The 55,453-nt window shown below is 72.8% G+C and carries 56 protein-coding genes, 1 pseudogene and 2 riboswitches (1 of these 59 cut by a window edge); of the genes and pseudogenes, 19 read left to right on the top strand and 38 right to left on the bottom strand.

Going from position 1 to position 55,453, the window contains the following annotated elements; genetic code table 11:
* Positions 1-709 carry the final stretch of a transglutaminase TgpA family protein gene (locus tag ADK41_RS34300; protein WP_199822365.1) on the top strand. The gene continues 1,628 nt to the left of window position 1, outside the view, so the window shows 709 of its 2,337 coding nt (coding positions 1,629-2,337); the start codon falls outside the window, past its left edge; it ends in the stop codon at positions 707-709.
* 412 nt (positions 710-1,121) lie between these two features.
* Here the strand turns inward: ADK41_RS34300 and ADK41_RS34295 are convergent, their stop codons facing one another.
* The 3 genes from ADK41_RS34295 to ADK41_RS34285 form a co-directional block, all read right to left on the bottom strand.
* Positions 1,122-1,523, bottom strand: coding sequence for a DUF3040 domain-containing protein (locus ADK41_RS34295; protein ID WP_030820573.1), 402 nt, complete (start codon positions 1,521-1,523; stop codon positions 1,122-1,124).
* 290 nt (positions 1,524-1,813) lie between these two features.
* Positions 1,814-2,584 carry a methyltransferase gene (locus ADK41_RS34290; protein WP_030820572.1) on the bottom strand — a complete coding sequence of 257 codons (771 nt, stop codon included), beginning with the start codon at positions 2,582-2,584 and terminating at the stop codon, positions 1,814-1,816.
* A gap of 133 nt (positions 2,585-2,717) precedes the next feature.
* Entirely contained in the window at positions 2,718-3,275 is a 558-nt protein-coding gene (locus tag ADK41_RS34285; protein ID WP_030820571.1) for an SAV_6107 family HEPN domain-containing protein, read from the bottom strand.
* A 322-nt stretch (positions 3,276-3,597) separates the two neighbouring features.
* Between ADK41_RS34285 and ADK41_RS34280 the strand changes: the two are divergent.
* The 3 genes and pseudogenes from ADK41_RS34280 to ADK41_RS34270 form a co-directional block, all read left to right on the top strand.
* A pseudogene (locus ADK41_RS34280) lies at positions 3,598-4,086 on the top strand (YhgE/Pip family protein); the annotation flags it as partial.
* 47 nt (positions 4,087-4,133) lie between these two features.
* Complete coding sequence (locus ADK41_RS34275) at positions 4,134-4,763, top strand: TetR/AcrR family transcriptional regulator (RefSeq protein ID WP_030820569.1); 630 nt, start codon at positions 4,134-4,136, stop codon at positions 4,761-4,763.
* Positions 4,764-5,182: 419 nt separating this feature from the next.
* On the top strand, positions 5,183-6,679 hold the full coding sequence (locus ADK41_RS34270; protein ID WP_030820568.1) for a phytoene desaturase family protein: 1,497 nt from the start codon (positions 5,183-5,185) through the stop codon (positions 6,677-6,679).
* Positions 6,680-6,685: 6 nt separating this feature from the next.
* Here ADK41_RS34270 and ADK41_RS34265 read toward each other — a convergent pair whose 3' ends face one another.
* The 6 genes from ADK41_RS34265 to ADK41_RS34240 all read right to left on the bottom strand — a co-directional run bounded on the left by ADK41_RS34265 (position 6,686) and on the right by ADK41_RS34240 (position 11,641).
* Positions 6,686-7,636 carry a hypothetical protein gene (locus tag ADK41_RS34265; RefSeq protein WP_030820567.1) on the bottom strand — a complete coding sequence of 317 codons (951 nt, stop codon included), beginning with the start codon at positions 7,634-7,636 and terminating at the stop codon, positions 6,686-6,688.
* Between the two features lie 56 nt (positions 7,637-7,692).
* Complete coding sequence (gene metF / locus ADK41_RS34260) at positions 7,693-8,616, bottom strand: methylenetetrahydrofolate reductase [NAD(P)H] (RefSeq protein WP_030820565.1); 924 nt, start codon at positions 8,614-8,616, stop codon at positions 7,693-7,695.
* A gap of 107 nt (positions 8,617-8,723) precedes the next feature.
* A complete protein-coding gene (gene thiE / locus ADK41_RS34255) occupies positions 8,724-9,389 on the bottom strand; it encodes a thiamine phosphate synthase (RefSeq protein WP_030820564.1) in 666 nt (221 codons plus the stop codon).
* Positions 9,390-9,532: 143 nt separating this feature from the next.
* Positions 9,533-9,898 (bottom strand): Rv2175c family DNA-binding protein, encoded by a 366-nt coding sequence (locus tag ADK41_RS34250; RefSeq protein WP_030820563.1) that lies wholly within the window; start codon positions 9,896-9,898, stop codon positions 9,533-9,535.
* 77 nt (positions 9,899-9,975) lie between these two features.
* Entirely contained in the window at positions 9,976-11,217 is a 1,242-nt protein-coding gene (locus ADK41_RS34245) for an NAD(P)/FAD-dependent oxidoreductase (protein WP_030820562.1), read from the bottom strand.
* A 28-nt stretch (positions 11,218-11,245) separates the two neighbouring features.
* On the bottom strand, positions 11,246-11,641 hold the full coding sequence (locus ADK41_RS34240) for a hypothetical protein (protein WP_078661815.1): 396 nt from the start codon (positions 11,639-11,641) through the stop codon (positions 11,246-11,248).
* A 42-nt stretch (positions 11,642-11,683) separates the two neighbouring features.
* A riboswitch (TPP riboswitch) is annotated at positions 11,684-11,795 on the top strand.
* Here ADK41_RS34240 and thiO point away from each other — a divergent pair.
* From thiO to ADK41_RS34215, 5 genes are all read left to right on the top strand, one after another.
* Complete coding sequence (gene thiO / locus ADK41_RS34235) at positions 11,793-12,959, top strand: glycine oxidase ThiO (protein ID WP_030820557.1); 1,167 nt, start codon at positions 11,793-11,795, stop codon at positions 12,957-12,959. It overlaps the preceding riboswitch by 3 nt.
* Entirely contained in the window at positions 12,956-13,156 is a 201-nt protein-coding gene (gene thiS / locus ADK41_RS34230) for a sulfur carrier protein ThiS (RefSeq protein WP_030820555.1), read from the top strand. The genes thiO and thiS overlap by 4 nt, the downstream gene beginning before the upstream one ends.
* A 2-nt stretch (positions 13,157-13,158) precedes the next feature.
* Positions 13,159-13,953 carry a thiazole synthase gene (locus ADK41_RS34225; RefSeq protein ID WP_030820553.1) on the top strand — a complete coding sequence of 265 codons (795 nt, stop codon included), beginning with the start codon at positions 13,159-13,161 and terminating at the stop codon, positions 13,951-13,953.
* A gap of 289 nt (positions 13,954-14,242) precedes the next feature.
* On the top strand, positions 14,243-16,168 hold the full coding sequence (pknB, locus tag ADK41_RS34220) for a Stk1 family PASTA domain-containing Ser/Thr kinase (RefSeq protein ID WP_030820551.1): 1,926 nt from the start codon (positions 14,243-14,245) through the stop codon (positions 16,166-16,168).
* Positions 16,169-16,202: 34 nt separating this feature from the next.
* Entirely contained in the window at positions 16,203-17,081 is an 879-nt protein-coding gene (locus ADK41_RS34215) for a deoxyribonuclease IV (protein ID WP_030820548.1), read from the top strand.
* Between the two features lie 13 nt (positions 17,082-17,094).
* On the opposite strand, the gene ADK41_RS34210 is transcribed toward ADK41_RS34215, so the two are convergent.
* Positions 17,095-17,742 (bottom strand): sulfite oxidase-like oxidoreductase, encoded by a 648-nt coding sequence (locus ADK41_RS34210; RefSeq protein ID WP_030820547.1) that lies wholly within the window; start codon positions 17,740-17,742, stop codon positions 17,095-17,097.
* A gap of 184 nt (positions 17,743-17,926) precedes the next feature.
* On the opposite strand from ADK41_RS34210, the gene bfr reads away from it, so the two are divergent.
* Positions 17,927-18,445, top strand: coding sequence for a bacterioferritin (bfr, locus tag ADK41_RS34205; protein ID WP_030820546.1), 519 nt, complete (start codon positions 17,927-17,929; stop codon positions 18,443-18,445).
* A 20-nt stretch (positions 18,446-18,465) separates the two neighbouring features.
* Here bfr and ADK41_RS34200 read toward each other — a convergent pair whose 3' ends face one another.
* Positions 18,466-18,702, bottom strand: a complete 237-nt coding sequence (locus ADK41_RS34200) for a (2Fe-2S)-binding protein (RefSeq protein ID WP_234318601.1) — start codon at positions 18,700-18,702, stop codon at positions 18,466-18,468.
* Positions 18,703-18,846: 144 nt separating this feature from the next.
* The gene (locus tag ADK41_RS34195) at positions 18,847-20,226 is read right to left on the bottom strand and encodes a class II 3-deoxy-7-phosphoheptulonate synthase (protein WP_078661814.1); all 1,380 of its coding nucleotides are present in this window, start codon (positions 20,224-20,226) and stop codon (positions 18,847-18,849) included.
* A gap of 184 nt (positions 20,227-20,410) precedes the next feature.
* Between ADK41_RS34195 and ADK41_RS44420 the strand changes: the two genes are divergently transcribed.
* Together ADK41_RS44420 and ADK41_RS34190 are read left to right on the top strand one after the other, a co-directional pair.
* A complete protein-coding gene (locus tag ADK41_RS44420) occupies positions 20,411-20,467 on the top strand; it encodes a trp operon leader peptide (RefSeq protein ID WP_106429155.1) in 57 nt (18 codons plus the stop codon).
* A 107-nt stretch (positions 20,468-20,574) separates the two neighbouring features.
* Positions 20,575-22,455, top strand: a complete 1,881-nt coding sequence (locus ADK41_RS34190) for an anthranilate synthase family protein (protein WP_030820543.1) — start codon at positions 20,575-20,577, stop codon at positions 22,453-22,455.
* Here the strand turns inward: ADK41_RS34190 and ADK41_RS34185 are convergent.
* The 4 genes from ADK41_RS34185 to ADK41_RS34170 form a co-directional block, all read right to left on the bottom strand.
* Positions 22,407-23,402, bottom strand: coding sequence for a 2-hydroxyacid dehydrogenase (locus ADK41_RS34185; protein ID WP_030820542.1), 996 nt, complete (start codon positions 23,400-23,402; stop codon positions 22,407-22,409). The genes ADK41_RS34190 and ADK41_RS34185 overlap by 49 nt on opposite strands.
* 80 nt (positions 23,403-23,482) lie before the next feature.
* Positions 23,483-24,175 carry a response regulator gene (locus tag ADK41_RS34180; protein WP_030820540.1) on the bottom strand — a complete coding sequence of 231 codons (693 nt, stop codon included), beginning with the start codon at positions 24,173-24,175 and terminating at the stop codon, positions 23,483-23,485.
* Positions 24,172-25,410, bottom strand: coding sequence for a MacS family sensor histidine kinase (macS, locus tag ADK41_RS34175; protein ID WP_030820538.1), 1,239 nt, complete (start codon positions 25,408-25,410; stop codon positions 24,172-24,174). Before macS ends, ADK41_RS34180 begins: the two co-directional genes overlap by 4 nt.
* Before the next feature lie 25 nt (positions 25,411-25,435).
* Positions 25,436-26,242: a lysophospholipid acyltransferase family protein gene (locus ADK41_RS34170; protein WP_037803569.1), complete on the bottom strand. Its 807-nt coding sequence runs from the start codon at positions 26,240-26,242 to the stop codon at positions 25,436-25,438.
* Between the two features lie 180 nt (positions 26,243-26,422).
* Between ADK41_RS34170 and ADK41_RS34165 the strand changes: the two genes are divergently transcribed.
* Complete coding sequence (locus tag ADK41_RS34165) at positions 26,423-27,220, top strand: alpha/beta hydrolase (protein ID WP_030820533.1); 798 nt, start codon at positions 26,423-26,425, stop codon at positions 27,218-27,220.
* Positions 27,213-27,800 (top strand): hypothetical protein, encoded by a 588-nt coding sequence (locus ADK41_RS34160; protein ID WP_030820527.1) that lies wholly within the window; start codon positions 27,213-27,215, stop codon positions 27,798-27,800. The genes ADK41_RS34165 and ADK41_RS34160 overlap by 8 nt, the downstream gene beginning before the upstream one ends.
* Positions 27,801-27,807: 7 nt before the next feature.
* On the opposite strand, the gene ADK41_RS34155 is transcribed toward ADK41_RS34160, so the two are convergent.
* From ADK41_RS34155 to ADK41_RS34125, 7 genes are all read right to left on the bottom strand, one after another.
* The gene (locus tag ADK41_RS34155; protein WP_030820526.1) at positions 27,808-28,563 is read right to left on the bottom strand and encodes an endonuclease/exonuclease/phosphatase family protein; all 756 of its coding nucleotides are present in this window, start codon (positions 28,561-28,563) and stop codon (positions 27,808-27,810) included.
* Positions 28,564-28,651: 88 nt separating this feature from the next.
* A complete protein-coding gene (locus ADK41_RS34150) occupies positions 28,652-29,080 on the bottom strand; it encodes a hypothetical protein (protein WP_030820525.1) in 429 nt (142 codons plus the stop codon).
* Between the two features lie 116 nt (positions 29,081-29,196).
* The gene (locus ADK41_RS34145) at positions 29,197-30,150 is read right to left on the bottom strand and encodes an ROK family glucokinase (protein WP_030820524.1); all 954 of its coding nucleotides are present in this window, start codon (positions 30,148-30,150) and stop codon (positions 29,197-29,199) included.
* A 125-nt stretch (positions 30,151-30,275) separates the two neighbouring features.
* On the bottom strand, positions 30,276-30,794 hold the full coding sequence (locus ADK41_RS34140) for a DUF5304 domain-containing protein (protein WP_030820522.1): 519 nt from the start codon (positions 30,792-30,794) through the stop codon (positions 30,276-30,278).
* A 57-nt stretch (positions 30,795-30,851) separates the two neighbouring features.
* Positions 30,852-32,006 carry an ArsA family ATPase gene (locus tag ADK41_RS34135; RefSeq protein WP_030820520.1) on the bottom strand — a complete coding sequence of 385 codons (1,155 nt, stop codon included), beginning with the start codon at positions 32,004-32,006 and terminating at the stop codon, positions 30,852-30,854.
* Positions 32,007-32,142: 136 nt separating this feature from the next.
* Positions 32,143-32,586, bottom strand: a complete 444-nt coding sequence (locus ADK41_RS34130) for an SRPBCC family protein (protein WP_030820518.1) — start codon at positions 32,584-32,586, stop codon at positions 32,143-32,145.
* Positions 32,587-32,709: 123 nt separating this feature from the next.
* Entirely contained in the window at positions 32,710-33,507 is a 798-nt protein-coding gene (locus ADK41_RS34125; protein WP_030820516.1) for a metallophosphoesterase family protein, read from the bottom strand.
* A gap of 296 nt (positions 33,508-33,803) precedes the next feature.
* Here ADK41_RS34125 and ADK41_RS34120 point away from each other — a divergent pair, with 296 nt between their 5' ends.
* On the top strand, positions 33,804-35,600 hold the full coding sequence (locus tag ADK41_RS34120) for an AMP-dependent synthetase/ligase (RefSeq protein WP_030820514.1): 1,797 nt from the start codon (positions 33,804-33,806) through the stop codon (positions 35,598-35,600).
* Positions 35,601-35,714: 114 nt separating this feature from the next.
* Here ADK41_RS34120 and ADK41_RS34115 read toward each other — a convergent pair whose 3' ends face one another.
* Positions 35,715-36,857, bottom strand: coding sequence for a glycosyltransferase family 4 protein (locus ADK41_RS34115; RefSeq protein ID WP_030820512.1), 1,143 nt, complete (start codon positions 36,855-36,857; stop codon positions 35,715-35,717).
* Between the two features lie 120 nt (positions 36,858-36,977).
* On the opposite strand from ADK41_RS34115, the gene ADK41_RS34110 reads away from it, so the two are divergent.
* A complete protein-coding gene (locus ADK41_RS34110) occupies positions 36,978-38,213 on the top strand; it encodes a glycosyltransferase family 87 protein (protein ID WP_030820506.1) in 1,236 nt (411 codons plus the stop codon).
* Positions 38,214-38,576: 363 nt separating this feature from the next.
* On the opposite strand, the gene ADK41_RS34105 is transcribed toward ADK41_RS34110, so the two are convergent.
* From ADK41_RS34105 to ADK41_RS34085, 5 genes are all read right to left on the bottom strand, one after another.
* The gene (locus ADK41_RS34105) at positions 38,577-39,767 is read right to left on the bottom strand and encodes a hypothetical protein (RefSeq protein WP_030820504.1); all 1,191 of its coding nucleotides are present in this window, start codon (positions 39,765-39,767) and stop codon (positions 38,577-38,579) included.
* Between the two features lie 33 nt (positions 39,768-39,800).
* Positions 39,801-40,814, bottom strand: coding sequence for a C40 family peptidase (locus ADK41_RS34100; protein ID WP_030820502.1), 1,014 nt, complete (start codon positions 40,812-40,814; stop codon positions 39,801-39,803).
* Positions 40,815-40,990: 176 nt separating this feature from the next.
* Positions 40,991-42,031 carry a C40 family peptidase gene (locus tag ADK41_RS34095; protein WP_030820500.1) on the bottom strand — a complete coding sequence of 347 codons (1,041 nt, stop codon included), beginning with the start codon at positions 42,029-42,031 and terminating at the stop codon, positions 40,991-40,993.
* Between the two features lie 279 nt (positions 42,032-42,310).
* On the bottom strand, positions 42,311-43,654 hold the full coding sequence (locus tag ADK41_RS34090) for an NYN domain-containing protein (protein ID WP_030820499.1): 1,344 nt from the start codon (positions 43,652-43,654) through the stop codon (positions 42,311-42,313).
* Positions 43,655-43,719: 65 nt separating this feature from the next.
* A complete protein-coding gene (locus ADK41_RS34085; protein WP_004989130.1) occupies positions 43,720-43,959 on the bottom strand; it encodes a hypothetical protein in 240 nt (79 codons plus the stop codon).
* Positions 43,960-44,115: 156 nt separating this feature from the next.
* Between ADK41_RS34085 and ADK41_RS34080 the strand changes: the two genes are divergently transcribed.
* Together ADK41_RS34080 and ADK41_RS34075 are read left to right on the top strand one after the other, a co-directional pair.
* The gene (locus ADK41_RS34080; protein WP_030820495.1) at positions 44,116-44,850 is read left to right on the top strand and encodes a rhomboid family intramembrane serine protease; all 735 of its coding nucleotides are present in this window, start codon (positions 44,116-44,118) and stop codon (positions 44,848-44,850) included.
* The gene (locus tag ADK41_RS34075; protein ID WP_030820493.1) at positions 44,847-45,128 is read left to right on the top strand and encodes an Lrp/AsnC family transcriptional regulator; all 282 of its coding nucleotides are present in this window, start codon (positions 44,847-44,849) and stop codon (positions 45,126-45,128) included. The genes ADK41_RS34080 and ADK41_RS34075 overlap by 4 nt, the downstream gene beginning before the upstream one ends.
* Positions 45,129-45,238: 110 nt before the next feature.
* Here the strand turns inward: ADK41_RS34075 and ADK41_RS34070 are convergent, their stop codons facing one another.
* The 6 genes from ADK41_RS34070 to ctaE form a co-directional block, all read right to left on the bottom strand.
* Entirely contained in the window at positions 45,239-46,636 is a 1,398-nt protein-coding gene (locus ADK41_RS34070) for an aminotransferase class V-fold PLP-dependent enzyme (RefSeq protein WP_030820491.1), read from the bottom strand.
* 163 nt (positions 46,637-46,799) lie between these two features.
* Positions 46,800-46,916, bottom strand: a riboswitch (SAM riboswitch).
* 77 nt (positions 46,917-46,993) lie between these two features.
* Positions 46,994-48,058, bottom strand: a complete 1,065-nt coding sequence (gene trpD, locus ADK41_RS34065) for an anthranilate phosphoribosyltransferase (RefSeq protein WP_030820490.1) — start codon at positions 48,056-48,058, stop codon at positions 46,994-46,996.
* 158 nt (positions 48,059-48,216) lie between these two features.
* A complete protein-coding gene (gene qcrB / locus ADK41_RS34060) occupies positions 48,217-49,854 on the bottom strand; it encodes a cytochrome bc1 complex cytochrome b subunit (protein WP_030820488.1) in 1,638 nt (545 codons plus the stop codon).
* Positions 49,851-50,909 (bottom strand): cytochrome bc1 complex Rieske iron-sulfur subunit, encoded by a 1,059-nt coding sequence (gene qcrA / locus ADK41_RS34055; RefSeq protein ID WP_030820487.1) that lies wholly within the window; start codon positions 50,907-50,909, stop codon positions 49,851-49,853. Before qcrA ends, qcrB begins: the two co-directional genes overlap by 4 nt.
* Positions 50,906-51,718 (bottom strand): cytochrome bc1 complex diheme cytochrome c subunit, encoded by an 813-nt coding sequence (qcrC, locus tag ADK41_RS34050; protein WP_030820485.1) that lies wholly within the window; start codon positions 51,716-51,718, stop codon positions 50,906-50,908. Before qcrC ends, qcrA begins: the two co-directional genes overlap by 4 nt.
* A gap of 80 nt (positions 51,719-51,798) precedes the next feature.
* Positions 51,799-52,410, bottom strand: coding sequence for an aa3-type cytochrome oxidase subunit III (ctaE, locus tag ADK41_RS34045; RefSeq protein WP_030820483.1), 612 nt, complete (start codon positions 52,408-52,410; stop codon positions 51,799-51,801).
* Between the two features lie 227 nt (positions 52,411-52,637).
* On the opposite strand from ctaE, the gene ADK41_RS34040 reads away from it, so the two are divergent.
* On the top strand, positions 52,638-53,039 hold the full coding sequence (locus tag ADK41_RS34040; RefSeq protein WP_030820481.1) for a response regulator transcription factor: 402 nt from the start codon (positions 52,638-52,640) through the stop codon (positions 53,037-53,039).
* Between the two features lie 69 nt (positions 53,040-53,108).
* Here ADK41_RS34040 and ADK41_RS34035 read toward each other — a convergent pair whose 3' ends face one another.
* The 3 genes from ADK41_RS34035 to ADK41_RS34025 all read right to left on the bottom strand — a co-directional run.
* The gene (locus ADK41_RS34035; RefSeq protein ID WP_030820478.1) at positions 53,109-54,395 is read right to left on the bottom strand and encodes a L,D-transpeptidase; all 1,287 of its coding nucleotides are present in this window, start codon (positions 54,393-54,395) and stop codon (positions 53,109-53,111) included.
* A 122-nt stretch (positions 54,396-54,517) separates the two neighbouring features.
* A complete protein-coding gene (locus tag ADK41_RS34030; RefSeq protein WP_030820477.1) occupies positions 54,518-54,916 on the bottom strand; it encodes a cytochrome c oxidase subunit 4 in 399 nt (132 codons plus the stop codon).
* Positions 54,913-55,453: cbb3-type cytochrome c oxidase subunit I (locus ADK41_RS34025; RefSeq protein WP_199821900.1), on the bottom strand; the 541-nt coding region annotated here is incomplete at its 5' end. The genes ADK41_RS34030 and ADK41_RS34025, both read right to left, overlap by 4 nt.

The raw sequence follows: 55,453 nt of genomic DNA, 5'->3' as shown, positions 1-55,453 counted from the left end.
GGACACCGAGGAGAGCACGGTGCCCGATCCCGCCCGGCCCTCGCAGACCGCGTCCTCGGAGCCGTCGGCGGAGCCCTCGGCGAGCAAGGGCTGCACGCCGGAGCGCAGGAGGATGGGGGCGTGCGAGAGCGAGTCGCCGCAGGCGGCCCTGCCCACCGGCGACGACGGACCGAAGTGGTACGCGCTGCTGGGATGGGCGCTGGCCGGTTTCGCGGTGCTGGTGCTGCCGCTGGCGCCGATGCTGTGGCGGGCGAGGACCCGGGCGGCGCGACTGGGCGGGCACGGCCGCTCGGAGGCGGAGGCGGTGCCGTACGTCCTGGCCGTCTGGGACGAACTGACCGACACGGCGTGGGACTACGGCATCGCGCCGGACGAGTCGCTGACCCCGCGCGGGGCGGCGGACCGGATCGTGCGGCTGGGCCGGCTCGGCCCGGGTGCGGCGGCGTCGGTGCACCGGGTGGCCGATGCGGTGGAGCAGGTCCTGTACGCGCCTCGGCCGCGGCCGACGACGGGTCTGACGGACGAGGTGCGGGGCGTCGCGGCGGGGCTGCGGTCCTCGGCCGACCGGCGGGCTCGGGCGCGGGCGGTGTTCGCGCCGCGGTCGAGTGTGCGGGTGGTGTGGGCGGTGTCGGCGTGGTGGGCCGGGGTGCGTGGGCGTCTGTCCGCGCTGCGGCCGGACTGGCGTCGGCCGTCACGGCAGCGGGGCTGAGCCTCACCGGTTCGGTTGCGCGGGACGAGGGCCGGGCCCTGCGGGACGGGGGCCGGCCCTGCGGGACGGGATCGACACGCCGGGGTGGGGGCCGGCCGGGAGTGGGGCGCGCGGCCCGGCGCTTGCGGGGTGCCTCCCCCGGAAGGGGTGCCCCCGGCGTCCGCCCTCCCCCACTCTCGGTTTCTCCCCCGCTCTCGGCTTCGCTCGAGCGGGGGGACCCCATGAGCAGGGGACCCCATCGGCCCGGGGGTACCCCCAGGCCGTCCCAGGCACTGGGGGAGGCATGACGGGCCGCGGGAACGAGGGGATGCGGCTGACCGGGGGAACGGGGGCATGCGGCTGTCCGCGGGAACGCCGGAGGGGGCGGCCACCGTGTCGGTGGCCGCCCCCTGGGCTTGTCTTCGGTGGGCGGCTAGCGGCCGCCCTGTTCGTCGCGGCGGCGTTGCCAGCGTTCCTCGATGCGGTCCATCACGGAGCGGCGCTGTCTGCCCTGACGCCCCGCCTGCGGCGCACCCGTCGCACCGGCGGGCTGCTCCCCCGGCTTGGGCGCCTTGCGCCAGCCGGTCACCGCGAGGACCGCGCAGCCCAGCATCACGAGGAACCCGACGACGCTGAGCCAGACCTGCTGGGCGACCATACCGGCCATGAGGAGCGCAATACCCACGAGGAAGCCCGCGACCGCCTGGTAGACCCGTCGCCGGGTGTACGTACGCAGCCCGCTTCCCTCGAGCGCCGTCGCGAACTTGGGATCTTCGGCGTACAGCGCTCGCTCCATTTGCTCGAGCATGCGCTGCTCGTGCTCCGAGAGCGGCACGGAGTCCTCCTCATCGTGCAGTCGCCGGGGCGACCCGGGGGGGGTCCCTTCAGGATAGGCGGGGAATCGCCCCCGTGAAACCCGCCCCTCTGCGCCAATTGGCCAACCGGTACCCGCCATCCCGTCCCGGCCCGCTGAGGCTTCTCATTCCCCGGCGTCCGGCCCGTCATGCCGAGCGGTCTCCCTCGATCATACGGTGCCAAGCCGCCATTCGGGGGGCCTGTGGCGCACTCCATGCACCGCGGGGCCACCGGACGCGCCGCTGATCAGCGGCGCGTCCCGGCAACCGCTCAGGCCCCCGGGGTCCCCCGCCTCTCACCGAGCACGTGAAGTTGCGTGGCCACGGAGTGGAAGGCGGCGAGTTCGGCCGCCGCGGCCTCCAGCTTCAGCAGTGCGTCCAGGGCCCCGGGCTCGGTGTCGACGAGCACGCCGGGGACGAGGTCGGCGAAGACCCGCACGCCGTGCACGGCGCCGACCGTCAGGCCCGCGTCCTCCACGAGCGCGGTGAGCCGGTCGGCGGTGAAGCGGCGCGGCACGGGGTCACCGGCGCCCCATCGGCCGTCCGGGTCGTCGAGCGCCCGCTTGGCCTCCGTGAAGTGACCGGCGAGGGCGCGGGCGAGCACCGCGCCGCCGAGGCCCGCGGCGAGCAGGCTGAGGACGCCGTCGGGGCGCAGGGCCGCCACCGCGTTGCGGACGCCCTCGGCGGGGTCGTCGACGTACTCCAGGACGCCGTGGCACAGCACGACGTCGTAGCCGCCGCGCTCGGCCACGTCGAAGAGGCCCAGGGCGTCGCCCTGGACGCCCCGGACCCGGTCGGCGACGTCGGCCTCGGCGGCGCGGCGCTCCAGGGCGAACAGCGCGTTGGGGCTGGGGTCGACGACGGTCACCCGGTGACCGAGCCGGGCCAGGGGCACCGCGAAGTTGCCGCTGCCGCCGCCGGTGTCGAGGATGTCCAGCGCCTGCCGTCCGGTCGCCTTGACCCGGCGTTCCAGGGCGTCCTGGAGGACCTCCCAGACCACGGCGGTACGGAGGGCGGCACGGGGCCGCATCGGGTCCGACACGGTAGTTGACTCCTCGGCGCGGCACCGCCTCTTCCTCGGCGGAGCAATCGGGCTCCCTCCCCTGACGGGCAGGGCTTCAGGCGCTGTCCACCCTATGGCCTGCGCCGTGGTGGCCGGGCACCTGTCCGCGCCCTCACGGTGCCGTACGGGGTGTTTCGCCCCCGCCGCGCGTTTCTTCGGCCCCGCGCCCCTGGTGGGGCAGGACCGGCTGGAGGACCAGCATGCGTTCGACCAGGCGGAGGAACATCGCCACGTCGCGTATCAGGTCGTCGGCGTCCCGGTCGCTCGCCGCGCCCCGGATGCCGGCCTCGGCCCGTGCGCGGCGCCGGGCCCCGGAGGCGAACAGCGCGCTCCACTCGGTGAGCTCGGGCGCGATCTCGGGGAGCACGTCCCAAGCGCTGCGTATCCGGGCCCGGGCCCGGGGCGAGGTCTCGGGCCTGCCGCGGGCGGCGAGCACGGCGGCGGCGGTGCGCAGGGCGGCGAGGTGGGCCGTCGCGTAGCGCTCGTTGGGGGTGTCGAGGACGGCGGCCTCGTCGAGTCCGGCACGGGCCTGGGCGAGCAGGTCGAGGGCGGCGGGCGGGGCCGTGGCGCGGCGCGGCACGGGGTGGATGTCGCTCGCCGGGCCGTTCAGTGAGGGGGCAGGGCCGGTTGCGCGGCGCCGACGGGCGGCGGCTGCGGACGAGTGGGCCATGACGAACCTCCTGTCGTCTTGGTGACGCCACCCCTGTGAAGAGGTGCCGTATGTACACATCGTGAGGTATGGCACTGACAATCCGTTCCGACCTGGGCCTTTGCTCCGCTCGATCGTTCGCGTCAGTTTCTGTACTGACCAGTCAGTTCAAAAATAGGGGGAAGCGGTGGACGGTCCGCTCGGACTCGCCGTCATGGCCCGCGACTTCGGCCTGAAGGGGCCGCGGGGGTGGGCCTTCCGCGGGATCTCGGCCGACGCGGAGCCCGGCTCGCTGATCGCGGTGGAGGGGCCGTCCGGGTCGGGCCGCACCCGCCTGCTGCTCGCGTCGATGAGCCGGCGCGCGCTCGCGGCGGGCGCCTCCGCCCGGCGGATCGCGCTGGCGGGCTGGCTGCCGGTGGTGGCGATCGGGGTGCCGCAGACGCTGGCGCTGATGTCGGTGCTGCACTGGGCGCTCGGGCTGCAGATGGCGCGGGCGGCCGGGACGGTGGGCTTCCTGTGCCTGGTGACGGCGTGCTTCGCGGCGATCGTGCAGTGGCTGAACGCGCGCTTCGGCGCGGCCGGCCGGATCCTCGTCCTCGCGCTGCTGATGCTCCAGCTGACCTCGGCGGGCGGTACGTACCCCGTGCAGACCGGCCCCGGCTTCCTCAACGCGCTGCGGCGGCTCATCACGGGCGGCGGCCTCGGACCGGTGTGGCAGGCGTGCGCCGTGCTGGCGGCCTTCACCGCGGGCGCCCTCGCGCTCACCGCGCTGTCGGCCCGCCGCCGCCAGGTGTGGACGGTGGACCGGCTGCACCCCGAGCTGAGTCCGTGAGCCGCCCCGTGAACGGACGGACCGGCGTTCCTGTGACAATCAGGGCCATGGAACGCAGCAGCACCACGCCGGGCGGCAGTGCCCGCCGCGAGGCCACCCGGCAGAAGCTCTACGAGGCGGCCGTCACCCTCATCGCCGAACAAGGCTTCTCCGCCACCACCGTGGACGAGATCGCCGAGCGGGCGGGAGTCGCGAAGGGCACGGTCTACTACAACTTCGCGAGCAAGTCGGTCCTCTTCGAGGAGTTGCTGCGGCACGGGGTCGGTCTGCTGACCGCCTCACTGCGGGAGGCGGCCGAGCGGACGGCCGGGGAGGGCGGCGGCAAGGTCGACGCCCTGGACGCGATGGTCCGCGCGGGGCTCGTCTTCATCGACCGCTACCCGGCCTTCACCCAGCTGTACGTGGCCGAGCTGTGGCGCACCAACCGGGCCTGGCAGTCCACGCTGATGGTGGTGCGGCAGCAGGCGGTGGCGGTGGTCGAGGGCGTGCTGCGCGAGGGCGTGGCGAACGGCGAGTTCAGCGAGGAGATCGACGTCCCGCTGACGGCGGCGGCGCTGGTCGGCATGGTGCTGGTGGCCGCGCTGGACTGGAAGTCCTTCCAGCCGGAGCGCTCCCTGGACGACGTGCACTCCGCCCTGTCGCGGCTGCTGCAGGGACGGGTCAGCGGCCGCCGCTGAGCCCCGGACGGACGAAGGCGCCGCCCCGACGGTGGCCGCGTCCCCCGCGGGCCACCGTCGGACCGGCGCCTTCCCCGCTCCCCCGTACGTCCCCCCGTGGAACCCCCGTGCGGTCGTCCCCCGGGTTCCCCCGTGCCTCGCTCCCACCGGCGGCGCCGGCGGAAGGAGCGGATCGCGGGCCCGTACCGTTCCGGCGCCCCGTGTCGCCGGTTCCGGGGCCGGGCCCCTCTCCGTGGCCTCCACTCTCCCGTCCCCACGGGCCGGCTCCCATCCGCGCGCGTACTCAAATCGGCGGCTGGGTACCGGTACTCAGGGCCGCGCACGCGTGCCCACACCCCGGTGCCGCCGCCCGGGGCACGGGTACGCGGGAACGGGTACGCGGGAACGGGCTGCCGACGGCGGCGGATAAAGTCCCTGGCATGGCACGGATTGCGGTGATCGGCGCCGGGATGGGCGCGATGGCGGCCGCCGCCCGGCTGGCCGTCGCGGGCCACCGGGTGGCGGTGTACGAGCGGACGGAGACGTACGGCGGCGCGCTGCGCCGTCTCGAGCGGGACGGGTTCGCCTTCGACACCGGTCCCGGGCTGCTCCCGCTGCCGGCGGTCTACCGGGACCTGTTCGTGAAGACCGGCAAGGAGCCGCTGGAGGCGTGTGTCGAGCTGGTCCAGGTCGACCCGTCGTCGCACCACGTGTTCGCGGACGGCACGCGCGTGTCGCTGCCGAACGCCTCCCGCGCGGGCGTCGTCTCCGCGCTGGAGGAGAACCTCGGGGCGGACGCGGCCCGGCGCTGGGGGGACTTCCTGGTGCGGGCGCGGGAGGCCTGGGACCGGTCGCGCCGGCCGCTGCTGGAGGAGCCGCTGTGGCCCGACTGGCAGGTCCTGGCCGAGCGCGAGCCGTACCCGGCGGTCCCCCGCAGGAAGTTCCTGCGCACGCGTACGGCGGGCACGCTCGCGGAGGTCGGCGCGTGGGAGCTGCGCGACCCCCGGCTGATCGCGCTGCTGGAGGGCCACGCGCTGGCGTACGGCCTCGATCCCCGCGCCACCCCGGCGAGCGCGGCGGTGCTGCCGTACATGGAGCACGCCTTCGGCATGTGGTACGTGCGGGGCGGTCTGCGGGAGCTGGCGCGGGCGGTGTACGAGCGGTGCGTGGCCCGCCGGGTGGAGTTCCACTTCGGCGCGGAGGTGGCCGGGGTGGTGGAGGAGGACGGCCGGGCGGCGGGGCTGGAACTCGCCGGCGGCTCGTCGGTGGGGGCGGACTTCGTGGTCGCCGGGGTGGCTCCCGGGGTGCTGGACCGGCTGAGCCGGGGGACGCGGGTGCGCGGTGACGGCGAGGTCCCGGACCGACGGGGGACGGCGAGCCGGGTGACGGTGGCGCTGGCGCTGCGGGGCGGGCGTCCGGAGGGGACCCCGCACCGTACGGTCGTGCACACGGAGGACCGGGAGGCCGAACTGGATTCGTTGTCCGGTGCGTCCGGGGGCCTGCCCGCGCGGCCCACGGTCACGGTGCTGCGGCCGGACGACCCTGCGCTGGTGCCGGACTCCGGCCACGAGGCGGTCACGGTGACGTCGGTGGTGCCCGCCGGGGCCGAGGGGGACCGGGAGGCGTACGCCGGGAAGCTGATCGCCGTCGCCGAGCGCGCGGTGCCCGGCCTGCGCGACCGGTTGCTGTGGCACGAGGTGCGCACCCCGGCCGACGTCGCCGGGGAGACCGGCGCGGAGGGCGGCGCGGTGCCGGCGCCGGCGCTGGCCGCGGCGGGCGGGCGGCTGCTGCACCCGGCCAACACCACCGGTCTGACGGGGCTGTTCACGGCCGGGGGCTGGTCCCACCCCGGCGGCGGGCTCCCGCACGCCGGGATGTCGGGGGCGCTGGTGGCCGGACTGATCGTGGAGGGACCGGAGTTCCGCGGGTCGCGGTGAGCGGGCTCAGTAGCGGTACTGCTCGTCGTAGCCGGTGCCGCCGCCGTGCGTCTGCCCGTCGCCCTGGTACGGGTACTGCGGCTGCTCGGGCGGGAGTTCACCGCCGTACGCGTCGTCGGTGCTGCGCTGCTGCGGGACCCACAGGCCGCCGGCCGGGGTCTCGCCGCCGTGGCCCTGCTGGGCGTACGGGTCCTGGCCGTAGCCCTGCTGGGGGTACTGCTGCGGGTCGGCGTAGCCGGTGTCGTACGAGGTGTTCCCGTAGGTCGGGTTGCCGATGTACGGGTCGGAGTAGGCCGCGTACTGCTGCTGGCCCGTGGTGTCGTAGCCCTGCTGCTGGCCGTAACCGGAGTAGTCGTAGGCGTGGTTCGGGTCGGTGCCCTGGGCGGCCGTCGCGTACTGGTCCTGGGACGGGGCCGCGTACCCGGTGTCGCCGTAGACGCCGTAGGAGCCGGTGTCGTCGGGCATGGGCTGCGGCTCGTAGACGGCGGTGGTCTCGGCCGCCGCCTGCGGGCCGGAACGGGCGGCGGCGGGGGTGAACACGTCGTCGCGGTCGTAGTCGTCGTCCGTGTACCGGTCGGCCCGGTCGCGGCGGTCGTCGCCCTCGTCGCCGTGACCGGCGCCGGACGCCTCCGGGTCGGAGACCTCCAGGGTCGGCTCCTGGCGTCCGCGGTCGCCGCGGCGGCCCTTGGCGGCGGCCAGCAGCGGCGCGTTGACCGCCCAGCCGGCCGCGAAGCCGCGGCGGAAGGACAGCGTCACGTAGGTCTGGCCGACCGCGAAGGCGGCGGCGCCCAGCCCGATGACGATCACGGACGGGATCAGCACGCCGAGCACGACCCCGAGGAAGCCGGTGAAGGCGAGCAGCCGCCAGCGCAGGCGCGCCTTGTACTGCAGCAGCACCTCACCGAGCAACCACAGCGCGACGACGCCGAACGCGATGTAGAGGACCGCCCAGCCCATGTACGCCCCTCTCCCAGTGGCCGCTACTCAGTGTGTCGTATATCAGTGCGACCGGTCTAGGCCCGCGGTGGGTGGTGCAGGCCCAGGTTCTCGTAGATTTCCAGGGTCGCCGTGGAGTTGTTGAGCGTGATGAAGTGCAGTCCGGGCACTCCCTCGGCCAGCAGCCGGGCACAGAACTCCGTGGCGAACTCGATACCGATGGAGCGTACCGCCGACGGATCGCCCTTCGCTGCGAGGATCCGCTCTTTGAGGGCCTCCGGGAACACGGCGTTACTGAGCTTTGGCAACCTCTCCAGCATCTTCACGCTGGTCACCGGCATGACCTCGGGGATCACCGGGGTCGCGCAGCCCGCCGCGTGGACTCGGTCACGCAGCCGCAGGTAGGACTCGGGCTGGAAGAACATCTGGGTGATCGCGTAGTCGGCGCCGGACCGGCACTTGTCGACGAAGCGGGCGACGTCGGTGTCCCAGTCGGCCGAACGCGGGTGCATCTCCGGGAAGGCGGCGACGCCGACGCAGAAGTCGCCCGACTCCTTGATGAGCCGGACGAGTTCGGCGGCGTAGGTCAGCCCCCGCGGGTGCGGCACCCAGTCGCCCATCGGGTCGCCGGGCGGATCGCCGCGCACGGCGAGCATGTTGCGGATCCCGGCGTCGGCGTACTGGCCGATGATGTTGCGCAGCTCGGCGACGGAGTGGTCGACCGCGGTGAGGTGGGCGACCGGGGTGAGGGTGGTGTCGGCGACGATCTGCTGGGTCTCCTTGACCGTGCCGGCGCGCGTGGAGCCGCCCGCGCCGTAGGTCACGGAGACGAAGTCCGGCGCGACCGCCTCGACCCTGCGCAGCGCGCTCCACAGGTTCCGCTCGCCCTTGGGGGTCTTCGGTGCCGAGAACTCGAACGAGAACGTCGTCTTGCCGGTGGCGAGCATGTCACGCACGGTGCGCGCGCGATCAGTCCTGGTGGATGCGGTTCCGAGGGCCATACCGGCAGGTTAGCCAGGGGCGGGCGGTCCCCCAACCGGATCGGTGATATTTGTCTGGAATGCCGACTTGTTGTCCACCCCTTGGACACACCTGAGACGGGCGGGGGTCATCCGGCGTCCGAGGGCGCCGCCCGCCGCAGCCGCTTCGCGAACTCGGCCGCCGCCGCGCCCGGGTCGTCCGCCTCGGTGAGGGCCCGTACGACGACGACCCGGCGGGCGCCGGCGTCCAGCACCTCGTCGAGGTTGCCGAGGTCGATGCCGCCGATGGCGAACCAGGGGCGGTCGGTGCCGAGGGCGGCCGTGTGACGGACCAGGTCGAGGCCGGGCGCGCGGCGGCCGGGCTTGGTGGGGGTGGGCCAGCAGGGGCCGGTGCAGAAGTAGTCCACGCCGGGCTGGACGGCCGCCGCGGCGGCCTCGGACTCGGCGTGCGTGGAGCGGCCGATCAGGACGTCGTCGCCGAGGATCGCGCGGGCGGCGGGGACGGGCAGGTCGCCCTGGCCGAGGTGGAGGACGTCGGCGCCGGCGGCGTGGGCGACGTCCGCGCGGTCGTTGACCGCGAGCAGCTTGCCGTGCCGGGCGCAGGCGTCGGCGAGGACCGCCAGGTGCTCCAGCTCCTCGCCGGCCTCCATGCCCTTGTCCCGCAGCTGCACGATGTCGACCCCGCCGGCCAGGACCGTGTCCAGGAACTCCGGGAGGTCGCCCTGGCGCGTGCGGGCGTCGGTGCACAGGTAGAGCAGGGCGCCGGCGAGCCGGGCGCGAGCGGTGGCGGTCATGCGAGGGTCCCCCCGGGATGTCGGCGGCGTACGGACCCGGCGGGCCCGCCGCAGGGGACCCTATGCCGCCGGCACGGGTGTCCCCGGGCCGGGGCCCGCGCCCCGGCCGGTGGTGTTCGGGTGGGTGGACGGTCGGGTCCGGATCAGACCGCGAGTGCCTGGGCCCGGCGCTTCACCTCCGTGCCGCGGTTCTCGCTGAGTGCCTGCGCGGGCGTGCCCGGCAGGGTGGGGTCGGGGGTGAAGAGCCATTCCAGCATCTCTTCGACCGTGAAGCCGTCGTCCCGCAGGAGCGTCAGGGTCCCGGTCAGTCCCTTGACGACCTTGTCCCCGTCGATGAAGGCGGCGGGCACGTGCAGCGCGCGGTTCTCCCCCCGGCGCACGGCGATGAGCTGGCCCTCCTTGACCAGCTGCCGGACGCGCGTCACCTCGACACCGAACATCTCGGCGATGTCGGGGAGGGTGAGCCAGGCGGGGACGAGAGCATCGATCTTTGCGTCAATCTCGGTCACGGGACAAGCGTGCCATCTGCCGCTGACAGTCGGAAGTCAGCCCCGCCCGCCCGGGCGGACGCGCCGGACCGGGAGCGTCACGCCGTCGCCGACTTCAGGGGCCGCGCCGGGTCCGCCAGCAGCTCCGCGTCCATCGCCGTGCCCGCCTCGATCAGCCTGCGCCCCTGCGCCAGGTCCCGGGGCCGCCCCACCGCGAGCAGCGCGACCGGGCGGGACCCCCGCAGCCAGCAGACGCTCCACGCGGCCTCGGCGGGGTCCCCGCGCCACACCATCCGGTCGGCGTCCGCGTGGTGCCCCGCGTACTGCACGAAGCGCCCGAACTGCTCGGACCAGAAGTACGGCACCGGGTCGTAGACCGCCGGCCTGCGGCCGGCGGACGCGCCGAGGATGTTCTCGGCGACCGTGCGCGGCCCCTGGAGGGCGTTGTCCCAGTGGTGGACCAGCAGACGCTCGCCGTAGCGCCCGGACGGGAAGGAGGCGCAGTCGCCGACCGCGTACACGTCCGGCAGGGAGGTCGCCAGACGACGGTCGGCGACCACCTCCCCGTGCGCCCCGAGCTCGATCCCGGAGCCCGCCAGCCAGGCCGTGGCGGGCCGGGCCCCGATGCCGACGACCACGGCGCCCGCGGGCAGCCTCGTGCCGTCGTCCAGGACCACGGCGCCGGGCTCGACGCGCTCCACGCGCGTGCGCGTGCGCAACGTGACGCCCGCCTCGGCGTACCAGGCCGCCATCGGGGCGGCCACCTCGGCGGGCAGCACCCCGACGAGCGGCCGCTCCTCGGCCTCCACCACGGTGACCGCGCAGCCCGCCTCGCGGGCCGCCGTGGCGAACTCCGCACCGATCCAGCCGGCGCCGACCACCACGATGTCGTGCCGCCGCGCGAGCACCGGCCGCAGCCGCGCGGCGTCGTCCAGGGTGCGCAGCAGGTGGACGCCGGGGACGCCCTCCGCGCCCGGCAGCCGGACCGGTTCCGCACCGGTGGCGACCACCAGGACGTCGTACGGGACGGGCCCGGCCTCCGTGTCCAGTTCGTGGTCGGCGGGGCGCAGACCGAGCGCCTCGCAGCCGAGCCGCAGTTCGACGCCGGCGTCCTCGAAGTCGACGTCGAAGGCGGAGTCCTCGGCCTTGCCGAGCAGCACCGCCTTGGACAACGGCGGCCTGTCGTACGGCTGGTGGGGTTCCGCGCCGATCAGGGTCACGGTGCCGGTGAAGCCCTGCTCCCGCAGGGCGAGGGCGGTCTGCACGCCGGCCATGCCCGCGCCCGCCACCACCACCCGCCGCGGCTCGGACCGTCCCGGTCCCTGCGTCTGCTCGCTCACCCGATCACCTTAGACACCCGGCCCGGCGTCACCGGTCGAGCTGCTCCACCACGCTCGTCCCGCTGCCCGGCTGCGACTCCCACTCCCAGCTCTCCTCCAGCCGCACCCGTCCGTCGGGCAGCTCCACGACCGTCGACACGCAGTGCCCCGAGGAGGTGGTGCCGTCCCGCTTCAGCTGCACGTACCGGAAGTCCAGCCGGTCCCCCGCGCGGGTGCCCACCAGGTGCCCGCGCACGACGTCGCCGCCCTCGTACTCGGCCCAGATCTCGCCGCCCTGCTCGTGGTAGACGAAGCGGGTGCGGGTGCCGACCTGGCCGGGGGCCTGGTCGGCCACGGGGGCGAGGACGAGTCCGTCGAGCGATCTACGGGGCGGGGCGGAGCCCCTCGGTTGAGGGTGGTGGCGGGTGACGGGAGGGCGGGGCACGGTGGGGCTCCCTTACAAGTGCGTTGCTAGGGTGGCCAACGTACAAGCACACGCGGGAGCCCGGACGCACCGGGCTGAGAGGGAGGCTGGCGGCCTCCGACCGTACGAACCTGATCCGGGTCATGCCGGCGAAGGGAGAGGCTGGACGCCCATGTCGCCCACGCGCACCTCGGACGTCCTCGTCGTCGGGGGCGGGATCATCGGACTGGTGACGGCCTGGCGGGCCGCGCAGCGCGGTCTCGGCACGGCCGTGGTGGACCCCGAGCCGGGCGGCGGCGCCGCGCGGGTGGCCGCCGGGATGCTGGCCGCCGTCACGGAACTGCACTACGGCGAGGAGACCCTGCTCGGTCTGAACCTCGCCTCCGCGCGGCGCTATCCCGGCTTCGCGGCCGAGCTGACCGAGCTGACCGGCCACGACCTCGGCTACCGCGCGTGCGGCACGCTCGCCGTGGCGCTGGACGCCGACGACCGCGCCCACCTGCGGGAACTGCACGCCCTGCAGCAGCGGTCGGGGCTGGACTCGCAGTGGCTGTCCGGGCGGGAGTGCCGGCGCCTGGAGCCGATGCTCGCGCCGGGCGTGCGCGGCGGCCTGCGGGTGGACGGCGACCACCAGATCGACCCGCGGCGGCTGGCGGCCGCGCTGCTCACCGCCTGTGAGCGCGCGGGCGTGACCGTCCACCGTGCGCGGGCCGAGCGGCTCGTCGTCGCGGGAGGCCGCGCGACGGGCGTCGTCACGGCCGACGGCGCCGAACTCGGCGCCGGACAGGTGGTGCTCGCCGCGGGCAGCCTCAGCGGGCGGCTCGCGGGCGTCCCGGCGGACGTGCTGCCGCCCGTGCGTCCCGTGAAGGGGCAGGTGGTACGGCTGACGATGCCGGCGCGGCACGGCCCCTTCCTGAGCCGGACCGTGCGGGCCGTGGTGCGCGGCAGCCACGTCTACCTGGTGCCGCGCGAGAACGGCGAGCTGGTGATCGGGGCGACCAGCGAGGAGATGGGCTGGGACACCACCGTGACCGCGGGCGGCGTGTACGAGCTGCTGCGCGACGCCCACGAGCTGGTCCCCGGCATCACCGAGCTGCCGCTGACCGAGACCCTGGCCGGACTGCGCCCCGGTTCCCCCGACAACGCGCCGCTGCTCGGCCCGACGGAGCTCGAAGGACTGCTGCTCGCCACCGGCCACCACCGCAACGGCGTCCTGCTGACGCCGGTCACCGGCGACGCCATGGCGGAGGTCCTGACCACCGGCGTCCTGCCGGAGGTCGCCCGCCCCTTCACCCCGCGGCGCTTCGGCGCCGCCGTCCGCACGGAGCAGCCCGCATGAACATCTCGGTCAACGGGGAGCGCCGGGAGTTCGCGCCCGGCACGGCTCTCGACCTCGTCGTGAAGTCGCTCACCGAGGCGCCCTCGGGGGTGGCCGCCGCCCTCAACGAAACCGTCGTCCCGCGCGCGCAGTGGCCCGTCACGCCCCTCGGCGAGGGTGACCGCGTGGAAGTCCTGACCGCCGTCCAGGGAGGCTGACCATGGCCGACGATCCGTTCCTCCTCGGCGGTACGTCCTTCACGTCCCGTCTGATCATGGGCACCGGCGGGGCGCCGAGCCTCGATGTGCTGGAGCGGGCGCTGGTGGCGTCCGGGACGGAGCTGACGACCGTCGCGATGCGGCGGGTGGACCCCTCGGTGCACGGGTCCGTGCTGTCGGTGCTGGAGAAGCTGGGCATCCGGGTGCTGCCGAACACGGCGGGGTGCTTCACCGCCGGGGAGGCCGTGCTCACCGCGCGTCTCGCGCGGGAGGCGCTCGGCACGGACCTGGTCAAGCTGGAGGTCATCGCCGACGAGCGGACGCTGCTGCCGGACCCGATCGAGCTGCTGGACGCGGCGGAGACGCTGGTCGACGACGGGTTCACGGTGCTTCCGTACACGAACGACGATCCGGTGCTGGCGCGGAAGCTGGAGGAGGCCGGGTGTGCGGCGATCATGCCGCTGGGGTCGCCGATCGGGTCGGGGCTGGGGATCCGCAATCCGCACAACTTCGAGTTGATCGTGGAGCGGGCCGGTGTGCCGGTGATCCTGGACGCCGGGGCGGGAACCGCGTCGGACGTGGCGCTGGCGATGGAGCTGGGGTGTGCGGGGGTGATGCTGGCGTCGGCGGTCACCCGGGCGCGGGAGCCGGTGCTGATGGCCTCCGCGATGCGGTGTGCGGTGGAGGCGGGGCGGCTGGCGCGGTCGGCGGGGCGGATTCCCCGGCGGTGGTTCGCCGAGGCGTCGTCTCCTGCGGAGGGCATGGCCGTGCTGGATCCGGAGCGGCCGGCGTTCTGACGGCGCCGGGGCTTCGGGCGGGCGGGGGTGGGGTTCGCCCACCGGCGCTCGCGGGGCGCCCCCTGCTCTCGACTTCGCTCGAGCGGAGGGGCCCCCTCGCCCTGGGGGTGCCTCCCAAGGCCCTTGAGGCACTGGAGGAGGCGCGATTGCCCGCGGTGACGCGGAGCCGGCGCCCGTAGTCGCGCGGCAGGGGTGCCCGCGGTGGCGGTGGCGCGATACACGTCACAGGTCCGCTTCAACGGGGGACGAACGGGGCGGGGGTGTCGGTGGGGGCTCGTAGACTCGCTGCGTGGACACGACCCTTCAGGACCCTCTGGTCGGGCAGGTGCTCGACGGCCGGTATCGCGTCGAGGCGCGGATCGCGGTCGGCGGGATGGCCACGGTCTACCGGGCCGTGGACACCCGCCTGGACCGCGTCCTCGCGCTCAAGGTGATGCACCCCTCCCTCGCGGCCGACGGCTCGTTCGTCGAGCGGTTCATCCGCGAGGCGAAGTCGGTCGCCCGGCTGGCCCACCCGAACGTGGTGCAGGTCTTCGACCAGGGCACCGACGGGGCGTACGTCTACCTGGCCATGGAGTACATCGCCGGCTGCACCCTGCGCGACGTGCTGCGCGAGCGCGGGGCGCTCCAGCCGCGCGCCGCACTGGACATCCTGGAGCCGGTGCTGGCCGCGCTCGGCGCCGCGCACCGGGCCGGGTTCGTGCACCGCGACATGAAGCCCGAGAACGTGCTGATAGGGGACGACGGCCGGGTCAAGGTCGCCGACTTCGGGCTGGTCCGCGCCGTGGACTCGGTGACGAACACCACGGGCACCGTACTGGGCACGGTCTCGTACCTGGCCCCGGAGCAGATCGAGAACGGCACCGCCGACCCGCGTGTGGACGTCTACGCCTGCGGCATCCTGCTGTACGAGATGCTGACCGGCGAGAAGCCGCACGACGGCGACTCCCCCGCGATCGTGCTCTACAAGCACCTGCACGACGACGTGCCGGCCCCGTCGGCCGCCGTGCCCGGCATGGCGTACGAGCTGGACGAGCTGGTCGCGTCGGCGACCGCGCGCAACCCCGAGGTCCGTCCGCACGACGCGGTGGCGCTGCTCGCGCAGGTCCGCGCGGGGCGCGGCCGGCTCACCGACGAGCAGTTCGACGCGGTGCCGCCGCAGGCGCTGGCGCCGGAGCACGACAACGCCGAGGACCGTACGAGCGTCATCCCGCGCTCGCTGACGGTCCCCCGCCCGCTGCCCGTCGACGAGGACGGGGCCGCGGACCCCGTGCACCGCACCAGCCGGTTCCGGTCCCCGGCACCGCTGCCGCCCCGGCGCCGGACGGCGCTGCGGCGCGGGCCGATGGCGATCGTCGTGGCCGTGCTGCTGGTCCTCGGGGCCGGCACGGGCATCTGGTACATCAACTCCGGCCAGTTCACCAAGGTCCCGCCGCTCCTGGGGAAGACCGAGCAGGAGGCCCGGGAGCGGCTGGCGGACGCCGGGCTGGACACCGGCCGGGTGGAGGAGGCGTACAGCGACACCGTGGAGCGGGACACGGTGATCAGCACCGACCCGAAGACGGGCGCCCGCATCCGCGGCGACGACTCGGTGTCGCTGACCCTCTCCAAGGGCCCGCGGACCGTGCGGGTGCCCGACCTCGACGGCTACCCGCTGGACAAGGCGCGGGACCTGCTCGAGGACGACGGCCTGGAGCCGGGCATGGTGACCCGGGAGTTCAGCGGGACCGTGGCCCGGGGCTCGGTGATCTCCACGAAGCCGGGCAAGGGCACCGAGGTCCGCGCGGGCTCCGCCGTGGCGCTGACCGTGAGCAAGGGCAGTCCGGTGGACGTGCCGGACGTGACCGGCGACGACGCGGAGGACGCCCGCGCGGGGCTGGAGGAGGCCGGTCTCGAGGTGAAGATCGCCGCCGAGCGGGTCGACTCCGAGCACGACGCCGGCCGGGTGGCCCGGCAGACCCCGGGCGCGGGACGGCAGGTCGCCGAGGGCGACACCGTGACGCTGACCCTGTCCAAGGGCCCGGAGATGATCGAGGTGCCGGACGTGGTCGGCGACAGCGTGGACGAGGCCAAGGAGAAGCTGAAGGACGCCGGGTTCGACGTGGACGAGGACCGCGGACTGCTCGGACTGTTCGGCGACACCGTCAGAGGGCAGTCCGTGGACGGCGGGGACACCGCGCCCAAGGGCTCGACGATCACCATCGAGATCCGCTGACGGACGGGGCCGGCGCGCGTGGCACCCTTGACGGGTGAAGAGTCACCTGTCCGGCCCCGCCCGCAACCCGGTCGGCGGCCATGTGCCCGTGGCCGGCGGCCTGCACTCCGTCGGCCTGTCCTACGCCCGTGAGCTGGGCGCCGAGACCGTGCAGGTCTTCGTCGCCAATCCGCGCGGCTGGGCCACCCCGGCCGGCAATCCGAAGCAGGACGAGGCGTTTCGCGCGGCCTGTACGGAACGGTCGATCCCGGCGTACGTGCACGCCCCGTATCTGATCAACTTCGGCTCCCACACCGAGGCGACCGTCGAGCGGTCCGTGGAGTCGCTGCGGCACTCGCTGCGGCGCGGCCGGGAGATCGGCGCGCTGGGCGTGGTGGTGCACACCGGCAGTGCGACCGGCGGGCGGGAGCGGCCGGTGGCGCTGAGGCAGGTGCGGGAGCACATGCTGCCGCTGCTCGACGAGCTCACCCATGACGACGACCCGTTCCTGCTGCTGGAGTCGACGGCGGGACAGGGCTCCTCGCTGTGCTCACGAACCTGGGACTTCGGGCCGTACTTCGAGGCGCTGGACGCCCATCCGAAGCTGGGCGTCTGCCTGGACACCTGCCACGTCTTCGCGGCCGGCCACGACCTGACCGGGCCCGACGGGATGCACCGGACGCTGGACCTGCTGGTGGACACGGTGGGCGAGGGCCGACTGAAGCTGATCCACGCCAATGACTCCATGGATGTGGTCGGCGCCCACAAGGACCGGCACGCGAACATTGGCGCGGGACACATCGGCGAGGAACCGTTCCGGGCGCTGATGACGCACCCGGCGACCGAGGGCGTCCCGCTGGTCCTCGAGACGCCCGGCGGCAAGGAGGGGCACGCCGCGGACGTGGAGCGGCTGAAGAAGCTGCGGAGCTCCTGAGACCGTACGGCGGTCAGAGCTCGGGGCCCTCCCCGGGCTCCTCCTGGTAGGAGTAGCGCTGCTCCTTCCAGGGGTCGCCGACGTTGTGGTAGCCGCGCTCCTCCCAGAAGCCCCGGCGGTCGGCGGTCATGTACTCCACGCCGCGCACCCATTTGGGGCCCTTCCAGGCGTACAGGTGGGGGACGATCAGCCGCAGCGGGAAGCCGTGCTCGGCGGTGAGCAGCTCGCCGTCCTTGTGGGTGGCGAAGAGGGCGCGCTCGGAGGTGAAGTCGGCCAGCCGCAGGTTGGAACTGAACCCGTACTCCGCCCAGACCATCACATGGGTGACGTCCGGCGCGGGCGGGGCGATGTCCACCACGGTGCGCGCCGGGATCCCGCCCCACTCGGCGCCGACCATGCTGAACTTGGTGACGCAGTGCAGGTCGGCCTCGACCGTGGTGTACGGCAGGGCCGTGAACTCCTCGTGGTTCCAGCAGTGCTTCTCACCGTCGGCGGTGGCGCCGAAGACCCGGAACTCCCAGCGTTCGGGCCGGAACTTGGGGACCGGTCCGTAGTGCGTGACCGGCCAGCCCTTCTGCAGTCGCTGACCCGGCGGGAGATCGAACCGCGCCGCTCCTCCTGATGCGCGCTCCCCCGATTCGCGTTCCGCCGGCTGACCCATGTCTCCATCCTGACAGACCGGTGGCGATGCCCCTGAACCGGGCCCCTCAGATTCGGTCAAACAGGTACATACACCATCAAGCTCGGACTTACTTACTAAGTGATGACTTACTGGACGATCTTCTCCGCCGGTGCAATCATGCGCTCCAACCCGCCAGTCCCCCCGCGCGGAAGGAGCCCATGCGATGCAGGGCGACCCCGAGGTCATCGAATTCCTGAACGAGCAGCTGACCGCCGAGCTCACGGCGGTCAACCAGTACTTCCTGCACTCGAAGCTGCAGGACCACAAGGGCTGGACGAAACTCGCCGAGTACACGCGCGCCGAGTCCTTCGACGAGATGCGGCACGCCGAGGTGCTCACCGACCGCATCCTGCTGCTCGACGGCCTGCCGAACTACCAGCGACTGTTCCACGTGCGGGTCGGGCAGACCGTGACCGAGATGTTCCAGGCCGACCGGGAGATCGAGCTCGAGGCGATCGACCGGCTGCGCCGCGGGGTGGAGGTCATGCGCACCAAGGGCGACATCACCTCGGCCAACGTCTTCGAGGCGATCCTGGCCGACGAGGAGCACCACATCGACTACCTGGACACCCAGCTGGACCTGATCGAGAAGCTGGGCGAGTCGCTGTATCTGTCGACGGTCGTCGAACAGTCCCAGCCCGATGCATCGGGTCCGGGGACGAGCGGCTTCTCGACGCGCTAGGAGGATCCCGGGAGACGGGACTAGGCGGCTTCCGGGAGCTTCGCCGTGAGCGGCCGCCCGCCCTGGTCGACGAGCTGCCGGCGCGGGCGGGAGCCGCGGCCGAGCAGCGCCTGGATGCGCCGTACGCAGCCGCCGCAGTCGGTGCCGGCCTTGCAGGCGGAGGCGATCTGCCGGGGCGTGCACGCTCCGGCGTCCGCGTGACTCCTCACCTGTTCCTCGGTCACACCGAAGCAACTGCAGACGAACACGCGGTTCACCTCTCGGGAAGGTACGGGGCCGAGCCGTCCCGGCCCTCAGCCGGTAAGGCAAACCTAACCTTACCTGCCGCCCGAAGGGCACAGAAGAGGGGCGGGGCGCGATCCGGTGTGATACACGCCCCACCCCTTGTCCGGTCTCACCGACTACTGGTCGCGGTACATCTCCGCGACGAGGAACGCCAGGTCGAGCGACTGGCTGCGGTTGAGCCGCGGGTCACAGGCCGTCTCGTAGCGCTGGTGCAGGTCGTCGACGAAGATCTCGTCGCCGCCGCCCACGCACTCGGTGACGTCGTCGCCGGTGAGCTCCACGTGGATGCCGCCCGGGTGCGTGCCGAGGCCCTTGTGGACCTCGAAGAAGCCCTTGACCTCGTCGAGCACGTCGTCGAAGCGGCGGGTCTTGTGACCGGAGGCCGCCTCGAAGGTGTTGCCGTGCATCGGGTCGGTCACCCAGGCCACGGTGGCGCCGGACGCGGTGACCTTCTCGACCAGCTCGGGCAGCTTGTCGCGGATCCTGTCCGCGCCCATCCGGACGATGAAGGTGAGCCGGCCGGGCTCGCGCTCGGGGTCGAGGCGCTCGATGTACTGCAGCGCCTCCTCGGCCGTGGTGGCCGGGCCGAGCTTGATGCCGATCGGGTTGCGGATCCTCGAGGCGAACTCGACGTGCGCGTGGTCCAGCTGCCGGGTGCGCTCACCGATCCACACCATGTGCCCGGAGACGTCGTAGAGCTGTCCGGTGCGCGAGTCGACACGGGTGAGCGCGGACTCGTAGTCGAGCAGCAGCGCCTCGTGCGAGGAGAAGAACTCGACGGTCTTGAACTCCTCCGGGTCGGTGCCGCAGGCCCGCATGAAGTTCAGCGCGTTGTCGATCTCCCGGGCGAGCTGCTCGTAGCGCTGGCCGGACGGCGACGACTTCACGAAGTCCTGGTTCCAGGCGTGCACCTGGCGCAGGTCGGCGTAGCCGCCGGTGGTGAAGGCGCGCACCAGGTTCAGCGTGGACGCCGACGCGTGGTACATGCGCTTCAGCCGCTCGGGGTCCGGGATCCGGGCCTCTTCGGTGAAGTCGAACCCGTTGACGGAGTCGCCCCGGTAGGTGGGCAGCGTCACGCCGTCGCGGGTCTCGGTGGGCTTGGAGCGCGGCTTGGAGTACTGGCCGGCGATCCGCCCGACCTTCACGACCGGCACGGAGGCGGCGTAGGTGAGGACGGCGCCCATCTGAAGGAGGGTCTTCAACTTCGCCCGAATGTGCTCGGCGGACACCGCGTCGAAGGACTCGGCACAGTCACCGCCCTGGAGCAGAAACGCCTCACCTCGCGCAACGGCCGCCATGCGCGCGCGCAGCTGGTCGCACTCGCCGGCGAACACCAGCGGGGGATACGTTTCGAGCTCGGCGATCACATCGCGCAGAGCCTCGGCATCCGGGTACTCGGGCTGCTGCGCCGCAGGCAGGTTTCGCCAGGTCGCCTGAGCGGCGACGCTTTGAGAATCAGCGTTCACGGTCACACGCCCCACAGTACGCGGTCGCATCGGCTGTCCATCCCGACGCTCAGCAAATGAGACGAGAGCCGCTCCGCCGCTGCGGGGAGCGAACTGCGCCCGTCCGAAGCAGGGTCTTCGGCCGGGGACCATCCCCGCGTCGGCGGGGAACATCGTCTGTGGCAACGACACGGAACCGCACACGTCACGCATCGCATCGTGTAGCGTGCCTGCCATGTTCGCGCACTCGATCCAGAACTGGTGGTGGCCCGCTTCTCCGGCGGCCCACTGACTGCGCGTACGCACAGACTTCGCGAAGGCCGCCCGAGGGGCGGCCTTCGGTGTTTCCCGGGGTCGTTCCTCACGCTCACGACAGCGACGAGACGAGGGACACCCACCATGGACCTGGCACAGCTTCCGCACGACGAACGCCCCTTCGCCCTGCTGCGCCGCCGCACGCCGGGCCACGACCACACCGTGGTCGAGCTGCTGGTCGGCCCGGTCGGCACCCGTGACCGCCTGGCCGACCTGCCCGACGAGTGCCTGGCGGTCGTCCCCTTCCGGCAGATCCGCGAGCGCGGCTTCGACGTCCGCGACGACGGCACCCCGCTGCTGGTGCTGACGCCCGAGGAGCGCTGCGAGGTCCCGCTCGCCGAGGCCCTCGACCGGCTCCCCGCGCACGACGTCCGGGTGGAGGGCGGCGGCTTCGACGTCGGCGACGAGGAGTACGCGCGGATCGTCGGGCGGGTGCTGGACGAGGAGATCGGACGGGGCGAGGGCGCCAACTTCGTGATCCGCAGGACGTACGAGGGTGAGATCCCCGGGTTCGGACGGGCCGACGCGCTCGCGCTGTTCCGGCGGCTGCTCGAGGGCGAACGGGGCGCGTACTGGACGTTCGTCGTCCACACCGGGGACCGGACGCTGGTCGGGGCCAGCCCCGAGGTGCACGTCCGGGCGTCCGGCGGGACGGTCGTGATGAACCCGATCAGCGGCACCTACCGCTATCCGGACGGGGGGCCGACCCCGGAGCACCTGCTGGAGTTCCTCGCCGACGGCAAGGAGATCGAGGAGCTGTCGATGGTCGTCGACGAGGAGCTCAAGATGATGTGCACCGTCGGCGACAGGGGCGGGGTCGTGGTCGGGCCCCGGCTGAAGGAGATGGCGCACCTCGCGCACACCGAGTACGAGCTGCGCGGCCGGTCCTCGCTGGACGTGCGCGAGGTGCTGAAGGAGACCATGTTCGCGGCGACCGTCACCGGGTCGCCGGTGCAGAACGCCTGCCGGGTGATCGAACGGCACGAGGTGGGCGGGCGCCGCTACTACGCGGGCGCGCTGGCCCTCGTCGGCCGCGACGAGGGCGGGGCCCAGACACTGGACTCCCCCATCCTGATCCGCACCGCCGACATCGACGCGGCCGGACGGCTGCGGGTGCCGGTCGGGGCCACGCTGGTGCGCGGCTCGGACCCGGCGGGCGAGGTCGCGGAGACCCACGCCAAGGCGGCCGGGGTGCTGGCCGCGTTGGGGGTGCGCCCCGGGCGCCCGCGCGAGGAGTCCGCACGGCCGGGGCTGGCCGACGACCCCCGGGTGCGGGCGGCGCTGGACGGGCGGCGGGCCTCCCTGGCGCCGTTCTGGCTGCGGATGCAGGAGCGGTCGGACGCGCTGACCGGGCACGCCCTGGTCGTCGACGGGGAGGACGCCTTCACCGCGATGCTCGCCCACGTGCTGCGCGCCGCCGGCCTGGACGTGACCGTCCGGCGGTACGACGAGCCCGGGCTGCGGGAGGCGGTGCTCGGGCACGAGGGGCCGCTGGTGCTGGGTCCCGGGCCGGGCGACCCGTCCGACACGGCCGACCCGAAGATGCGGTTCCTGCGCGCGCTGACCGCCGAGGTGATCAGGGGGAACCGGCACGGCGTCCTCGGGGTCTGCCTCGGCCACGAGCTGATCGCGGCCGAGCTGGGCCTGGAGATCGTCCGCAAGGACGTGCCGTACCAGGGGGCGCAGACGGAGATCGACCTGTTCGGGCGGCCGGAGACGGTCGGCTTCTACAACAGCTTCGTGGCGCACTGCGACGAGGACGCCGCGCGGGAGCTGGCCGCGCACGGCGTCGAGGTGAGCCGCGCCGCGAACGGCGAGGTGCACGCGCTGCGCGGGGAGGGCTTCGCCGGGGTGCAGTTCCACCCCGAGTCGGTGCTGACCCTGAACGGCGCGGCGGTCGTCCGCGAGCTGGTGGGTCAGCTGCGGGGCGCCAGGACGTTCTCGGAGCGGCGGCCGGCGGTGTAGTCGAGGACGTTGTTCACCGTGGTCTCGACGATCTGCCCGACGGCGTCCACGGTGTAGTACGCCTGGTGGGACGTGACGAGGACGTTCGGGAACGTGACGAGGCGGGCCAGGGTGTCGTCGTCGACGGCCTGCAGGGACTTGTCGAGGAAGAACAGTCCCGCCTCCGCCTCGTACACGTCCAGGCCGACGCCCGTGAAGCGGCCCTCGCGCAGCTCGTCGACGAGGGCCGCGGTGTCGATGAGGCCGCCCCGGCTGGAGTTCACCAGGATCGCGTCGTCCCGCATCGCCTTCAGGGCGTCGGCGTCGATGAGGTGCTGGGTCGCGGGCAGCAGCGGGACGTGCAGGCTGATCAGGTCGGACTCGGCGAGGAGCTGTTCCTTGGGGACGTAGGTCATGCCGAGGTCCAGGCAGGCGGGGTTCTCGGCGACGTCCCAGCCGAGCAGCCGCATGCCGAAGCCGTGGGCGATCCGGGCGAACGCCTCGCCGATCTTCCCGGTGCCGACGATCCCGGCGGTGCGGCCGTGCAGGTCGCGGCCCATCAGTCCGTCGAGCCGGAAGTCGAAGTCGCGGGTGCGGGTGGAGGCGCGGACGACCCGGCGGTTGACGGCCATGGCGAGCGTCCAGGCGAACTCGGCGACCGAGTAGGGCGAGTAGGACGACACCCGGGCGATCGTCATGCCGAGCCGCTCGGCGACCTCCAGGTCGATGTTGTTGAAGCCGGTGGAGCGCTGGGCGACCATCCGGGTGCCGCCGGCCGCGAGGTCCGACAGCACCTCGGCGCCGAGGTCGCAGTTGACGCTGGTGGAGATGATCTCGTGCCCCGCGGCGATGGGGGCGGTGTCCGCGTTGAGGAAGACGTCGAGGCCGCGCACCTCGTGGTGGCCCGCGAAGGCCCGCTCGACCAGGGGCTTCTCGTCGGCCTGCACTCCGAACGCCAGGATCTCCACGGTTCCCTCCGGGGGTTGTGTTGCCGTATGCGCGAATATACGGGTGCCCCTGAGCCGTTCGGGGCAGGCACGGGGGCGCGCTACGCGTCGTCGAGGCCGCGCTCTATGGCGTAGCGGACGAGCTCGACGCGGTTGTGCAGCTGGAGCTTGCCGAGGGTGTTCTGCACGTGGTTCTGCACCGTGCGGTGGGAGATGACGAGCCGTTCGGCGATCTGCTTGTAGCTGAGGCCCTTGGCGACCAGGCGCAGCACCTCGGTCTCGCGGTCGGTCAGCCGGGGCGCCCCCGGTTCGCCGTCGGCGGGGGCGGGTCCCGCCGGTTCGGAGGCGAGGCGGCGGTACTCGCCGAGGACCAGTCCGGCCAGGCCGGGGGTGAACACCGGGTCGCCGACGGCCGTACGGCGCACCGCGTCCCGCAGGTCCTCGGTGGAGGCGGACTTCAGCAGGTAGCCGGTGGCGCCGGACTTCACCGCCTCCAGGACGTCGGCGTGCTCGCCGCTCGCCGAGAGCACGAGCACCCGCACCGCGGGGTTCGCGGCGACGACCTCCTTGCAGACCTGGACGCCCGGCTTGCCGGGCAGGTTCAGGTCGAGGACGAGGACGTCGGGTGCGACGGCCTTGGCGCGGCGCACCGCCTGGTCGCCGTCGCCGGCGGTGGCGACGACCTCGAAGCCGGACTCGGAGAGGTCGCGGGCGACGGCGTCGCGCCACATGGGGTGGTCGTCGACCACCATGACCTTGATCGGGTCCTCGTGGTTCCCGGTGCCGTCCGTCATCGCCGTTCCGCCTTCCCCCGCGGGTGGTCCGCTTCCTTCGCGCCCTTGGGCACCTTCAGTTCGACCTCCGTGCCCTGCCCCGGCACCGAGATCAGTTCCGCGCTGCCGCCGAGGTCGCGCAGCCGGCCCCGGATGGACAGCGCCACGCCGAGCCGGCCCTCGCCCTCGGCCTCGGCGAGCCGGCCCTCGGGGATGCCGGGGCCGTCGTCGCGGACGGTGACGATCACCTCGTCCGGTTCGTCCTCGACCAGGATCCAGGCGCGCGCCTCCTGACCGGCGTGCCTGCGGACGTTGTCCAGGGCGGCCCCGACGGCGGCGGCCACCTCCCGCGCGGCGGCCGGCGCCAGCCGCACCGGCGCTCCCGGCTCGGCGAGGCTGACCAGGGATCCGGCGTGGGGGGCGAGCAGGGCGCGCAGGTCGACCGGCTCGTCGTCCTCGGCGTCGTCCTCGTCCACGGCCCGTACGACGGCGCCCTCGGCGGCGTCCTCCGAGGCCCGGGAGACGGGGACGAGTCCGCCGGAGACCAGGGTGCGCAGGGCGATCTCCTGCTCCCCGGCCAGCCGGCCCAGTTCGGCGGCCTCGCCGCCGATCACCGCGCCCCGGCGCTGCACCATGGCCAGCACCTGGAGCACGCTGTCGTGGATGTCCCGCGCGAGCCGCTCCCGCTCCCTGGTCGCGGCCTCGATCTCCAGGGCGCGGGCGAGGGTGCGCTCGGAGGCGCGGGCGACCTCGACGACGTAGCCGATGGCGATGGAGGCGACCCATACGAGGATCACGTTGTGCACGGTGTCGCGGACGGGGGCGCCGCGTTCGATCAGGTTGGCGACGGCGACGAGGGTGGAGGCGAGGGCCGCCCAGCGCCAGCCGCCCTTGACGGCGAACGCGAGCACCGATCCGGCGGTCCAGATGGACGGCAGGGTCGGGCCGCCCTCGTGGATGCGCTCGGGCGCGTCGGCGAGGGGCGTGAGCAGGATGCCGACGATCGCGACGGTCAGGTCGGCGGTGAGGAAGCGCCTGGTGCAGGCGGCCTCGCTCGCGGTCCTGGGCAGGGTGGCCAGGGTCCACACCGCGAGGACGGCGAAGTAGCCGACGGCGAGCCAGGGGCGGGGGAACTCCTCGTAGCCGGTCGCGAACAGACCGACGGCGTACACCAGGGCGAGGATCCGGTAACCGGTGAGCGCGCGCCACAGCGGCTGCTCGACCGACATGCGCATGACTCGCTCGCGCCTGGCCATGTCCCCCACTCCCCCGATCCCCCGTCTAGGGGCCGGACCGTCGCCCGTTCCGCTGCTGCCGGTCGGCCTGCTCCATCGCGGCCTTCAGCTTCTCGGCCTGTTCCTTCTCCGCGCGGGCGAGCGCGGCCTTCGCCGCCCTCTCCGCCTCCTTCTCGGCCTTGGCCGCCTCCGAGAGCTGCCGCTTCATGGCGGTGGCGTACATGTCGACGTACTCCTGGCCGGACAGCTTCATGATCTCGTACATGACCTCGTCGGTCACCGCGCGGAGCACGAAGCGGTCGTGCTCCATGCCCTGGTAGCGGCTGAAGTCCAGCGGTCTGCCGATCCGTATGCCGGGCCGCATCAGCTTCGGCATCACCTGTCCGGGCGGCTGGATCTTCTCCGTGTCGATCATGGCGACCGGGATGACGGGCGCCCCGGTGGCCAGCGCCACGCGCGCGAGGCCGCCGGGCTTGCCCCGGTAGAGGCGGCCGTCGGGCGAGCGGGTGCCCTCCGGGTAGATGCCGAACAGCTCGCCGCGCTCCAGCACCTCGATGCCGCTCCTGATCGCCGCCTCGCCCGCGCCGCGCGCGCCGGAGCGGTCCACCGGGAGCTGGCCCACGCCCTTGAAGAAGGCGGCCGTCAGCCGGCCCTTCACGCCCGGGGTGGTGAAGTACTCGGCCTTGGCGATGAAGGTGACCTTGCGGTCCAGCACGGCCGGCAGGAAGAAGGAGTCGGAGAACGACAGGTGGTTGCTGGCCAGGACGGCCGGGCCCTCGGCGGGGATGTTCTCCAGGCCCTCCACCCAGGGCCTGAAGGCGAGCTTCAGCGGCCCTCCGATGGCGACCTTCATCGTGCCGTACAACAACCGAGTGCCTCCTGTGCGTGTTGGTCAGACCATATCCCGGAGCACCGTCAATGGACCCGACGGCCCTGGTCGGTGTCAGTGCGGTCGCGTACGGTGAAGGTCCTGCAACCCGTGTGCGGCGCCTGCCGCGATCATCGTGACCTTCCTACGAACAGGAGGCCGAAGGTGCCGCTCCTGACCGGAGCCGAGCCGTTCCGCCACGAGGGCGGGGAGACCGCCGTCCTCCTCTGCCACGGCTTCACCGGTTCACCGCAGTCGCTGCGCCCCTGGGCGGAGCACCTCGCCGCACGCGACCTGACCGTCTCACTGCCGCTGCTGCCCGGGCACGGCACCCGCTGGCAGGACCTCTCGGTCACCGGCTGGCAGGACTGGTACGCGGAGGTGGAGCGCGAGCTGCGGCTGCTGCTGGACCGCCGCGAGCGGGTCTTCGTCGCCGGGCTGTCGATGGGCGGCGCCCTGGCGCTGCGGCTGGCCGCGCGGCACGGGGAGGCGGTTCAGGGCGTCGCACTCGTCAACCCCGCGAACAAGGTGCACGGGGTGGCCGCGCACGCCCTTCCGGTGCTCCGCCATCTCGTCCCCGCGACGAAGGGCATCGCGAGCGACATCGCGAAGCCGCTGAGCAGGGAGCTCGGCTACGACCGGGTGCCGCTGCACGCGGCGCACTCGCTGCGGAACTTCTTCCGGCTCGTGGACGGCGAGCTGCCCCGGGTCACCCAGCCCCTGCTGCTGATGCGCAGCCCGCAGGACCACGTGGTGCCGCCCGCGGACTCGGCGCGGATCCTCGGCCGGGTGTCGTCGACGGACGTCACGGAGATCCTGCTGGAACAGAGCTACCACGTGGCGACGTTGGACCATGACGCGGAGCGGATCTTCCGGGAGAGCACCGCGTTCATCGGCCGGCTCGCACCCGGCGCCGTCAAGGAGCCCGCTCTCGGCGAGGAAGGGACGACCGCAGGTGGCTGAGCACGACTCGGACCGCGAGGACCGCGAGGACCACGAGCCGGAGGAGAAGGGGGTCCCCTTCGACGAGGCCGCCGCGTGGGAGGCGATCGTCGCCGGGTACGGCGAGGAGCCGCCGGACCCGGCGGGCGCCAAGCCGTTCAAGTCGGTGGAGGACCTGGCGCTGTTGGAGGCCGAGACGAACGAGGGCGAGGTGGAGGCGGCGACTCCCCGGAAGACCGAGGACAAGCCGGCCAAGCCGCTGGGCGGCTCCGTCTCCTTCGCGCCCGGCGTCGGCGGCCCGCGCGACTACAGCGTGGCCGAACCGTCGGAGGACGATCTCGACGAGACCGACGAGGGCCACTTCGTCCCGCCGGAGCCGCCCCCGCTGCCGGACGCCGACGTCACGTCGAAGTTCGCCTGGCTCGGCGTGCTGGGCGGCCCGGTCCTCCTCCTGCTGGCGATCCTGCTCGGCTGGGAGATGACCTGGTGGCTGACCACCCTGTGCATCGGCGGCTTCCTGGGCGGCTTCGCCACGCTGGTGGTGCGCATGCGCACGGACGACGAGGACGACGACGATCCGGGGCGGGGCGCGGTGGTCTGAGGGCCGTTCAGACGGCGGGGACCCGGAGGGCGGCCAGGACCGGAAGGTGGTCCGTGGCCGCCCGCAGGTCCGCCGCGCCCACCCCGGGCTGCTCGAGCGGAACCCCGCAGCCCAGCACCTCGACGCCCTTGGTGGCGAAGAGGGCGTCGATCCGCCGGTGGGGTCCGCTGTGGACCCAGGTGTGCTCACCGCCCCAGGGAGCGGCGGCCCAGCAGTCGGTGAGCGACCCGGCGAGCCGCCGGAAGGTACGTCCGTCCGGCCGTTCGTTGAGGTCCCCGCCCGCGACCGCGTGCTCGACCCCCATCCCGGCGAGCCGGTCGAGGAGCATGCCGCCCTGTTCGTACCGCTCGTCCTTCTCCAGCGACAGGTGACAGCTCAGCACCCCGAGCCGGGCGCCCCCGAACCGCACGACGGCGGTGGCGAACCCGCGCCGGTGCCGTCCGGGTGTGAGCGGCAGCAGCACGTCCTCGGTGCGCTCGACGGTGGCCCGCAGCGAGCACAGGATCGCCGGGCCGGCGGCGGTGGCGCCCCCGGTGAGGACGACGAGGCCCGTCTCCGAGGCGAGCCGGGCCAGCTTCTTGCGCCAGCGGAAGAACCGCGGCGCCTCCTGGAGCAGGACGAGGTCGGGGGCACAGGCGGTGATCACCCGCGCGAGGGCGCCGGTGTCGTCCTGCATCGAACGGATGTTGTAGCTCAGCACCCGGATGACGGCCGAACCGTCGGACGCGGTCCGGGAGTCGGGCAGCAGCGGAGTCGTCGCCATGCGGATCAAGATACGCCGACCGGCACGACGCGGCGCGGGTCGGCGCCGCACACGCCCGGGGAACCCGCGGCTTCCGCCGCACCTGCCGTCAGCCCGTCCAGCAGTAGACGTTCTCTCCGGCCGGCCTCTCCTCGCGGACCAGCCGGACGACGTCCTGGAGGATCCGCAGAGCGACGGGCAGGTCGATCGGGAACCCGTCCCGCGCCTTCTTCTCCGTCCACCAGGCCGCCGTGTCACCGATCCGGACGTCCGACAGGGAGGCGAGCTCCCCCAGCAGCGCGTCGGACAGCAGGAACACGGTGGGCCCTCCCTCGTCCTCGGCGACGACTTCGGGGCCACCCCCTTCGAGGAGCCGGTCGAAGGTGCCGCCGGTCAGGCGGGACTCCCAGTCCAGCAGTGCCTCCTCGGCGTCGAAGTTCCCGTACGTGACCGACCGGAGCGATGCGTTCGGTCCCCGCGCCCGCGAAGCGGTCGCGTCCGACGGCGACGCCACGAAGAAACGGACGATGCTGCTCACGGCAGGGTTTCCTTCGGCTTTCGACTCCGCACCGGGCGCGCCCTCCGCCGGACACGGCCGCGCCCGCCGTCCCCGAAGGGGCCGGGCGGGCGCGGCCGTGCGCGCGGGCAGGGGTGTCACATGACCGGGTCGGGCTCCCGGGCCAGGTCGGCCGCGCCGACCAGGCCCGCCTTGTTGCCCAGCTGCGCGCCGAGGACGTCGGCGACCGGGCGCCAGTTGCCGCCGACCAGCCAGCGCTTGTAGGACTTTCGGATCGGGCCGAGGACCAGTTCGCCCTCGTCGGAGAGGCCGCCGCCGACGATGAACGCGGAGGGGTCGAAGAGGGAGGCCAGGTCGGCGAGGCCGGCGCCGACCCAGCGGGCCAGCTCCCGGTAGGAGTCCACGGCCACCCGGTCGCCCTGACGGGCGGCCATGGAGACGTGCTTGCCCTCGATGCCCTCGGGGGTGCCGTCGCCGAGGGAGAGCAGGGTCTCGGCGTTCTCGGGGGTGGCGTTGGCACGCTGCTTGGCGTAGCGGACGAGGGCGCGGCCGGAGGCGTACTGCTCCCAGCAGCCCTGCGAGCCGCAGCCGCACAGCAGGCCGTCCGGCACCATGCGGATGTGACCGAACTCGGCGGCCACGCCGAAGTGGCCGCGGCGCAGCTTGTTGCCGATGATCACTCCGCCGCCGAGGCCGGTGCCGAGCGTGATGCAGATGACGTTGCGGTGGCCGGCGCCCGCGCCGAACTTGTACTCGCCCCAGGCGGCGGCGTTGGCGTCGTTCTCCACGACGACCGGGAGACCCGTGCGGGCCTCGACCTTCTCCTTGAGCGGCTCGTTGCGCCAGTCGATGTTGGGCGCGAAGTACACCGTCGAGCGCTGGCGGTTGACGTACCCGGCCGCACCGATGCCCACGCCGACGATGTCGTGTCCGGTGCGCGCTCCTTCCACCGCGGAGGCGATGGCGTCCACGATCTCCTCGGGCGTGCCCGGGGTCGGCACCTTGTGGGTCGAGAGGATGTTGCCTTCCTCGTCGACCACGCCGGCCGCGATCTTCGTGCCGCCGATGTCGACGCCGATGGTGAGTCCCATGAATCCCTCAGTTCCGGTCGAGCCCCGCTACCGCCAACGGTACCCGAGGCGCTGCCCTCGGGAGCCCGGCGTCCGCACGGTGAGCGGTCCGGCGGGGATCATGGGCGCCCCGCCGGGGCCCCGCGTCAGTCCAGGTCGATGTGCTCGCCGGGGCCGGTGCCGGGGTCGTCGCCCCGGTCCCGGCGCTCATCGAGGTCGCGGGGGTCGGACTCGCGGGCCGTCCAGCGGCGTTCCTGGCCCTGTGCGGCGGAGCGGTAGGCGGCGAGGAGTTCGTTGCCGGCGGCGGCGAGGTGGTCGAAGACGTCGGGGTTGCGTTCGATGACGGGTTCGACGGCGGCCTTCGCCTGCTGGACGACCTGTCGCACCACCTGCTGCGCGGCCGGTCCGGCTACGGCGCCGAACAGCGGGGACTGCAGACCGGAGAGCTTGTCGGCGACCGCGTCGACGAACTTCCTCAGCTCCTCGGCGGCGGAGCCGGGGGGCGGCCCGTGCCGGTCGCGGCGGCGGGCCCTCTCCGCCTCCAGGTCCTCGGCGGCGGCGGTCGCCCAGGCGTCGGCGTGGGTCTCGGCGGCCCGTACGTCGTCCACCGGCTTGTCGACGGTCTCGTCCCCGGCGTCGTCGGGCGGGGGGAGCTGTTCGCTCATGACGGGCTCCTGACTGCGGATGGCACCTTCGACGTTACCCGAACGGCCGTCGGCGCTTCAGCGGGTGCGCGGCCACAGCTCCGGATCCGGCCGGAAGCGGATGCGCAGCTCGCCCTCGCGCAGGGCGGCGCCGGCGACGGTGCAGCGGCGCAGCGCGGAGGGCAGCGGGACGACGCGGCGGAACGGTCCGGCGGTGACGACGATCTCGTCGCCGCGCCGGATCAGGTCGAGTGCGTCGCGGCGGGCGCCCGGCAGGGGGACGTGCCAGACGAGGACGCCGTCGTCGGCGAGCCGGTCCTCCACCGGCCACCGGGTGGCGCCGCCCGGTTTTGTCCCGGCGCCGGGCACGGCGAGCGCGGTGAGGTCGTCGGTGCCGCGCGGGTCGCGGCCCAGGTGGGCGACCGGGTGGACGGCGTACGACTCCTGCCACTCGTCCAGGGTCTTGCGCTGCTGGGCCACGGGCCCGGCCAGCCAGCCGTCCGCCTCGCTCTCCGGCAGGACGCGGGTCGCGACCAGCGCGTCGGTGCGCAGTCCGCGCAGGGCGAGTCCGAGGGCCGCGGTGCGCACGGCGTCGGCGCCGGCGGGTCCCGGCTCGGCGACCAGGCGTACGACGGTGGCGCGGTCGGCGAGCACGGCCTCCACGGCGGCCAGCTGGAGGTCCAGGCGGGCCGCCGCCTCGTACAGCCACTCCGCGGGCATGGGGACGCCGGCGAGGCGGCCGAGCATAGGACGCAGGGCGCGGGCGGCCTGCCGTTCGGGCGGAAGGAGGCGGCGCAGGTAGCGGCGGAGTTCCTCGGGCAGGGCGAGGAGGGAGAGGGCGCGCGGGGTGGGCGGGAGGTCCACGACGACGAGGTCGTAGGCGTCCTCCGCCAGCGCGGCGTCGCGCAGGGCGCGCAGGGTGGCGAGTTCCTCGGCGCCGGGGAGCGGGGCGATCTCCTCGGGTTCGAGTCGGGAGGCGCCGAGGAGGTCCAGGGCGGAGGCGGCCCGGTTCTGGAGGGCGGCGAGGTCGGTGCGGAAGTCGGCGTCGGGGTCGATGTGCCTCACCGTGAGGCCCGGTGCGGTACCGCCGCCCAGGACGGGGCCGATGGTGTCCGTCCGGTCGGTGCCCAGCAGCAGGGTGCGGGCGCCCTCGCGGGCTGCCGTGAGCGCGGTGGCGGCGGCGGTGGTGGTGCGGCCGCTGCCGCCGGGGCCCGTGATCAGGAGGGTGCGCATGGGTGTGAACCGTAACGGACGCCGGGCGGGGGACGGGTTTCGCTCGCCCGCGCCTGCGGGGCGCCTCCCCCGTCGCCCCGGGGGCGCCTCCCAGGCCTTCGAGGCGCTGGGGGAGGCACGACGGCCCGCGGCTCCGCTACTTCGGGCCCGACTCCACGCGCTTCTTCAGGCCGGCCAGGGCGCGGTCGATGATGACCTTCTCGGCCTTGCGCTTGATCATGCCGAGCATGGGGATCTTGACGTCGACGGTCAGGCGGTAGGTGACCTCGGTGGCGCCGGGGCCGGCCGGGGCGAGGAGGTAGGAGCCGTCCAGGGAGCGGAGCATCTGGGACTTCACCAGGGTCCACGAGACCTCGTGCTGCCCGGTCCAGGTGTACGCCAGGGTCTGGTCGTCCTTGATCGCGCCGGCGTCCATGACGAGACGCACCTGCTCGGCGCGGCCCTGACCGTCGGTCTTGAGGACCTCCGCCTCCTTCACCTCACCGGTCCAGTCCGGGTAGCGGGCGAAGTCGGCGATCACCCCCATGACGTCGGCCGCCGCCGCCTCGATCGTGATGCTCGAGCTGGTGTGTTCCGCCATCGCCGTGGCTCCTCCAGATGCGGGCCGGTAGTCGTCGCTGTGCGCCGGGCGCACAGCGCACGCGCGTGCAGCGGAAGGCTACCGCGCGTGCGGCCCGCACAACTCACCCGACCTGGGACGTCGTCACCATTCCAGCCGCCAGGGCCGCCCGCTGCTCGCGAAGTGCCCCACGTTCACGCACTCGGTGGCGCCGATCCGCATCCGCCGCACCAGCGGCTGGTGGACGTGTCCGAACAGGGAGTAGCGGGGCCGGGTGCGGCGGATGGCGTCCAGCAGGGCCCGGCTGCCGCGTTCGAAGCGGCGCGCGACGGTGTCGTAGACCAGCTCGGGCACCTCCGGCGGGATGTGCGTGCACAGCACGTCGACCTCGCCCACGGCCTCGATCTTCGCCGCGTACTCCTCGTCGTCGATCTCGTACGGCGTGCGCATCGGCGTGCGCAGGCCGCCGCCGACGAAGCCGAAGGTCCGGCCGCCGATCTCCACCCGCTGCCCGTCCAGCACGGTCGTGCCGGGGCCCGCGTACTCCCGCCACAGGGGCGGCACGTCGACGTTGCCGTACGTCGCGTACGTCGGCGTGGGGAACGCGGCGAACAGCTCGGCGTACTGCTTGCGCACCCCCTTCTCGATCGCGGCGGCCTTGTCCGCGCCGATGCCCGCCCACAGCCGGCGCTGGAACTCGCGCGCCTCCTCGAAGCGGCGGGCGGTGCGCAGCTCCACGATGCGGTCGGCGTTCTCCTCGCCGAACAGGTCGGGGAAGATGCCGCGCGAGTGGTCGGCGTAGTCGAGGAAGAGCACCAGGTCGCCCAGGCAGATCAGGGCGTCGGCGCCCTCGCCGGCCCGGGCCAGGTCGCGGGCGTTGCCGTGCACGTCGCTGACCACGTGGACGCGTGTGCGCGGGGTCCCGCCGGGTGTCGATGACATGGCGATCAAGCGTAAGCGTGTAGGGCACACGGGGACAATGTCGGGCCTACCTGCGGTTACTGGCTCGTCGGTTCCGGGGTGGACTACTGTGCGCAATGAAACACCAAGCTGTGTGACGCAGCGAACATCTCGCCGGGACCCCCTGTCGTCAACGCCGTACCGGCGGGTAACGTCCGGGCAGTCCAGTCGTGCTCGGGATTTCAACTTGTGAATTCGCGAGCACCCGCCCGAGCCTTGGACCGCACCGTCGCATCGCACAACGTCGTGGCGCCGGCGCCCTAAGAGGAGCAGCAGTCTTGCGCGAGTTCAGCCTTCCGGCTTTGTACGAGGTCCCCGCGGACGGAAATCTCACCGACATCGTCCGCAGAAACGCCGCGCAGCACCCCGACGTCGCCGTCATCGCCCGCAAGGCGGGCGGCACCTGGCAGGACGTGACGGCCACCGCCTTCCTGGCGGAGGTGCGGGCGGCCGCCAAGGGCATGATCGCCGCCGGTGTGCAGCCCGGCGACCGGGTCGGCCTGATGTCCCGCACCCGCTACGAGTGGACGCTGCTGGACTTCGCGATCTGGAGCGCCGGCGCGGTGACCGTGCCGGTGTACGAGACCAGCTCGGCGGAGCAGGTGGCGTGGATCCTCGGCGACTCCGGCGCCACCGCCTGCTTCGTGGAGCTCGACGCCCACGCGGCGACGGTGGAGTCGGTGCGCGACCGGCTGCCCGCACTGAAGAACCTGTGGCAGATCGAGTCCGGCGGCATCGAGGAGCTGGACCGGCTCGGTCAGGACGTCACCGACGAGACGGTCGAGGAGCGCAGCTCGTCCGCGAAGGCGGACGACCCGGCGACCATCGTCTACACCTCCGGCACCACGGGCCGTCCCAAGGGCTGTGTGCTGACCCACCGCAGCTTCTTCGCCGAGTGCGGCAACATCGTGGAGCGGCTGCGTCCGCTGTTCCGCACGGGCGAGTGCTCGGTGCTGCTGTTCCTGCCGCTCGCGCACGTCTTCGGCCGGCTGGTGCAGATCGCGCCCATGATGGCGCCGATCAAGCTGGGCTGCGTGCCCGACATCAGGAACCTCACCGACGAGCTGGCCGCGTTCCGCCCGACGCTGATCCTGGGCGTGCCGCGGGTGTTCGAGAAGGTCTACAACTCGGCGCGGGCCAAGGCGCAGGCCGACGGCAAGGGGAAGATCTTCGACAAGGCGGCGGACGCGGCGATCGCCTACAGCCGGGCGCTGGACACGCCGTCCGGGCCGTCGCTCGGCCTGAGGATCAAGCACAAGGTGTTCGACAAGCTGGTCTACGGCAAGCTGCGCGCGGTGCTGGGCGGGCGCGGCGAGTACGCCATCTCGGGCGGCGCCCCGCTGGGCGAGCGCCTCGGTCACTTCTTCCGCGGCATCGGCTTCAGCGTGCTGGAGGGCTACGGGCTGACCGAGTCGTGCGCGGCCACCGCGTTCAACCCGTGGGACCGGCAGAAGATCGGCACGGTCGGCCAGCCGCTGCCCGGCTCGGTGATCCGGATAGCGGACGACGGCGAGGTGCTGCTGCACGGCGAGCACCTGTTCAAGGAGTACTGGAACAACCCGGGCGCGACCGCCGAGGCGCTGGCCGACGGCTGGTTCCACACGGGGGACATCGGCACCCTGGACGAGGACGGTTACCTGCGGATCACCGGCCGCAAGAAGGAGATACTGGTGACGGCGGGCGGCAAGAACGTCGCCCCGGCGGTCATCGAGGACCGGATCCGGGCGCACGCGCTGGTCGCGGAGTGCATGGTCGTGGGCGACGGGCGGCCGTTCGTGGGTGCGCTGGTCACCCTCGACGAGGAGTTCCTGGGCCGGTGGTGCGCCGAGCACGGGAAGCCGGCGGGGTCGACCGCGGAGTCGCTGAGCGAGGATCCCGATCTGCTCGCGGCGATCCAGACGGCCGTCGACGACGGCAACTCGGCGGTGTCCAAGGCGGAGTCGGTGCGGAAGTTCCGTGTTCTGCCCGCGCAGTTCACCGAGGAGTCGGGGCATTTGACTCCGTCGCTGAAGCTGAAGCGGAACGTCGTGGCGAAGGACTACGCTCACGAGATCGAGGCCATTTACGCCAAGTAGGGCGCAGGCGGGCGCAGTTCGGGGTGCCGCTTGAGCGCCGTCGGCGGGTGCGGGTTGTCTGTGGCTTGTCGCGCAGTTCCCCGCGCCCCTGGGGAGCTGCCCCCGAGGGCGTTCTCAGAGCAGCTTCTTCAGGTGCTCGGCCAACAGGTCCCAGCGCCACTTCTCCTCGACCCATTCGCGGCCCCGCTGCCCCATCCTGCGGCGCAGTTCCTCGTCGCCCAGGAGGGTGATGACGCGGTCGGCCGTCTGGTCGGCCGAGTCGCCCGGGACGACCCAGCCGGTCTCGCCGTCGAGGACCGCGTCGGGGGCGCCGCCGGAGTCGCCGGCGACCACCGGGAGGCCGGTCGCGGAGGCCTCCAGGTAGACGATGCCGAGGCCCTCGACGTCCAGGCCCCCGCGCCGGGTGCGGCACGGCATCGCGAAGACGTCCCCGGCGCCGTAGTGGGCGGGCAGCTCGGACCAGGGGACGGAGCCGGTGAAGCGGACGGCGGCGGCGACGCCCGTGTCCCTGGCGAGCCGGCGCAGGTCCTTCTCGTAGGGGCCGCCGCCGACGATCAGCAGGACGGCGTCCGGTTCGGCGGCCAGGATCGCGGGCATCGCCCGGATCAGCGTGTCCTGCCCCTTGCGCGGCACCAGCCGGGAGACGCACACGACCACCGGCCGGCCGGTCAGCCCGAGCCGGGCGCGGACCTCGGCGCCGCCCGAATCGGGGTGGAAGGTCTTCTCGTCGACCCCGGGCGGCAGTTGCACCATCCGCGAGGCGGCCCCGGGGGTGAGCGCCGAGGCGATCCGGGAGCGCGTGTACTCGCCGAGGTAGGTGATCGTGTCCGTGGAGTCCCCGATGCGGCACAGGAGTCGCCGCGCGGCGGGCAGCTGGGCCCAGCCGGCCTCGTGGCCGTGAGTGGTGGCCACGATCCGCTCGGCGCCCGCCCGGCGCAGCGCCGGCGCCATCAGGCCGAGCGGCGCCGCCGCCCCGAACCACACCGAGGTGCAGCCGTGCTCGCGCAGCAGCCCGACGGCCCGCCGGGTGGCGGCCGGGGTGGGCAGCAGCATGGTCGTACGGTCGCGTACGACGGTGAAGGGCTGCTCGGCGTCGAAGGCTGCGGTCGCCTCGACGCCCTCCCGGGAGCGCTTCCAGGTGGAGGCGTAGACGACGAGCCGCTCCGGGTCGAGCCGCAGCGCCATGTTGTGCAGGAACGCCTGGATGCCGCCGGGGCGGGGCGGGAAGTCGTTGGTCACGATCAGGGTCTTGTGCATCGCCGCCGACCCTACCGAACGGGGGTGCGCCGTCCGCCGCGGCGGTGCTCTGTGGCACGTACACCGGTGTCCGGGACATCATGGCCCCTCACGACCGCACACCGGACGGGCAGGGAGCAGATGAAGACGACGGCCGCACGGGGGTCCCTCGCCTGGCTGCTGCTCCTGTGGACACTGACGCGGGCCGCGCTGTCGCTGTGCGTCCTGAAGGTGATCGTCTTCCCCGGGCCGGACGTCACCAGCGACGTGTCGGTCATCTACCGGGGCTGGTACGACGTCCTGCGCACCGGGACGTTCCCGCTGGAGGACGTCACCTGGCAGTACCCGCCCGCCGCGGCCCTGGCGATCCTCTCCCCCGGCCTGCTGCCGTTCCTGGAGTACGCCACGGCGTTCTTCGTCCTGGCCTGTCTCGCCGATCTGGTCACGCTGTGTCTGCTGGGGTACGCCGGCCGGCGTCCCGGGCGGTCGCCGCGCGGCGCCTGGGTGTGGGCGGTGGGAGTGCCGCTGCTCGGGCCGACGGTGTACGCGCGCTACGACGTGATGGTGACCGCGGTCGCCGTGGCCGCGCTGCTGGCGGCCGGCCGGCATCCCCGGACGGCGGGGGCGCTCGCCGGTTTCGGGGCGCTGGTGAAGGTGTGGCCGGCGCTGCTGCTGCTCGCGGTGCGGCGGCGTGGTGCGTGGGTGTGCGCCGTGGGGACCGGTGTCGGCGTGGCCGTCCTGTTCGCCGTGCTGATGCCGGGCGCGTTCGCGTTCCTGTCCTTCCAGCGGGACCGGGGGACGGAGGTGGAGTCGCTGGGGGCGCTCGTCTTCCACGTGGCCCGGCACCACGGCTGGGACGGCGAGGTGCTGCTCAACTACGGCTCGGTCGAGTTCCTCGGCCCGTACGTGAGCTGGGTGAGCACGGGGGCGCTGTTCCTCAGCGGGGCCGCGCTGGCCTGGCTGGTGCTGTGGCGGATGATGGCCGTCCGTTTCGAGGCGCGGACCGTGGCCGACGCGGCGTTCGTGGCGGTGCTGATGTTCACCACGACGAGTCGGGTGATCAGTCCGCAGTACATGGTGTGGCTGGTCGGGCTCGGGGCGGTGTGCCTGTGCTTCCGCGGGAGCCGGATGGGGGTGCCGGTGGGGCTGGTGCTGGTTGCTTCGCTGGTGACGGTGCTGGAGTTTCCGGTGTGGTTCGCCCATGTCGTGGCCAGTGATGCGCTCGGGATCGCGCTGCTGGTGCTGCGCAACGGGCTGCTGGTGGGGGCGGCGCTGCTGGCGGCGCGTGTGCTGTGGTGTGCGACGGTTCCCCGGCGGCGTTCCGTTCCCCGGGTTCCCGGCCCGAGTCGTGCCGCCGAGGCGCGGGTCTCGTCCTGACCTCGGTGCGCAGCCCGGCGCTCACAGTGCCCCGCGCCGGTGCGGGCCGGGAGGATCGCGCTGCCCGGCGCCGACGGGGTGCCTCCCCCCGGAGGGGTACCCCCGGCGCCCACCCGCGCCCCCCTGCGGCACGACTGCCCGCCGCGAACGGCGGCCGCCGGACGGCCGGCGGTCAGCGGCGAGCGGGGGACGCCGGACGGCCAGCGACAGACGGCGGGCTGTGGTCTGTGGCCAGCGGCAGACGGCAGGCGCCGGACGGCGGGGGACGCCGGACGGCGGGGGACGCCGGACGGCCAGCGACAGACGGCCAACGGCGAGCTGCGGGCGACAGACGGCCAGCGGCGGGCCGCGGGGCGCGGTTGCTCAGGTCAGTGCGGTCCTCACGTAGTTCTGCCAGCGGGCGGTGAAGTCCTCACGGGTGGTGTCGAGGACTCGGTGCATCGCGTCCTCCACCGCGCCGTCGCGGTGCTCGTGTGCGCCCACCGCGCGGTAGAACTCGCCGAGGCGTTCCTCGCCCCAGTGCTCGGCGATGAGGCGGCAGGCCAGCCAGCCGCCCTCGTAGGCGCGGGCGAGGTGGTCCGCGTCGCCGGAGAAGCCGAAGTCCTCGTCGTCCGGCAGTCCCCCGGGCACCTCGCCCCGGCCCACCGCGTGGGCGAGCTCCGGTGCGACCTCCGCGGGGACGCGGTCGCCGCCGCGGTAGCCGACCCAGTCGGCGAACCCCTCGGACAGCCACAGCGGGGTCGCGGCGGAGGTGTGGGCACGGGTGGCGACGTGGGTGGTCTCGTGGGTGAGGACGACCTGCCGGCCCGAGTCGCCGAGCAGTCCGAAGGCGTCCGGGTTGACGATGACCCGGTCCGCCGGCGCCCGCCCGTCCGCGCCGGTGGCGCCGGTGGTGACCGCCGCGATCCCCCGGTAGGAGGAGGCGGGCGAGCCCAGCAGGCCCGCCATGCCCTCCAGGCTCCCCGGGACCAGGACGACCACGCTCCGGCTCCACCGCGGACCCCACGCGTCGGACACCGCGGGCACCGCGCGGTCGGCCAGTTCGGCGTAGTCCCGCAGCTTCCCGTCGGGCTGCCCGACGCCGAGGACGAGGCTCCGCCCGCCCCGGACGGCGCGTGCGGGGCCCTGGTCCCACAACTGCTGGCCGGACTCGCGCGCGGGCCGGTCGGAGTCGACGGACCAGCGGCCGTCGCGGTCCCTGCTCAGGCGCAGGGAGCGGGCGGTGGTGACCGGGGCCCGGTCGTGGCCCTCGACGCGGTAGCTCAGGTCGGCGGAGGCGGTGGCGGTGTCACCGGTGCGGTCGAGGGCGGTGACGCGGTAGGACCAGTCCGCGAACGGCATCGCGCGCAGGTTGTCGAACCCGTCCCGGGTGCCGGTACGGGCGTACGCGGCGGCGTCCCGGGCGAGGACGGCCTCCGCGCGGCGGTCGAGGAGGGACTGCACCTGCGCGCGTGCGGCGTCGACGGCCGGCCCCCCGCCGCACCCCACCAGGGAGACGAGCAGCAGACACAGCGCCGCCACCGACGCACCCGGCACCCGCCTTCGACCAGCCACCTTTCCGAGGGTACGGGCGCCGGGCCGGTGCGGTCAGACCCTGGTGACCGACGAGACCGGCATCATGCCGACCGGGTCGTAGCGCACCGGGGCGCCGGGGTGGGGCGCGTGGATCACCTGGCCGTTGCCCATGTACATCCCGACGTGGGAGGCGTCGGAGCGGTAGACGACCAGGTCGCCGGGGCGCGCCTCGGACAGCGGGACCTGCCGGCCGGCGTACCGCTGGGCCTGCGAGGTGCGCGGCAGCGCGACCCCGGCCTGGGCGTACGACCACTGGGTCAGTCCGGAGCAGTCGAAGGAGGACGGGCCGTCGGCGCCCCAGACGTAGGGCTTGCCGAGGGCGGAGCGGGCCGCCGCGACGGCGGCCGCCGCACGGCCCGAGGCGGGTGCCGGGCCCGGACCGAGCAGGTCCGCGCGTACGGAGCGGCCCGCGCGGTCCCAGGCGGCGCGTTCACCGGCCGGGAGGGAGCCGAGCAGCCGGCGGGCCTCGGTGAGCTTGCGTTCGACGGTCCGCTTGTGCGCGGCGACGGCCTTGCGGCTCTTCTCCAGCGCGCCCAGCTTCCCGGCCGCCTCCGCCCGGTCCTGGGCGAGGGAGCGCAGGGCGCTCCCCAGTCTCCTCAGCTCACCGGCCTGATGAACGGTGATCCGGTCCAGTACGGAGGCCTTCTCGAGGTAGTCCTCCGGGTCGTCGGAGAGCAGCAGGGCGAGGGCGGGGTCGAGGCCGCCGGAGCGGTACTGGGCGCCGGCGACCGAACCCAGCGACTCCCGCATGGTGTTGACGCGCTGCTGCTGCCGGGCGATGCCGTCCTGCGCGGCGGCGATCCGCCGGCGCAGTGCGTCGGCGCGCTCGTCGGCCTCGTTGTACGCCTCGGTCGCCTTCTCGGCCTCCCGGTACAGGCGGTCCACCTCGGCCCGGGTGACGTCGTACGGCGTGGCCGCGGCCGGTACGGCGACGAGGGCGGTGGCCGCCGCGGACAGCAGACCGAGGGCGACGGTGGCGCCCCGGTCGGATCCGGACGACGGTGCGGTACGGCGGTGGGACCCCACGGGAAGCCGCGCTCCTTCCACTGGCGGACGGGAAACGCGGCAGACAGTAGCCGTCACGGCGTCGGGCGGACCCTTGGCCGAGGCGACCGCGCACAGTGACGCCCCGCCTGTGACCTGCGTCGGAGGCGGGGCGTGGGGAAGATCGACGGGAGTGCGAATCCCCCGAACGGAGGCGGCTAGACGCGGACGCCGAACATGAACGGGCCGCCGATGGTGTTCATCGACTCGTAGCGCACGACGGTGCCGGTGCGCGGGGCGTGCAGCACCTGGCCGTTGCCCGCGTAGAGACCCACGTGGTGCAGGTCGTTGAAGAAGAAGACGAGGTCGCCGACCTTGAGCTGGCTCATCGAGTAGATCCTGGTGCCCGCGCCGGTCTGCGCCTCGGAGGTGCGCGGGATGCCGACGCCGGCCTGCGCGTACGCCCAGGAGGTCAGGCCGGAGCAGTCGAAGGAGGACGGGCCGGTGGCGCCGTAGACGTAGGGGGTGCCGATCTTGCTCTGGGCGGCGGCGAAGGCGGCGGCGGCGCGGCCGGAGCCGGCCGGGACGTTGACGGAGAGTGCCTCGCGCTCGCTGGTGCGGGTGGCGCGGCTCTCCTCCTGGGCGATCTCGGCCTTCTCCGCCGCGGTGAGGCTGTTGAGCAGCTTCTGCGCGGAGGAGAGCTTGCCCTGGACTTCCTTCTTCTTCTTGCCCAGTTCGGTGCGGGTGGCGGAGAGGTCCTCGAGCTTCTCGGAGGCCTCGGAGCGCTGCTGGGCGAGCTCGCGCTGCTTCCCCTGGATCTCCTTCAGCGCGTCGACCTGCTGGGCGCTCAACTGGTCGAGGGTGGACGCCTTGTCGAGGTAGTCGTCCGGGTCGGCGGAGAGGAAGAGCTGGACGGAGGGGTCGATGCCGCCGTTGCGGTACTGGGCGCTGGCCATCGAACCGAGGCCGTCGCGCAGCTCGTTGAGCTCCTGCTGGCCCTTGGCGACGTTGTCCTGGATGGTGGAGATCTCCTTCTGGAGCTTCTCCTGCTTCTCCTTGGCCCCGTTGTACTTCTCGGTGGCCTGCTCCGCCTGCTCGTAGAGCTTGTCGACCTTGGCCTTGACCTCGTCCTTGCTCGGCTTCTCGCTCGGGGCGGCGTTGGCGGCCTGTGAGCTCATGACGACGGCAGCTGCGGCAGCGGTGGTGAGCACGGTGACGCGTGCGCGGCTCGGCTGCTTGGGACGACGGTGGGACGCCACGGAGACGAGCTCCTTCTCGAGAGTGATCGCGCGAGCGAGGGTTCGAAGGGAGACCTTAGTGATTCTCTTGTGATCAGTTCAAATCCCTGGACGAGAAATCTCCGTCACAGCGGGTTTATTCGCTCCGAACTCACCTGCAGTGACGCCTCTTTGACGCTACGTTGCGTGACGGTTCCGTCAATTCGGTCATAGGCCCTGTACGTTGCGCGAGGTACGGATGTGAATGAGGTGTGAGGTAAGCCTTTTGAGGGAGGTTTCGCGCGCGCCGCTTCGGAAGCGCTACGCGAGCCGCTTCAGGAGCACCGCCGAGGCGACCGGGCGGGCGCCCGCGCGGGCCACTCCGTCGGCGACCTCACGGTCGGTGGAGGCGACGATGACGGGCCGGCCCGGCGGCTCGGCGCGCACCAGCTGGCGGATCAGCTCGTCGGCGGTGACGCCCGGCTTGGAGAACAGCACCCGCACGCCGCGCGGCGGGGCGAGCAGCACCGGCGCGGCCAGTTCGGCGCCGTCGAAGACACAGGTCACCTCGGCGCCGGTCTGGGCGGCGAGCTGGGCGAGCTGGCCCAGCAGGCGCAGGCGCTGCTTCTCCAGGGGCATCTGGGGATAGCCGGTCTTGGTGACGTTGTAGCCGTCGACGACCAGATGCGCCTGCGGCAGCGCCAGCAGCTGGTCGAGGATGGCCGGGTCGTGCTCGGACAGCGCGCGGGCGGCGATGTCCTTCGGGGTCATGCGGCCGGGCTCGACGGCGTCCACGGTCTCGGCGGGCCGGACGGACACGGGGGGCAGCGCCAGCTCCCGGCGGAGCCCCTGGGCGGCGTCCAGCACGGTGTCCAGCAGCAGCCGGACCCGCATGTCCTCCACGCTGCGGCCCTCCCGGGCGGCCCGGCGGGCGGCCTCCAGCGCGGCCTCGGTCTCCCCCAGCCGGGCCTTGAGGCGCCGGCTCTCGCTCTCGGCGGCCGACACCTGGGCCTGGCCCTCGGCACGCACGGTCTCCATCTCGCCCCGCAGCTTGCGCGCGGCGGCCTCGCCGCGCCTGACGTCGCTGAGGGCGGAGCGCAGCTTGCGGTGCAGCGACTCGGCTTCCTTCTTCGCCGCCTCCAGCTCGGTGCGCAGCCGCTCGGTCTCGGACCTGGTGTGCTCACGGGCCCGGTCGAGTTCGGCGCGCAGCCGCTCCAGCTCGGCCCTGGTCTCCTCGTCGGCGCGCTCGGCGTCGGCGCGCTGGACCTCCTCGCCGGCGGCGGTCACCAGCTTGACCCAGCCGGGCGGGCGGAGCACATAGGCCGCGGCCGCCACGTCGAGCGGGTCCGCGGCCGGGGGCGGGGAGCCGGAGTCGAGGGCGCCGGTCAGCTCCGGCTGGGCCTCTCTGAGTTTCTCCCCGATGCGCTGCCGGAACACCGGATCGGTCTCCAGGGCCGCGGCCATGGCGTTGCCGGCGAACTTGGCGCGGCGGTTCGGGGCGAAGCGCGCGTACTGCCGCAGCTGGGCGGGCAGCTCCACGACCGTGAGCCCGCCGAAACCGTCGGCGACGATCTGGACGACCTTGCGGCGCACTCCGTCGGGCAGCGGACGGTCGAGCACCTCGGCGGCGCCGTCCTGCGGCCCCCCGCCCGTGGTCTCCACCATCCGTCACACCCCCATGCCTGTGTGCGGCCCCGTGCGGGGTCGCCGTCAGCGGGGCCTGCTCCCGCTCAGGAGCCGGCGCCCGGCCTGTCCACGAGTTCCACCTGGTCCACGGCGTTGCACCAGCGGCACCGCACCGACTCGATGGTCTCATCGAGCACCTCGCGCTCCTCGACCCTGGGCTCTCCGGCCAGATCGAGGTGCACGTACTCGACGACCTTCGACGAGCGGGTCACGTCGAAGCGGGTGAGGTTGCCGCACAGGGTGCAGCGCCACCGCGTCGAGGCGGTCGGCAGAGGAACCGTCATCGTGGCTGTTCGCCTTCCTTCCAGTGTCCGTGACGCACCGGCTCCCCGGTGCGTATGGCTCGTAACCCTACGGCCTGGCGGACGCCCGCCGCCCGCCCGTCCACGGCGGCGAGGCGGTCTGTGCGGTTGCGTCCGGTTACGTCATGCTCTGTATTCATGATCCGCAACTGGGGCGCGTCGGCCGCCGGGGCGATCCGGGGCACCTCCGCGCCGGTGACCCACACCCTCATCGTGCTGTGCTGCCTGGTCTTCCTGATCGGGCCGGCCTCCGGCCTGCATCCGGCCCACGGCACCGGTGAGGAGCTGCTGGACGCGCAGAGGGCCTATTTCCGGCGCTGGGGCGTCATCCCCGCAGACCTGTTCGAAGGATCCCCCGGTGCCCTCCTCACCCCTGCCACGGCGCTGTTCGTGCACGGCGGCTGGGTGCACCTGCTCGGCAACATGCTGTTCCTCCACGTCTTCGGAGCGATGGCCGAGGCACGGATGGGCCGGGTGCGGTTCACCCTGTGCTACGCCGGCTGCGGCTACCTCGCGCTGCTGGGGTACGCCGCCGCCAACGCGGACTCCGAGCGGTCCCTGGTCGGCGCCTCCGGGGCGATCTCGGCGGTGCTCGGCGCGTTCCTCTTCCTGTTCCCCCGGGCCCGGGTGACCAGCCTGCTGCCGTTCCTGTTCTTCCTGCCGGTGCGCCTGCCGGCGTGGGTGGTGCTGCCGTTCTGGGCGGCGCTGCAGTGGGCGGCGGCGGGGCGGGCGGGCGCGGGGCCCGGGGTGGCGTACCTGGCGCACCTGATCGGGTTCGGGCTGGGCTTCGGCTACGCGTGGGGGCGTTTCGGCGGGGCGACTACAGTGAGGACCGCCCCTGCTCCGGCCCCCGAGGGAGAGAACCAGCCGTGATCACCGCGATCGTCCTCATCAAGACCAGTGTGGACCGGATCCCCGAGATCGCGGAGCGGATCGCCGCGCTGGACAGCGTCAGCGAGGTCTTCTCCGTCACCGGCACCTACGACCTGATCGCCATGGTGCGGGTCCGTGAGCACGAGGACCTGGCGGAGGTCATCCCCGGCCGGATCAGCAAGATCCCGGGCGTCGAGGGCACCGACACGCACGTGGCGTTCCGTACGTACTCGCAGCACGACCTGGAGGCGGCGTTCGCCATCGGGCTGGACAGCTGACGCTCCTCAACGCCGGAGAGGCTGAAACTCAGCCTCTCCGGCGTTGAGGAGCGGGGTCCGGGGCGGAGCCCCGGGTTCGGGACGGGAAGGGGCGGCGGGGCGAGGATCCCTCAGGCGGACGTGTCCGGGACGCAGCGGCCGTCCACCGTGCGGTAGCTCCAGCGGGCGCCGTCCCGCACGAGTTCGCGCACCGCGCGCACGAAGCGCTCCACGTGCTCGTCCGGCGTGCCCGCGCCGAAGCTGACCCGGACGGCGTCGAAGGACTTCCCGCCGGGCGCCGCCCCGGGGGCGCCGCACTCGCCCCGGGTCCCCGGGTCGCCGCCGAGCAGCGTGCGCACCAGCGGGTGCGCGCAGAACAGTCCGTCGCGCACGCCGATGCCGTACTCGGCGGAGAGCGCGGCGGCGAAGTGGGAACCGTTCCAGCCCTCGACGACGAAGGAGAGCACGCCGACGCGCGGGGCGTCGTCCCCGAACAGGGACAGGAACCGCACCTCGGGCACGTCCGCGAGCCCTTCGCGCACCACGCGGATCAGCTCCTTCTCGCGGGCGACCAGGGCGTCGAACCCGGCCTCGGTGAGCGCCTTGCAGGCGGAGGCGACGGCGTGGGCGCCGATGACGTTGGGCGAGCCGGCCTCGTGGCGGGCGGCGCCCTCGTGCCACTCCACGTCCACTCCCCCGTCCGCGCGCCGGGTGACCGTGCGGCTGGCGCCGCCGCCCGCGAGGTAGGGCCCGGCCTCCCGGAGCCAGTCGGCGCGGCCGGCCAGCACCCCGGAGCCGAAGGGCGCGTACAGCTTGTGCCCGGAGAAGGCGACCCAGTCGACGTCCAGGTCCCGCACGCTCACCGGGTGGTGCGGGGCGAGCTGGGCGGCGTCCAGCACGATCCGGGCGCCGTGCGCGTGTGCGGCGGCGGCCAGCTCCCGTACGGGCCACAGCTCGCCGGTGACGTTGGAGGCGCCGGTGACGCAGACCAGGGCGGGGCCGTGCGGGTCGCGGTCGGCGAGGGCGCGCTCCAAGGTCTCCACGGCCTGCCGGGGGCTGCGCGGGGCGTCCAGGTAGGTGACCCGCGCGTTGCTCCCCCTGCGCCCTGCGGCGTGGGGGGACCCCCAGGGCAGCAGGGAGGCGTGGTGCTCGGTCTCGAAGACGAAGACCTCGCAGCCGTCGGGGAGCGCCGCGGCGAGCAGGTTGAGCGAGTCGGTGGTGGACCGGGTGAACACCACCTGATCGCCGGTACGGCAGTCGAGGAACTCGGCGACGGTCCGGCGGGCGTTCTCGAACAGGTCGGTGGAGAGCTGGGAGAGGTACCCGGCGCCCCGGTGGACGCTGCCGTAGTACGGCGCGTAGGCGGCCACGTCGTCCCACACCCGCTGGAGGGCGGGGGCGCTGGCGGCGTAGTCGAGGGCGGCGTAGGCGACCTCGCCGCCGGTGACGAGGGGGACGGTGACGTCCTGGCCGAGGACGGGCAGCGGGGCACGGACGGACGGGGCGGCGGCAGCAGTGGAGACGGACATGACGGAGCTCCCGGTGAGGCGGGCGGAACCCCCGCGCGAGCGCGCGTCGCTCGAGCGCGGAGGGAAGGGTGAAAGGGGTGCGCGGAGGCGGGGCTCGGCGGCCCTAGCGCATTCGCTTGCTCACGGAAGACTCCTCGACGACCAGGACCCCTGGCGTGCGAGGGGTCCGCGCTTGCCGTGCGCCTTGCTGCTCACGGCCCGGTCTTCACCCGGGGCACCCCGCCACGGACGGAGGGTTGCCGGACAGCCGGCCGGGGCCTGATGGCTGTCACTCATGACCTGGACAGGAAAGTACGGGAAACGATCGACGTCCCGCAACCCGTGTCCGGATCGCGGGACGTCGTACGCGTCCCGCGGCTACGCGTTGCTGACGGCCACCCAGCGCTCCAGGACCCGCTTGGCGGCCCCCGAGTCGATCGACTCGGCCGCCTTCGCCATCCCGGCGCGGATCTGCTCCGTCAGGGTGCCGTCGCCCGGCTCCAGGGCCACCAGCGCCGCCGCCGAGTTCAGCAGCACCGCGTCCCGCACGGGACCGGGTTCGCCGTCGAGGAGCCGGCGGGCGACCTCGGCGTTGTAGGAGGCGTCGGCGCCGCGCAGCGCCTCCACGGGCACCAGCTCGATGCCGACGTCACGCGGGTCGAAGGCCTCCTCCTCGACCTCGCCGTCGCGGACCACCCACACCCGGGAGGTGGCGGTGGTCGTCAGCTCGTCCAGGCCGTCGTCGCCGCGGAACACCAGCGAGGAGTGACCGCGTCCGGCGAAGACGCCGGCGATGATCGGGGCCATCCGGGCGTCGGCCACGCCGATGGCCTGCGACCGCACCTTGGCCGGGTTGGTCAGCGGGCCCAGGAAGTTGAAGACCGTCCGCACCCCGAGCTGGCCGCGCGCCGCCGCGACGTGGCGCAGCGCCGGGTGGAACTTCACCGCGAAGCAGAAGGTGATCCCGGCCTCCTCGGCGACCTCGGCGACCCGTCGCGGGGTCAGTTCCAGGTTGACGCCGAGCTTCTCCAGGACGTCGGAGGCGCCGGACGCGGAGGAGGCGGCCCGGTTGCCGTGCTTGACGACCTTCGCGCCGGTGCCGGCCACGACGATCGAGGACATCGTGGAGATGTTCACCGTCCTGGCGCCGTCCCCGCCGGTGCCGACGATGTCGACGGTGGCGCCCGGCACCTCGATCACGTTGGCGTGGTCGTACATCGCCCGTACGCAGCCGGTGATCTCCTCGACGGTCTCGCCCTTGGCCCGCAGGGACACCGCGAACCCGGCGATCTGCGCGTCGGTCGCCTCGCCGCGCATGATCAGGTCCATCGCCCAGGCGGTGTCGTCGGCGGACAGGTCCCGGCCGTCCAGCAGTCCGTTCAGCAGGGCGGGCCAGGAGCGGCCCGCCGCGGTGTCGCCTCCAGCGGGGGTCACAGCGCTCATGGCCGCTCCTGATGGTCGGAAGAAGAAGGGTCCGGGAGCCCGGCGGGGCCCCGGACTCCACCCTATCCAGCTCCGGGGACGGCGAAGGGCCCCCGTCCGCAGAACGGACGGGGGCCCTTCGCCGTCGTGTGGCGACTGAGGTGAGGCGCGGAAGGTGATCAGTGGTGGCCGTGGCCGCTCGTGATCTCCTTGTACTCCTCGACGGTCGGCTTCGGAATCTGGGACTCCTCGCCGTAGTAGCCCTTGCTCAGCTTGGCGCGCAGCTTCTCGGTCGCCTTCACCTTGCGCCGGACGCCGTTCTCGTCGACCGTCGGGCCGATCTCGACCGGCTTGTACTGCTCGTGCGCCGTGAGGGTGTACATCTGCTCCTGGCTGAGCGGCTCGTGCACCTCGATGAACTCACCGTGCGGCAGGCGCTTGATGATGCCCGACTCGCGGCCGTGCAGCACCTTCTCCTTGTCCCGGCGCTGGAGGCCGAGGCAGATCCGCTTGGTGACGACGAACGCGATGACCGGGCCCACGAAGAAGCCGATGCGGACGAACCAGGTGACCGCGTTGATCGAGAGGTTGAAGTGGGTGGCGAAGATGTCGTTGCCACCGCCGATCAGCATGATCATGTACGCCGTGACCCAGGCGACGCCGAAGGCCGTACGGGTCGGGGCGTTGCGCGGCCGGTCCAGGATGTGGTGCTCGCGCTTGTCCCCGGTGATCCAGGACTCGATGAACGGGTAGAGCGCGATGATCGCCAGGAAGAGGCCGAAGACCACCAGCGGGACGAAGACGCCCAGGACCAGGGTGTGGCCCCAGAAGTTGATCTCCCATCCGGGCATGGCGCGGACCAGGCCCTCGGCGAAGCCCATGTACCAGTCGGGCTGGGCGCCCGTGGAGACCATGTCCGGCCGGTAGGGGCCCAGAACCCAGATCGGGTTGATGGTCGCGATGCCGGCGATCAGGGCGGTGAAGCCGAAGACCAGGAAGAAGAAGCCTCCCGCCTTGGCCATGTAGACCGGCAGCAGCGGCATGCCCACGACGTTCTTGTTGGTCCGTCCGGCACCCGCGAACTGCGTGTGCTTGTGGTAGAAGACCAGGATCAGGTGGGCGACCACCAGGCCGAGCATGATGCCCGGCAGCAGCAGGATGTGGATCGAGTAGAACCGCGCGACGAAGTCGGTGCCGGGGAACTCTCCGCCGAACAGGAACATCGAGATGTACGTGCCGACGATCGGCACGGACAGGATCGCGCCCTGGGTGAAGCGGACACCGGTTCCGGAGAGCAGGTCGTCCGGCAGCGAGTAACCGGTGAAACCGGTGAACATGCCGAGGACGAACAGCAGGAAGCCGAACAGCCAGTTGATCTCACGCGGCTTGCGGAACGCGCCGGTGAAGAACACGCGCATCATGTGCACGAACATGCCGGCCAGGAAGATGACCGCGGCCCAGTGGTGGATCTGCCGGATCAGCAGACCGCCACGGACGTCGAAGCTGATGTCCAGCGTGGACTTGTAGGCCTCGCTCATCAGCTGGCCCTGCAGCGGGACGTAACTGCCGTGGTACTCCACCTCGTTCATCGACGGGTGGAAGAACAGCGTCAGGTACACACCCGTGAGGATGATGATGAGGAAGCTGTAGAGGCAGATCTCGCCCAGCATGAAGGACCAGTGGTCCGGGAAGATCTTGCGCATGTTGGCCTTGGCCAGGGAGTAGATCCCCAGCCGGCCGTCGGCCCAGTCGGCGACGCGTTCGCCGGCCGGCGCCTTCCCGCGCGAACGGGACTCGGGGGTCGTCGTAGTACTCATCCGCGCTCCCAGAAGGCAGGACCGACGGGCTCGTCGAAGTCGCCGAGCGCTTCGAGGTAGCCCTCGTCGTTCACGCCGATGCGCAGCTGCGGCAGGGCGTGGCCGGCGGGACCGAAGATCACCCGGGCACCGTCGGCGAGGTCGAAGGTGGACTGGTGGCAGGGGCACAGGACGTGGTGCGTCTGCTGCTCGTACAGGGAGATCGGGCAACCCACGTGGGTGCAGATCTTCGAGTACGCGAGGATCCCCTCGTGTCCCCACTCCATCGTGCGCTTGTCCTTGATGTCGTCCGGCTTGATCCGGACCAGCATCAGGGCGGCCTTGGCGATCTCGTTCTGGAAACCGTGCTCGTCCTCCTCCAGGCCCTCGGGCTTGGCGAAGGTCAGCGAACCGGTGATGAGGTCGGACGGCCGCAGCGGCTCGTTGGTGTTCATGTTGACGAGCAGCTTGCCCTTGCCCCACAGGGTGTGGCGCAGCTTGGTCTCGGGCAGCGGGCCGAGCTCGCGCAGCAGCACGACGCCGGACAGCGGCACCAGGGTGAGCGCGCCGAACATGGTGGTGCGGATCAGCTTGCGGCGGCCCAGCTGCGACTCCTTGGCACCCTGCCGGAAGTCGTCCATGACCTTGGACCGGAGCTCCTGCGGCGCCTCGATGGCGTGCCGCTCGTCGGTCAGCTCCTCGTCGGACATCAGGGTGCGGGCCCAGTGGACCGCGCCCGCGCCGATGGCGAACAGCGCGATGCCGAGCGTCACGCCGAGCGCGAAGTTCAGGGCGCCGATGTGACCCAGCGGGAAGATGTAGACGATCTTCTCCACCGGGATCGCCACGAACGAGGCGATGAAGCCGACGGTGGCCAGCATCGACAGCGTGAACAGCAGGGCGACCGCGCGCTCGGACCGCTTGGCGGCCCGCTCGTCGACGTCCTGGATCCGGTGCTCATGGGGCGGCAGGCCCGGGTCGGCGAACGGGTTCTTCTCGTCCGCGACCTTCACCGCGCCGTGGGCGGTGTCCTGCGCTGCGGGCAGGTTCTCTTCGGGAATGTCTTGGCTACTCATGACTTCTTGGCCTTTGCGGTCCGAGCGGCGACCCACACAGCGACGGCGATCAGTCCGCCGAGACCGAAGATCCAGCCGAACAGGCCCTCGCTGACCGGGCCCAGCCCGCCCAGCGACATGCCGCCCGGGCTCTCGGACTGGTCGGTGTTGACCTCGCCCAGGTACGCGATGATGTCCTTCTTGTTCTGCTCCGACAGCGTGCTGTCGGGGAAGGAGGGCATGTTCTGCGGGCCGGTGAGCATGGCCTCGTAGATGTGCTTGGGGGCGACGTCCTCCAGGGTGGGGGCGTACTTGCCGTGCGTGAGCGCACCGCCCTTGCCGGTGAAGTTGTGGCACTGCGCGCAGTTGTTGCGGAACAGTTCGCCGCCCTTGGCGATGTCGGCGCCCTGGGGGCCGTACTGCTCCTCGGTGGGCACGGCCGGGCCGGCGCCCAGGGAGGCGATGTACGCCGCCAGCTGGTCGATCTCGGCCTGCGTGTAGACGGCCGGCTTGACGGGGGCCTGTGCGGCCTGCGAGGTGGCGGCCGGCATGCGGCCGGTGCTCACCTGGAAGTCGACGGCGGCGGCGCCCACGCCCACCAGGCTCGGGCCGTCGGAGGTGCCCTGACCGCCGGTGCCGTGGCAGCTGGCGCAGCCGACCGCGTAGAGCTTCTTGCCCTCCTCGATGGTGAGGGACTGGGCGGTTTCGTCGGCCTGCGCCTTGTCCGCGGGTGCGAACACGGCGTAGAGCCCCCCGGTGCATGCCAGCGCGAGGAGTAGGACGACGAGCGCCGCCAGCGGATGGCGTCGTCGTGCGGAGAGCTTTTTCACGGATTACCCCGGTGTCAGGATCTTCTGCGTCGATGCTTCTGGTTGGTGCGCCCACGAGGAGCGCGCGGTTGCGGGTCCGGCTACTTGATCATGTAGATCGTGGCGAAGAGGCCGATCCAGACGACATCGACGAAGTGCCAGTAGTAGGACACGACGATGGCCGCGGTCGCCTGCTCGTGAGTGAACCTCTTGGCCGCGTAGGTTCGGCCCAGGACCAGCAGGAAGGCGATGAGACCGCCCGTCACGTGCAGGCCGTGGAAGCCGGTGGTCAGGTAGAACGCCGAGCCGTACGGGTCGGAGGAGAGGGACAGGCCCTCGTGCTTGACCAGCTCGGTGTACTCGAAGACCTGACCGCCGATGAACACCGCGCCCATGATGAAGGTGACGATGAACCACATCCGGAGCTTCTTCACGTCACCGCGCTCGGCGGCGAAGACGCCGAGCTGGCAGGTGAGGGAGGAGAGCACCAGGATCGTGGTGTTCGTCGCCGAGAACGGGAAGTTCAGCAGGTCGGCCTTCTCCGACCAGAAGTCGGGTCCCGTCACCGATCGCAGGGTGAAGTACATCGCGAAGAGGGCCGCGAAGAACATCAGCTCGGAACTCAGCCAGATGATGGTTCCGACGCTGGTGAGGTTCGGTCGGTTGACCGACGGGTGCGCGTGCCCGGTATCTACTGTCGTTGCTGTCGCCACGCCGACATTATGTCGGTCGCTTATCCCGCCCTCACTCCCGGGGGTGCCGTTCGGTGTGTTCAGCCCTCCTGGACTGCCCGTATGGCCCATCCGGAGGCCGCGACGGGGCCGTTTCGAAGGTGCGTCCGAACCAGTGTTGACAGACGGTCGGAGGGGGTAGCATCCGCGCCATCGGTACCCGAAGTTCCCGACAGAGCCGTGCCCTCTCTCTTACGCGTGGAGGAACAATGCAGGCGACCGCCACGGTGCTGGTCTACAGCGACGACGCCAACACCCGGGAGCAGGTGCGGCTCGCCACCGGGCGGCGGCCGGCGCCGGACGTGCCCGTCGTGGAGTTCGTGGAGTGCGCGACCCCGGCGGCCGTGCTGGCGGAGCTCGACCGGGGCGGCATCGACGTGTGCGTGCTGGACGGCGAGGCCGTGCCGATGGGGGGCATGGGGATGTGCCGGCAGATCAAGGACGAGGTGTTCGACTGCCCGCCGGTGCTCCTGCTGATCGGGCGGCCGCAGGACGCGTGGCTCGCCACGTGGAGCCGGGCGGAGGCGGCGGTCACCCTGCCGGTGGAGCCGGTGGAGTTCGCCTCGGCGCTGGCTTCGCTGCTGCGGCGGAAGCACCTGCAGAGCGCCTAGGGACCAGGTCCCTCCTGTGACGCGGCGACCGCGGGTCCGTCGTGGCCGGTCCGCGCCCCTTTCGGGGCGCTACACGGTCGTCGGGCGGAGGCGTGCGGCCTCGCCGGTGCCCCGGGGCGTGCTGCCGGCCACCAGGGCGCTGCCCGCCCGCCACTCGGCCCAGTCGAGGTTCCAGTCGCCGTAGCCGTTGCCGAAGGGTTCCATCGTGTCGCCGTCCGAGTTCTCGACCGTGACGACGTCGCCCTCGCGGACGGTGTCGAAGAACCACTGCGCGTCCTCGGTGCTCATGCCGACACAGCCGTGGCTGACGTTGTCGTAGCCCTGGGAGCCGACGGACCAGGGGGCGGCGTGCACGTACTCGCCGCTCCAGGTCACCCGGGTGGCGAACTCGACGTCCATGTCGTACGACTCCGTCGAGCCCTCGGCGATGCCGACGGTGGTGCTGCGCATACGTACGAGGCGTTCCTTGGCGAGCACGACCTTGACGCCGTTGCGGGTCTCGAAGCCGGGCTTGCCGGTGGTGACGGGGATCTGCTTGATCTCCTCGTCGTTCTTGTAGACCGTCAGCCGGTGCTCGGCGGCGTCGGTGACGGCTATCACCCGGTCGCCGGTGCGGATCGTCAGGGGCTTGGACCTGCCGCCCCGCAGCCGGTCGTTGACCTTGACGCCCTCCAGGGCGCTGCGCACGCTGACGGTGGCGTGGGCGGGCCAGTAGTCCCGGGGGCGGTAGTGCAGCTTCTTGTCGTCCACCCAGTGCCAACCGCCGGACACGGCGGGGGTGGACTCGACCGTCAGGGCGCGCTCCACGACGGCCCGCTGGGCGCGGTCCTTGACGGGTGCGCTCAGCTCGGCGGTGAGGGGCTGGCCGACGCCGTACGTGCCCGCCCCGGGGCCGAAGGTGACGGCCAGGCGCTTGGCGGCGGTGGCGGCGGGTCCGCCGGTGGTGAAGGTGAGGACCCTGCGGCCGGGCGCCCCGTCCTCGTCCTCGGTGCTCACCCGGACCGTGTAGCGGGCGTGGGCGGCCAGCGGGGAGGTGCTGTGCCAGCGGCTGCCGTCGGCGGCCAGTTCGCCCGTCACACGGCGTCCCGAGGCGTCCACGGCGGTGACGTCCGTGATGCGCCCGTCGGGGTCCTCGGCGACGATCTCCAGGGGTTCGTCGGGGTCGGCCTTCCCGCCGTCCTCCACGGACCCGCTGAAGGAGATCCGGTCCGCCGCGTCGTAGGGCTCCGCGGACAGCGGGTCGCCGTCGGAGGAACAGCCCGCGACGCCCGCGCCGAGGGCGATCACCAGCAGCGCGCGGCCGACGACGCGGCTCCGCCCGGCGCCCGCGCTACGAGGGGACTCGATGCGTCTCATGGCCTCACGCTAGGAACCCGCGCCCTTCCCGGCTCACCGGACGGTCCGAACGGGTGAGACGACGACGAGGGGCCCGGGCCCTCCTGGTGGAGAGTCCGGGCCCCTCGGGGGCGACGCCCTTGTTACTGGGTGCGGTTCTCACCGCGGTAGTACTCGAAGACCCAGCCCCAGAGGCCGATCAGGAGCAGCGGCGCCGAGAAGTACATCAGCCACCAGCCGATCGCGACGCCCATGAAGGCCAGGGCACCGCCCACGGCCAGGGCGAGCGGCTGCCAGCTGTGCGGGCTGAAGAACCCGACCTCGCCGGCGTCGTCGGCGACGTCCGCCTCCTTGTTGTCCTGCGCGCCCACGTCGACCCGCCGGGCCGTGAAGCCCAGGTAGAAGCCGATCATGATGCTCAGGCCGAAGGCCAGGAAGAGGGCGGTGGTGCCGACCGGCTCCTTCGACCACACGCCGTAGACCACGGCGATGAGGAGGAAGAAGAAGCTCAGCCAGATGAACATCTTGCCCTGGATCTTCACTTGCCGGCCTCCTTGCTGCCGGAGAGGGCCTTCTCACCGTGACCGGCGTTCTCGAGCTCGTCGAGCGCGGCGATCTCCGGGTGGTGCAGGTCGAACGCCGGGGATTCGCTGCGGATCTTCGGCAGGGTGAGGAAGTTGTGCCGCGGCGGCGGGCAGGAGGTCGCCCACTCCAGGGAGCGGCCGTAGCCCCACGGGTCGTCGACGGTGACCGGCTTGCCGTACTTGGCCGTCTTCCAGATGTTGTAGAAGAACGGCAGCATCGACATGCCGAGCAGGAACGAGGCGATCGTGGAGACCGTGTTCAGCGCGGTGAAGCCGTCGGCCGCGAGGTAGTCCGCGTACCGGCGCGGCATGCCCTCGACACCCAGCCAGTGCTGGACCAGGAAGGTGCCGTGGAAGCCGACGAACAGCGTCCAGAAGGTGATCTTGCCGAGGCGCTCGTCGAGCATCTTGCCGGTGAACTTCGGCCACCAGAAGTGGAAGCCGGCGAACATCGCGAAGACGACCGTGCCGAACACCACGTAGTGGAAGTGCGCC

The sequence above is a fragment of the Streptomyces caelestis genome (assembly GCF_001279005.1).
GTDB lineage: Bacteria > Actinomycetota > Actinomycetes > Streptomycetales > Streptomycetaceae > Streptomyces > Streptomyces heliomycini.
This window is presented reverse-complemented; position numbering and strand designations above follow the sequence as displayed.

Excerpts from the sequence above, each read along its gene's own strand:
- ADK41_RS34285 (WP_030820571.1), bottom strand. The coding sequence starts at position 3,275 with ATGGCCCACTCGTCCGCAGCCGCCGCCCGTCGGCGCCGCGCAACCGGC.
- ADK41_RS34275 (WP_030820569.1), top strand. The coding sequence starts at position 4,134 with ATGGAACGCAGCAGCACCACGCCGGGCGGCAGTGCCCGCCGCGAGGCC.
- ADK41_RS34270 (WP_030820568.1), top strand. The coding sequence starts at position 5,183 with ATGGCACGGATTGCGGTGATCGGCGCCGGGATGGGCGCGATGGCGGCC.
- ADK41_RS34265 (WP_030820567.1), bottom strand. The coding sequence starts at position 7,636 with ATGGGCTGGGCGGTCCTCTACATCGCGTTCGGCGTCGTCGCGCTGTGG.
- metF (WP_030820565.1), bottom strand. The coding sequence starts at position 8,616 with ATGGCCCTCGGAACCGCATCCACCAGGACTGATCGCGCGCGCACCGTG.
- thiE (WP_030820564.1), bottom strand. The coding sequence starts at position 9,389 with ATGACCGCCACCGCTCGCGCCCGGCTCGCCGGCGCCCTGCTCTACCTG.
- thiO (WP_030820557.1), top strand. The coding sequence starts at position 11,793 with ATGTCGCCCACGCGCACCTCGGACGTCCTCGTCGTCGGGGGCGGGATC.
- thiS (WP_030820555.1), top strand. The coding sequence starts at position 12,956 with ATGAACATCTCGGTCAACGGGGAGCGCCGGGAGTTCGCGCCCGGCACG.
- ADK41_RS34225 (WP_030820553.1), top strand. The coding sequence starts at position 13,159 with ATGGCCGACGATCCGTTCCTCCTCGGCGGTACGTCCTTCACGTCCCGT.
- ADK41_RS34210 (WP_030820547.1), bottom strand. The coding sequence starts at position 17,742 with ATGGGTCAGCCGGCGGAACGCGAATCGGGGGAGCGCGCATCAGGAGGA.
- bfr (WP_030820546.1), top strand. The coding sequence starts at position 17,927 with ATGCAGGGCGACCCCGAGGTCATCGAATTCCTGAACGAGCAGCTGACC.
- ADK41_RS34195 (WP_078661814.1), bottom strand. The coding sequence starts at position 20,226 with ATGCGACCGCGTACTGTGGGGCGTGTGACCGTGAACGCTGATTCTCAA.
- ADK41_RS34190 (WP_030820543.1), top strand. The coding sequence starts at position 20,575 with ATGGACCTGGCACAGCTTCCGCACGACGAACGCCCCTTCGCCCTGCTG.
- ADK41_RS34180 (WP_030820540.1), bottom strand. The coding sequence starts at position 24,175 with ATGACGGACGGCACCGGGAACCACGAGGACCCGATCAAGGTCATGGTG.
- macS (WP_030820538.1), bottom strand. The coding sequence starts at position 25,410 with ATGGCCAGGCGCGAGCGAGTCATGCGCATGTCGGTCGAGCAGCCGCTG.
- ADK41_RS34170 (WP_037803569.1), bottom strand. The coding sequence starts at position 26,242 with ATGAAGGTCGCCATCGGAGGGCCGCTGAAGCTCGCCTTCAGGCCCTGG.
- ADK41_RS34155 (WP_030820526.1), bottom strand. The coding sequence starts at position 28,563 with ATGGCGACGACTCCGCTGCTGCCCGACTCCCGGACCGCGTCCGACGGT.
- ADK41_RS34145 (WP_030820524.1), bottom strand. The coding sequence starts at position 30,150 with ATGGGACTCACCATCGGCGTCGACATCGGCGGCACGAAGATCGCGGCC.
- ADK41_RS34140 (WP_030820522.1), bottom strand. The coding sequence starts at position 30,794 with ATGAGCGAACAGCTCCCCCCGCCCGACGACGCCGGGGACGAGACCGTC.
- ADK41_RS34135 (WP_030820520.1), bottom strand. The coding sequence starts at position 32,006 with ATGCGCACCCTCCTGATCACGGGCCCCGGCGGCAGCGGCCGCACCACC.
- ADK41_RS34130 (WP_030820518.1), bottom strand. The coding sequence starts at position 32,586 with ATGGCGGAACACACCAGCTCGAGCATCACGATCGAGGCGGCGGCGGCC.
- ADK41_RS34125 (WP_030820516.1), bottom strand. The coding sequence starts at position 33,507 with ATGTCATCGACACCCGGCGGGACCCCGCGCACACGCGTCCACGTGGTC.
- ADK41_RS34115 (WP_030820512.1), bottom strand. The coding sequence starts at position 36,857 with ATGCACAAGACCCTGATCGTGACCAACGACTTCCCGCCCCGCCCCGGC.
- ADK41_RS34110 (WP_030820506.1), top strand. The coding sequence starts at position 36,978 with ATGAAGACGACGGCCGCACGGGGGTCCCTCGCCTGGCTGCTGCTCCTG.
- ADK41_RS34090 (WP_030820499.1), bottom strand. The coding sequence starts at position 43,654 with ATGGTGGAGACCACGGGCGGGGGGCCGCAGGACGGCGCCGCCGAGGTG.
- ADK41_RS34085 (WP_004989130.1), bottom strand. The coding sequence starts at position 43,959 with ATGACGGTTCCTCTGCCGACCGCCTCGACGCGGTGGCGCTGCACCCTG.
- ADK41_RS34080 (WP_030820495.1), top strand. The coding sequence starts at position 44,116 with ATGATCCGCAACTGGGGCGCGTCGGCCGCCGGGGCGATCCGGGGCACC.
- ADK41_RS34070 (WP_030820491.1), bottom strand. The coding sequence starts at position 46,636 with ATGTCCGTCTCCACTGCTGCCGCCGCCCCGTCCGTCCGTGCCCCGCTG.
- trpD (WP_030820490.1), bottom strand. The coding sequence starts at position 48,058 with ATGAGCGCTGTGACCCCCGCTGGAGGCGACACCGCGGCGGGCCGCTCC.
- qcrB (WP_030820488.1), bottom strand. The coding sequence starts at position 49,854 with ATGAGTACTACGACGACCCCCGAGTCCCGTTCGCGCGGGAAGGCGCCG.
- qcrA (WP_030820487.1), bottom strand. The coding sequence starts at position 50,909 with ATGAGTAGCCAAGACATTCCCGAAGAGAACCTGCCCGCAGCGCAGGAC.
- ADK41_RS34040 (WP_030820481.1), top strand. The coding sequence starts at position 52,638 with ATGCAGGCGACCGCCACGGTGCTGGTCTACAGCGACGACGCCAACACC.
- ADK41_RS34035 (WP_030820478.1), bottom strand. The coding sequence starts at position 54,395 with ATGAGACGCATCGAGTCCCCTCGTAGCGCGGGCGCCGGGCGGAGCCGC.